This is a genomic window from Kushneria aurantia DSM 21353, assembly GCF_000382245.1.
Lineage (GTDB): Bacteria > Pseudomonadota > Gammaproteobacteria > Pseudomonadales > Halomonadaceae > Kushneria > Kushneria aurantia.
The window spans coordinates 1-57,671 of record NZ_KB907866.1 but is presented as its reverse complement, the minus strand read 5'-3'; the positions used below and the strand labels follow the sequence as shown (position 1 = coordinate 57,671).

Annotated in this window: 45 protein-coding genes and 5 pseudogenes (1 of these 50 running past the window's edge); 22 read left to right on the top strand and 28 right to left on the bottom strand. The window is 60.5% G+C overall.

What is annotated here, in order from left to right:
• Positions 1 to 33 carry the end of an AAA family ATPase gene (locus H146_RS0105225; protein ID WP_019950811.1) on the top strand. 3,255 nt of this gene lie to the left of the window's left edge, so the window shows 33 of its 3,288 coding nt (coding positions 3,256-3,288); its start codon lies beyond the left edge, outside the window; its stop codon occupies positions 31 to 33.
• A gap of 99 nt (positions 34 to 132) precedes the next feature.
• Here the strand turns inward: H146_RS0105225 and H146_RS0105220 are convergent, their stop codons facing one another.
• Positions 133 to 678 (bottom strand): hypothetical protein, encoded by a 546-nt coding sequence (locus tag H146_RS0105220; protein WP_019950810.1) that lies wholly within the window; start codon positions 676 to 678, stop codon positions 133 to 135.
• Positions 679 to 725: 47 nt separating this feature from the next.
• Complete coding sequence (gene nfi, locus H146_RS0105215) at positions 726 to 1,421, bottom strand: deoxyribonuclease V (protein ID WP_019950809.1); 696 nt, start codon at positions 1,419 to 1,421, stop codon at positions 726 to 728.
• Between the two features lie 158 nt (positions 1,422 to 1,579).
• On the opposite strand from nfi, the gene H146_RS18490 reads away from it, so the two are divergent.
• Positions 1,580 to 2,833 carry a mechanosensitive ion channel family protein gene (locus H146_RS18490; protein WP_019950808.1) on the top strand — a complete coding sequence of 418 codons (1,254 nt, stop codon included), beginning with the start codon at positions 1,580 to 1,582 and terminating at the stop codon, positions 2,831 to 2,833.
• Between the two features lie 89 nt (positions 2,834 to 2,922).
• On the opposite strand, the gene H146_RS0105205 is transcribed toward H146_RS18490, so the two are convergent.
• Positions 2,923 to 4,617 (bottom strand): DEAD/DEAH box helicase, encoded by a 1,695-nt coding sequence (locus H146_RS0105205; protein WP_019950807.1) that lies wholly within the window; start codon positions 4,615 to 4,617, stop codon positions 2,923 to 2,925.
• Positions 4,618 to 5,500: 883 nt separating this feature from the next.
• On the opposite strand from H146_RS0105205, the gene H146_RS21245 reads away from it, so the two are divergent.
• Both H146_RS21245 and H146_RS0105195 read left to right on the top strand, forming a co-directional pair.
• Positions 5,501 to 5,761: a hypothetical protein gene (locus H146_RS21245; protein WP_156826706.1), complete on the top strand. Its 261-nt coding sequence runs from the start codon at positions 5,501 to 5,503 to the stop codon at positions 5,759 to 5,761.
• Positions 5,762 to 6,166: 405 nt separating this feature from the next.
• Positions 6,167 to 7,726: a peptidoglycan DD-metalloendopeptidase family protein gene (locus tag H146_RS0105195; RefSeq protein ID WP_245558691.1), complete on the top strand. Its 1,560-nt coding sequence runs from the start codon at positions 6,167 to 6,169 to the stop codon at positions 7,724 to 7,726.
• A gap of 75 nt (positions 7,727 to 7,801) precedes the next feature.
• Here H146_RS0105195 and H146_RS0105190 read toward each other — a convergent pair whose 3' ends face one another.
• The gene (locus tag H146_RS0105190) at positions 7,802 to 9,691 is read right to left on the bottom strand and encodes a DUF748 domain-containing protein (RefSeq protein ID WP_019950804.1); all 1,890 of its coding nucleotides are present in this window, start codon (positions 9,689 to 9,691) and stop codon (positions 7,802 to 7,804) included.
• Positions 9,692 to 9,936: 245 nt separating this feature from the next.
• Here H146_RS0105190 and H146_RS21240 point away from each other — a divergent pair, with 245 nt between their 5' ends.
• The 4 genes from H146_RS21240 to H146_RS0105165 all read left to right on the top strand — a co-directional run bounded on the left by H146_RS21240 (position 9,937) and on the right by H146_RS0105165 (position 13,140).
• Positions 9,937 to 10,305 (top strand): hypothetical protein, encoded by a 369-nt coding sequence (locus H146_RS21240; RefSeq protein WP_156826705.1) that lies wholly within the window; start codon positions 9,937 to 9,939, stop codon positions 10,303 to 10,305.
• Positions 10,306 to 10,335: 30 nt separating this feature from the next.
• Positions 10,336 to 12,168: an ABC transporter ATP-binding protein gene (locus H146_RS0105180; RefSeq protein ID WP_019950802.1), complete on the top strand. Its 1,833-nt coding sequence runs from the start codon at positions 10,336 to 10,338 to the stop codon at positions 12,166 to 12,168.
• A 298-nt stretch (positions 12,169 to 12,466) separates the two neighbouring features.
• Entirely contained in the window at positions 12,467 to 12,739 is a 273-nt protein-coding gene (locus H146_RS0105170) for an AbrB/MazE/SpoVT family DNA-binding domain-containing protein (RefSeq protein ID WP_019950801.1), read from the top strand.
• Positions 12,736 to 13,140 carry a type II toxin-antitoxin system VapC family toxin gene (locus H146_RS0105165; protein WP_019950800.1) on the top strand — a complete coding sequence of 135 codons (405 nt, stop codon included), beginning with the start codon at positions 12,736 to 12,738 and terminating at the stop codon, positions 13,138 to 13,140. Before H146_RS0105170 ends, H146_RS0105165 begins: the two co-directional genes overlap by 4 nt.
• 235 nt (positions 13,141 to 13,375) lie before the next feature.
• On the opposite strand, the gene H146_RS18485 is transcribed toward H146_RS0105165, so the two are convergent.
• Complete coding sequence (locus H146_RS18485) at positions 13,376 to 16,078, bottom strand: nitrate reductase (RefSeq protein ID WP_019950798.1); 2,703 nt, start codon at positions 16,076 to 16,078, stop codon at positions 13,376 to 13,378.
• Positions 16,079 to 16,784: 706 nt separating this feature from the next.
• Between H146_RS18485 and H146_RS0105150 the strand changes: the two genes are divergently transcribed.
• From H146_RS0105150 to H146_RS18480, 4 genes are all read left to right on the top strand, one after another.
• A complete protein-coding gene (locus H146_RS0105150; protein WP_156826704.1) occupies positions 16,785 to 18,038 on the top strand; it encodes an NAD(P)/FAD-dependent oxidoreductase in 1,254 nt (417 codons plus the stop codon).
• Positions 18,035 to 20,629 (top strand): nitrite reductase large subunit NirB, encoded by a 2,595-nt coding sequence (nirB, locus tag H146_RS0105145; protein WP_019950796.1) that lies wholly within the window; start codon positions 18,035 to 18,037, stop codon positions 20,627 to 20,629. The genes H146_RS0105150 and nirB overlap by 4 nt, the downstream gene beginning before the upstream one ends.
• On the top strand, positions 20,629 to 20,988 hold the full coding sequence (nirD, locus tag H146_RS0105140) for a nitrite reductase small subunit NirD (protein WP_019950795.1): 360 nt from the start codon (positions 20,629 to 20,631) through the stop codon (positions 20,986 to 20,988). Before nirB ends, nirD begins: the two co-directional genes overlap by 1 nt.
• Positions 20,989 to 21,216: 228 nt before the next feature.
• The gene (locus tag H146_RS18480; protein ID WP_019950794.1) at positions 21,217 to 21,396 is read left to right on the top strand and encodes a hypothetical protein; all 180 of its coding nucleotides are present in this window, start codon (positions 21,217 to 21,219) and stop codon (positions 21,394 to 21,396) included.
• 73 nt (positions 21,397 to 21,469) lie between these two features.
• Here the strand turns inward: H146_RS18480 and H146_RS0105130 are convergent, their stop codons facing one another.
• Positions 21,470 to 21,706, bottom strand: a complete 237-nt coding sequence (locus tag H146_RS0105130) for a hypothetical protein (RefSeq protein ID WP_019950793.1) — start codon at positions 21,704 to 21,706, stop codon at positions 21,470 to 21,472.
• 294 nt (positions 21,707 to 22,000) lie between these two features.
• On the opposite strand from H146_RS0105130, the gene H146_RS0105125 reads away from it, so the two are divergent.
• Positions 22,001 to 22,396, top strand: a complete 396-nt coding sequence (locus H146_RS0105125) for a VOC family protein (RefSeq protein ID WP_019950792.1) — start codon at positions 22,001 to 22,003, stop codon at positions 22,394 to 22,396.
• Between the two features lie 45 nt (positions 22,397 to 22,441).
• Here H146_RS0105125 and H146_RS0105120 read toward each other — a convergent pair whose 3' ends face one another.
• The 3 genes from H146_RS0105120 to H146_RS0105110 are packed head-to-tail and all read right to left on the bottom strand — an operon-like array spanning position 22,442 to position 24,829.
• Positions 22,442 to 23,356, bottom strand: a complete 915-nt coding sequence (locus tag H146_RS0105120) for a 5-oxoprolinase subunit C family protein (RefSeq protein ID WP_019950791.1) — start codon at positions 23,354 to 23,356, stop codon at positions 22,442 to 22,444.
• Between the two features lie 16 nt (positions 23,357 to 23,372).
• Positions 23,373 to 24,080, bottom strand: a complete 708-nt coding sequence (gene pxpB / locus H146_RS0105115) for a 5-oxoprolinase subunit PxpB (RefSeq protein ID WP_019950790.1) — start codon at positions 24,078 to 24,080, stop codon at positions 23,373 to 23,375.
• Complete coding sequence (locus H146_RS0105110) at positions 24,077 to 24,829, bottom strand: 5-oxoprolinase subunit PxpA (RefSeq protein WP_019950789.1); 753 nt, start codon at positions 24,827 to 24,829, stop codon at positions 24,077 to 24,079. Before H146_RS0105110 ends, pxpB begins: the two co-directional genes overlap by 4 nt.
• A gap of 281 nt (positions 24,830 to 25,110) precedes the next feature.
• Here H146_RS0105110 and H146_RS0105105 point away from each other — a divergent pair, with 281 nt between their 5' ends.
• From H146_RS0105105 to H146_RS0105085, 5 genes are all read left to right on the top strand, one after another.
• Positions 25,111 to 25,545, top strand: coding sequence for a VOC family protein (locus H146_RS0105105; protein ID WP_019950788.1), 435 nt, complete (start codon positions 25,111 to 25,113; stop codon positions 25,543 to 25,545).
• Positions 25,546 to 25,812: 267 nt separating this feature from the next.
• Positions 25,813 to 26,760, top strand: a complete 948-nt coding sequence (locus H146_RS0105100; protein ID WP_019950787.1) for a LysR family transcriptional regulator — start codon at positions 25,813 to 25,815, stop codon at positions 26,758 to 26,760.
• A gap of 77 nt (positions 26,761 to 26,837) precedes the next feature.
• The gene (locus H146_RS0105095; protein WP_019950786.1) at positions 26,838 to 27,833 is read left to right on the top strand and encodes a TRAP transporter substrate-binding protein; all 996 of its coding nucleotides are present in this window, start codon (positions 26,838 to 26,840) and stop codon (positions 27,831 to 27,833) included.
• A gap of 74 nt (positions 27,834 to 27,907) precedes the next feature.
• Positions 27,908 to 28,468: a TRAP transporter small permease gene (locus H146_RS0105090; protein WP_019950785.1), complete on the top strand. Its 561-nt coding sequence runs from the start codon at positions 27,908 to 27,910 to the stop codon at positions 28,466 to 28,468.
• A 53-nt stretch (positions 28,469 to 28,521) separates the two neighbouring features.
• Positions 28,522 to 29,826, top strand: coding sequence for a TRAP transporter large permease (locus tag H146_RS0105085; RefSeq protein WP_019950784.1), 1,305 nt, complete (start codon positions 28,522 to 28,524; stop codon positions 29,824 to 29,826).
• A gap of 82 nt (positions 29,827 to 29,908) precedes the next feature.
• On the opposite strand, the gene oadA is transcribed toward H146_RS0105085, so the two are convergent.
• The 3 genes from oadA to H146_RS0105070 all read right to left on the bottom strand — a co-directional run bounded on the left by oadA (position 29,909) and on the right by H146_RS0105070 (position 33,577).
• Entirely contained in the window at positions 29,909 to 31,723 is a 1,815-nt protein-coding gene (oadA, locus tag H146_RS0105080; RefSeq protein ID WP_019950783.1) for a sodium-extruding oxaloacetate decarboxylase subunit alpha, read from the bottom strand.
• 178 nt (positions 31,724 to 31,901) lie between these two features.
• Positions 31,902 to 32,555 (bottom strand): NADPH-dependent F420 reductase, encoded by a 654-nt coding sequence (locus H146_RS0105075; RefSeq protein WP_019950782.1) that lies wholly within the window; start codon positions 32,553 to 32,555, stop codon positions 31,902 to 31,904.
• Positions 32,556 to 32,632: 77 nt separating this feature from the next.
• A complete protein-coding gene (locus tag H146_RS0105070) occupies positions 32,633 to 33,577 on the bottom strand; it encodes an alpha/beta hydrolase (protein ID WP_019950781.1) in 945 nt (314 codons plus the stop codon).
• A 129-nt stretch (positions 33,578 to 33,706) separates the two neighbouring features.
• On the opposite strand from H146_RS0105070, the gene H146_RS0105065 reads away from it, so the two are divergent.
• Positions 33,707 to 34,594, top strand: coding sequence for a LysR family transcriptional regulator (locus H146_RS0105065; protein ID WP_019950780.1), 888 nt, complete (start codon positions 33,707 to 33,709; stop codon positions 34,592 to 34,594).
• A 19-nt stretch (positions 34,595 to 34,613) separates the two neighbouring features.
• Here H146_RS0105065 and H146_RS0105060 read toward each other — a convergent pair whose 3' ends face one another.
• The 3 genes from H146_RS0105060 to H146_RS0105050 form a co-directional block, all read right to left on the bottom strand.
• Positions 34,614 to 35,036 carry a type II toxin-antitoxin system VapC family toxin gene (locus tag H146_RS0105060; RefSeq protein ID WP_019950779.1) on the bottom strand — a complete coding sequence of 141 codons (423 nt, stop codon included), beginning with the start codon at positions 35,034 to 35,036 and terminating at the stop codon, positions 34,614 to 34,616.
• A complete protein-coding gene (locus H146_RS0105055; protein WP_019950778.1) occupies positions 35,033 to 35,275 on the bottom strand; it encodes a FitA-like ribbon-helix-helix domain-containing protein in 243 nt (80 codons plus the stop codon). Before H146_RS0105055 ends, H146_RS0105060 begins: the two co-directional genes overlap by 4 nt.
• A 149-nt stretch (positions 35,276 to 35,424) precedes the next feature.
• Positions 35,425 to 35,841 carry a RidA family protein gene (locus H146_RS0105050; RefSeq protein ID WP_019950777.1) on the bottom strand — a complete coding sequence of 139 codons (417 nt, stop codon included), beginning with the start codon at positions 35,839 to 35,841 and terminating at the stop codon, positions 35,425 to 35,427.
• 168 nt (positions 35,842 to 36,009) lie between these two features.
• On the opposite strand from H146_RS0105050, the gene H146_RS0105045 reads away from it, so the two are divergent.
• The gene (locus H146_RS0105045) at positions 36,010 to 36,618 is read left to right on the top strand and encodes a TetR/AcrR family transcriptional regulator (RefSeq protein WP_019950776.1); all 609 of its coding nucleotides are present in this window, start codon (positions 36,010 to 36,012) and stop codon (positions 36,616 to 36,618) included.
• 213 nt (positions 36,619 to 36,831) lie between these two features.
• On the opposite strand, the pseudogene tnpC reads toward H146_RS0105045, so the two are convergent.
• The 5 genes and pseudogenes from tnpC to H146_RS0105010 form a co-directional block, all read right to left on the bottom strand.
• A pseudogene (gene tnpC, locus H146_RS19975) lies at positions 36,832 to 38,380 on the bottom strand (IS66 family transposase).
• A gap of 45 nt (positions 38,381 to 38,425) precedes the next feature.
• A complete protein-coding gene (tnpB, locus tag H146_RS0105035; RefSeq protein ID WP_211213289.1) occupies positions 38,426 to 38,866 on the bottom strand; it encodes an IS66 family insertion sequence element accessory protein TnpB in 441 nt (146 codons plus the stop codon).
• 525 nt (positions 38,867 to 39,391) lie between these two features.
• A complete protein-coding gene (locus H146_RS18470) occupies positions 39,392 to 42,034 on the bottom strand; it encodes a DEAD/DEAH box helicase (RefSeq protein ID WP_019950773.1) in 2,643 nt (880 codons plus the stop codon).
• Between the two features lie 245 nt (positions 42,035 to 42,279).
• The gene (locus H146_RS21235) at positions 42,280 to 44,679 is read right to left on the bottom strand and encodes a hypothetical protein (protein WP_156826702.1); all 2,400 of its coding nucleotides are present in this window, start codon (positions 44,677 to 44,679) and stop codon (positions 42,280 to 42,282) included.
• Positions 44,654 to 45,256, bottom strand: a complete 603-nt coding sequence (locus H146_RS0105010) for a hypothetical protein (RefSeq protein WP_019950770.1) — start codon at positions 45,254 to 45,256, stop codon at positions 44,654 to 44,656. The genes H146_RS21235 and H146_RS0105010 overlap by 26 nt, the downstream gene beginning before the upstream one ends.
• 141 nt (positions 45,257 to 45,397) lie before the next feature.
• Here H146_RS0105010 and H146_RS20580 point away from each other — a divergent pair.
• A pseudogene (locus tag H146_RS20580) lies at positions 45,398 to 46,409 on the top strand (IS630 family transposase).
• Between the two features lie 27 nt (positions 46,410 to 46,436).
• On the opposite strand, the gene H146_RS0105000 reads toward H146_RS20580, so the two are convergent.
• The 7 genes and pseudogenes from H146_RS0105000 to H146_RS20570 all read right to left on the bottom strand — a co-directional run.
• A complete protein-coding gene (locus H146_RS0105000; protein WP_019950767.1) occupies positions 46,437 to 47,357 on the bottom strand; it encodes a nucleotidyl transferase AbiEii/AbiGii toxin family protein in 921 nt (306 codons plus the stop codon).
• Complete coding sequence (locus H146_RS0104995; protein ID WP_019950766.1) at positions 47,347 to 48,123, bottom strand: type IV toxin-antitoxin system AbiEi family antitoxin domain-containing protein; 777 nt, start codon at positions 48,121 to 48,123, stop codon at positions 47,347 to 47,349. Before H146_RS0104995 ends, H146_RS0105000 begins: the two co-directional genes overlap by 11 nt.
• A 392-nt stretch (positions 48,124 to 48,515) precedes the next feature.
• Positions 48,516 to 48,710 (bottom strand): annotated as a pseudogene (locus H146_RS22075) (IS3 family transposase); the annotation flags it as partial.
• Positions 48,711 to 48,791: 81 nt separating this feature from the next.
• A complete protein-coding gene (locus H146_RS0104990) occupies positions 48,792 to 52,148 on the bottom strand; it encodes a DEAD/DEAH box helicase family protein (protein ID WP_019950765.1) in 3,357 nt (1,118 codons plus the stop codon).
• On the bottom strand, positions 52,148 to 52,342 hold the full coding sequence (locus H146_RS0104985) for a hypothetical protein (protein ID WP_019950764.1): 195 nt from the start codon (positions 52,340 to 52,342) through the stop codon (positions 52,148 to 52,150). Before H146_RS0104985 ends, H146_RS0104990 begins: the two co-directional genes overlap by 1 nt.
• A 379-nt stretch (positions 52,343 to 52,721) precedes the next feature.
• On the bottom strand, positions 52,722 to 56,030 hold the full coding sequence (locus H146_RS0104980; RefSeq protein ID WP_019950763.1) for a site-specific DNA-methyltransferase: 3,309 nt from the start codon (positions 56,028 to 56,030) through the stop codon (positions 52,722 to 52,724).
• Between the two features lie 153 nt (positions 56,031 to 56,183).
• A pseudogene (locus tag H146_RS20570) lies at positions 56,184 to 56,447 on the bottom strand (transposase); the annotation flags it as partial.
• A gap of 92 nt (positions 56,448 to 56,539) precedes the next feature.
• Here H146_RS20570 and H146_RS0104970 point away from each other — a divergent pair.
• Positions 56,540 to 57,529 carry an IS481 family transposase gene (locus H146_RS0104970; protein WP_019950761.1) on the top strand — a complete coding sequence of 330 codons (990 nt, stop codon included), beginning with the start codon at positions 56,540 to 56,542 and terminating at the stop codon, positions 57,527 to 57,529.
• Here H146_RS0104970 and H146_RS22070 read toward each other — a convergent pair.
• Positions 57,524 to 57,671: pseudogene (locus tag H146_RS22070) on the bottom strand (IS5/IS1182 family transposase); the annotation flags it as partial. The gene H146_RS0104970 and the pseudogene H146_RS22070 overlap by 6 nt on opposite strands.

Sequence of the window (57,671 nt, the reverse complement as noted above, 5' to 3'; positions counted from 1 at the left end):
GGCCAGAGCGAAATCCGGGTATTGCGGGGTTAGCAGACGGCCGGGCCGCGTGTATGAAAATCGCGAAGGGCGACTGCCTCGGCAGCCGCCCCTCTCGCTTTGTCGCATGTTGGGAAGGCTATGTGGGATAGGCTATAGCGTCAGCCAGGCGGCGAGCGCCAGCAGCACCAGCAGGCCGAGATAAATGCCGGTACGCGCCAGCGGACGGAACTCGAGCGCCGGGATATTGACCAGCGACAGCGACGAGAACTTCAGCAACATCCACACCAGCCCGAGCACGACCAGAATAACGATGAACAGCGTCATCCCGATGCCGATGAACAGCGCCTGCCACTGGGGTATCTGACCGCTGGACGAAGGCCACAGCACGGCATAGAGAACGCCGCCCAGGGCAAACAAACCGATATCGAAAGTGGTGCTCAAAAGGCGCGTACCGATCACCCGCAGCGAACGGGTAAACGGATTGTTATGCATCAGATCGCGCAACATGAAAGCAATCACGGCAAAAAAGAGAGCGACCAGCCCAAGCGCGCTCCAGTAGGAGGAGATACCGCCGCCCTCGGCCCCCATCGCCGCCCCGGCGCCGGTATTGGACTGCATCAACCACTGTGCGATGGCACCGATCACCAGCCACAGGACGATCGTAAAAAAGAAATCGCCGATACCCTTCTTTTCCATGAGCCTTGCTTCCTTTCAAGAGAGATTCGAGTCCATGAGCGCTCTTATCATGGCAAACAACTTCTCGTCGCGATAGCGCCACGTCGCGACGCGAGACGGTCGGCCTGCCGTGTCGGCTCGGGCAGCTTGTAGCGGGTCAGGCAGCGCAACACCCAGTCGAGGGCACTTTCGAGCGCAATGCGATGGCCGACCGAGATATATAGCGGCTTGACCCGCTCGCGGGTACGCAGCACGGCGCCAATGGTCTCGCTGCCATGAGTCAACGGCGTCCAGCCACCGAGCGCTGCGGGCACCTCGCCGTGATGACCGCACAGACGGCTCTTGCCAACGCCAATGGCAGGCATGTCGAGCCACAGCCCCAGGTGAGCGGCGATACCCAGCCGGCGCGGATGGGCGATCCCCATACCATCGACCATCAGCAGATCAGGACGGGTTTCGAGGCGCTCGAACGCCGCCAGCGCCGCCGGCAGCTCACGAAAACTCAGCAGCCCCGGCATGTAGGGCATGCGCGTGGCACTACGTTCGAGCACCTGTTCGACGACGGTCAGCGACGGCCAGTGCATGACGACGACCGCCGCGCGCGTCGTGGCCCCCTTGTCCTCGAAGCCGATATCCACGCCGGCGATATGGCGTACCCTGTCGAAACGATCCTCGCGAATCACCCGCGGCGCCAGCGAGGTTTGCAGCGCGACGGCCGTTGCCGGATCGAGCGTCCAGTCGTGCAGATCGGGTGGCAGGTCCATGAGCGCCCCTTGTCAACGGCGGAGAGTGGGTCAAGGCGCATGAACAGGGATCATCAACGCCCATCTGCAGGGTCGGACACCATCGTCTTTGGCGTCCACTATCGGTAAGGTGCGCACATCGCGGCAGGAGAAACCCTCGTCATGAAGAACGTCTCGTCATGAATAGTACCGATACCGGATTGCCACCGATCGAAGAACTGCAACAGCGCTACGACGGCCTGCTGACGCTGCCCGGCTGGCTGTGGATTGCGCTGACCACGCTACTGCTTGCGCTCTTGCTGGATGCGTCGCTGCACTTCATTTTCGGTCGCCTGGAAAAGCGTTTCAATCGCAGCAGCCACCGCTGGGACGACGCCCTGATCTTCGGCGTGCGCCGCCCCTTCCGGCTCTGGGTATGGCTGACCGTGATCAGCGTGCTGGCCAGCCTGATCGGTGAAGCCTTCACCATCGACCCGATCAATCAGCACGTTGCCCTGGCGCAGTCGCTGGCGACGCTGTTCTGCATGGGCTGGGCCGGGCTGCGCCTGATCGTGCGTCTGGAAAAGCGGCTGGTATTCCCACCCGCCTCCAGTCGCGCGCGTTCGGTGGACCCTACCAGCGCCTCGGCGATCACCAAGAGCGTGGGCGCGCTGATTCTTACCGTACTGGTACTGATGGCGCTGCAGTTGATGGGCTTTTCGATCTCCAGTCTGCTGGCGCTGGGCGGCTTCGGCGGGCTGGTGATCGGCTTTGCGGTGCGCGATCTGATCGCCAACTTCTTCAGCGGCATGGTGATCTATATCGACAAGCCCTTCGTGGTGGGCGACTGGATCAAGTCGCCGGAGCGCGATATCGAGGGCGTGGTCGAGGATATCGGCTGGCGTCTGACCACCATCCGCACTTTCGCCGGTCCGCCGATCTATGTGCCCAACATGATCTTCAATCAGATCGTGGTGGAGAACCCCACCCGCATGTACAGCCGGCGGCTTTGGGAGCGGATCAGTATCGACTATGGCGACCGCAAGCGGGTACGCCCCATCACCTCGGCGATACGCCAGTATCTGCGCGAGCACCATCAGATCGACCAGCAGGAGTTGATCACGGTGAACTTCGTCACCTACGGCGATCATGCGCTGGAGCTGATGGTCTACGCCTTCACCGTGCCCACCGACTGGCAGACGTTTCAGGAACTCAAGGAGGATATTCTGATTCGCGCCGGCGAAATCGTCGAAGAGCACGGCGCCACCCTGGCGCTGCCGATTTCGCGCCTGCGCCTTCAGGAGTCGGCGCTGACCCTGCGCGAGGAGCGCCATGCCGAGGAGGACGCCCCGCCCCGCCGCAGGCCGCTCGGCACCGGCACCCCGGCCGGCAAGACAGCCGGCGACGCAGCGCCGACGAGCCGCTCACCCGGACCCGATGCAGACGGCGGCTAAGGCGGCAGGGTAGAGACAATATAAAAGGGCGCCCCGCTTTCGCGGGACGCCCTTCGGGGCCAGTGCCGGTCGGCGATCGAGCGAAAGGCCTACGACGCCTGTCGACGACGGTCGTCGCGGCGCGGGCGATCACTCCCTTCGGGGCGACCGTTGTCCTGGCTGATCTCGAGCTGGCGGCCACCAACACGCGCGCGGGACATCTTGGCCAGCACGGTGCCGGGCAGGCTGGAAGGCAGGTCCACCAGGCTGTGGGTCTGGCGGATATCGATGCGTCCGATGCGACCGCCCTCGATCCCGCCTTCGTTGGCCAGCGCCCCGACCAGCTGGCCGGGTTTGACGTTGTCGCGATGACCGACGGCCAGACGATAACGGGTCATGCCCTCATTGGGCGCGCTGTCGCGACGGCGCTGCGGACGACGCTCGCGGCTGTCGTTATTGCTACGCTCATTGCGCGGCGAGGACTTGGGCAGCGCCCGGATCGGCGGCTCGCCGGCGCGGGCAAGGCTGGCGAAAACGCAGGCCAGATCGACCGGATCGATACCCTCTTCCAACAGCGACTCGACCAGCGCGCGCTGGTGGTCATGGCCACGCTCCAGCATCGCCTCGGCGCGCGCCTTGAACTTCGCATCGCGGTGGTTGCGCATGGCCTGCTCGTCGGGCAGCTCCATGTTGTCGATCTTCTGACCGGTTGCCTGCTCCAGCCAGCGTACCTTGCGCAGCTCGCGACCGCCGGCAAAGGTAATCGCGGTACCCTCGCGGCCGGCACGGCCGGTACGACCGATGCGGTGGATGTAGGCTTCGGTGTCGTGCGGCATGTCGTAGTTGATGACATGCGTAATGCGCGGCACGTCGAGCCCGCGCGCCGCCACATCGGTAGCAACCAGTACGTCGATTTTGCCCTTTTGCAGGCGCTGCACGGTACGCTCGCGCAGGCTCTGATCGAGATCGCCGGAGAGCGGCGCCGCGGCAACGCCACGCGCGACCAGCTGATCGACCAGGGTGGTGCAGGAAGCGCGGGTACGCACGAAGACGATCGCGGCATCTACCGGCTCCACCTCGAGGATGCGCGCCAGCGCCTCGACCTTGGCCGGACCGTCGACGCGGCACAGACGCTGCTCGATGGTCGTGGTCGCGGCGCGGGCCTCGATCTGCACGGTCACCGGATCGACCAGATAGCGGCTGACGATGCGCGTGATCTCCGGCGGCAGGGTGGCCGAGAAAAAGACCCGCTGCGCGTCGCTGGGCGTATCCTTGAGCACGCGCTTGACGTCATCGATAAAGCCCATGCGCAGCATCTCGTCGGCTTCGTCGAGGACCAGCGCATTCAGGCCGCCGAGGCTCAGCGAGCCGCGATCGAGGTGGTCGATCACACGCCCGGGCGTGCCCACGACGACCTGGCCGCCGCTTTTGAGGCCGCGCATCTGTTCGCGGTAGTCCTGGCCGCCACACAGGGTCACCACTTCCAGCCCCTTGAGGTTCTGACCGTAACGGCCAAAGGCGACGGCCACCTGCTGCGCCAGTTCACGCGTAGGTGCCAGCACCAGTACCTGCGGTTCGCGACGCTCCAGCTCCAGCTTCGACAGCAGCGGCAGCGCGAAAGCGGCCGTCTTGCCGGTACCGGTCTGCGCCTGACCCAGCAGATCGGCGCCTTCCAGCAGGGTAGGAATGGTTTGCGCCTGGATCGGCGAAGGTTGTTCGTAACCCAGGGTTTCGAGAGATTCGAGAACGGCGGGCAGCAGTGCCATGTCGCCGAATTTGAGCGAGGCAGCGGAATCGGATGTCATATCACACCTATACAGCCAGCATGGTGCCGGCAGGGAAAATGTCGGGTCGAAAGGAATCTGCCCGTGTCTGACGGCGGCAGCTTTCGGACCGGTCGCACTTGTCGCCGAGCGCGATGCGCGGCGACTTCCGTGGCATGTGGCGACCGTTGATGCAGCGAGGTTTGCAGGCGGGTATACCGCTATACCTTTAACTGCTCCATCGATGCGTGGGCTTCAGGGCCCCATGGGAATCGTCCCCTGGGCGGCAGCACTCACAATCGGGGGGCGACTCAGCAGAGATGGTAGGGTCTTCACAAGCGAGGTATACACAATCTATCACGTCTCGCATTTCAATGCACGCCGAAAGTCGTATAAACGAGAGAGCAAGGAGGCTGACGCTGATGCACGCCGCTGCCACTCAGGCGCTCGCAATCGTGCGGACACGCGAGTCGCGTAACTGCGCCGACTCGCGCACGAACTCTCCACCCTGCCTGTCAGGGTCGTAACCAGGCTCTACCCACTTGCCGTCGATCAACTGCCCCATACCGCTATGCCCCCTCGAATTTTACAGCTGATTGTCGAGTGTAACGCCTCCCGGAGGCATCATAGAGAAGTGACCGCATCGCAAGGAAAGCCCCGTAATCTGCACGCGCCCGCCGCCATCCTTGCGGAAAACATTTGATACTGACTGTTCGAAAACTCTGTCGCTGTAAACTGGCGCAGCACGAGCTGGCCGAGAGGCCGACGAAAAAAACGGTTATCCACCAGCAAAAACGCGGCGCCGGTGCACCTCATTCGATGCCATGAACGACACACCGACCTTCTCTTTCATAGGAAAAATTCAAATATTTCATAATGCTACACACAAAAATGAAAACTCGTTACATGAAGCAACATTGCCATCATGACGCATTCGAACCATTTTCAACCCGGCATAGACGCCAGGAACGCCGCCTTTTTCAATCGGAACATTCCAAAAAAGCAGGAAATCATTTCCATCTTTCAACTCCCCTGGCACCTGAAAATAACGCTAAAAGTAGAATTAAGAGTGGACAATCCTTTTTTATTCTCACGAAAAACCTATCGCAACAACCTTTCTTTCTCTCTTGAAGAAGGAAAAAACGGTTTCAATATCGAAAAATATAGCGCCCTCGACTCTTTTTAAAATGTGCCAAAGGCCCTCTTTCTCTCGGGAGAAATTTCCGGCCGAGCGGCGCTCTCAGGCGAGCGGGCTGACCTCATTCTGAATCGCCGCTCTCTGCTTACTCATTTTCGTCAAACAATTGTCGCTCTTGTTGTACAACAATTACACAGAACACCCGTCTTATCCTTGTACAGACATTCAGGCTACAAAAAACATGAAATGAGGCGTCAATTTGACGCTCTCATGGTCTATGCAGTTCAGTAACCATCAGGTAAGGTAAGCGTGCCTTTATCATTTTACCTACTTGTATACGGCGCTAATAATATGTTGCGAATTATCGGTTCGCTCCCACGCACCCATCGCCTTCTACTATTACCGGTTACCACCATGATCGGCGTGCTGGGAGTTCATCAGGCTTATCAGAGCATGAACACGTCGTCTGACACCGTTGAAGCGATGACAGACATCCGTCAGGCGGCGCAGCCCATCAGCTCGGCACTGGCGGCTTCCCACGACAGCTCCGCCCGCTCCTTCACGGCCCCCACCCATCTCGAGATCGCCGGTGCCCTGGCAGCCGCTCAACAGAATGACGCGCCGGCCGACGTTCAATACACACTCAATATCAACAGCGCCCTCGCCGTGGCCTCGAATATCGCCGCCATGCAGGCCGTTGCCGCTTTCGACCGGATGAATACAGGTAGCAGCGACAAACTGCCTCAAAGCAGCTTCGCACTTGCTGTCGTCCAGAATATCAATGCCGACGTAGAGGGCCACACCTCCTACGTGGACAACTTCAGCGACGACGATATCGAAGTGGGTGATTACGGTATCGACAGCGAATCCAGCCTGTCATTGGGCAACCAGGTTGCCGCTCGCGAAAGCTGGCAGCCGGAGTGGCAGACCTATACGGTGCAAACCGGCGACACCTTTGCCGAGATGGCCGAGCACAGCTTTGGCCTGGGCTACAGCGAAGTTCTGGCACTGCTCGACAACGCCCCCGACAAGCGCGCGCTCACTAACCTGAAGGTCGGCGACGAACTGGACTACAAGGTCGACGAGAAGGGCCATCTGCTGGCACTGCGCGTCATGAAGAATTCGCGCAGCGGCTATCTGTTCGAGCGCGACAGCGACGATCAGACCTTTGCCGTCAACGACATCGAGCGCACCGGTGAATCGACACAGCGTCTGTTCGCCGGCACCGTCAGCGGCAGCTTTGGTTCATCGGCGCGTGCTACCGGCCTTTCCGGCGTCGAGACCGCGGAATTGATCGCGGTACTGAGCAAGAAGCTCAATTTCAACCGCGAGACCCGCGAAGGTGATCACTTCCAGGTGCTGCTCGAATCCGACATGATCGACGGACAGGCCTACGATTCGCGCATCCTTGCCGCCAGGTATGAAGGCAGCAAGGATCTGACCGTGGTACGTCACGACGGCAGTTTTTATACGCCGGACGGCCAGGGACTGGATGCCGCCTTCAATCGCTACCCCTTCAAGGGCAGCTATCGCATCAGCTCGCCGTTCAACCTCAAGCGTCGCCACCCGATAACCGGCCGCATCAGCCCTCACAAGGGCACCGATTTTGCCATGCCGAGTGGTACGCCGGTACTGGCACCGGCCGATGGTCGAGTCACCAAAGTGGTCACTCATCCGCTGGCCGGCAAGTATATCGTGATCACGCACGACAACGGCTATCAGACTCGCTACCTGCACCTTTCCAAACAGGAAGTCAGACCCGGCGAGCGTGTCAGCATGGGGCAGGAGATCGCCAAATCCGGTAATACCGGCCGTAGTACCGGCCCTCACCTGCATTACGAAATCATCACCAACGGCAGCCAGGTCAACGCCATGCGCGTCAAGCTGCCCGAGGGTCAGACGCTCACCGGTCAGGAGCTGGCAAGCTTCAAATCCGATTCGAAGGAGCTGTTGGCAAAGCTCGATGATGCCGACAACAATCGCGCAGTGGCACAGGTCAGCCACGACGATTGACCCTCCGGTGATGTCGATAACAAACGCCTCGCAGGAAACTGCGGGGCGTTTTTTATCGATTGAAAACAGCGAGTCTCAGTCCGGCGGATTGGCGCTTACGCCAGATAGTGGTCCTCCCTGGTAGCCATCGGCAGCCGGCTCCACCCGTTCGGTATCGCCATCCTGCCCCCGGTTGCCGCGCTGGCCCTCACTGCTGCCCTGATTCTCGCCACTGCCCTGATTCTCGTCGCGCTGGCTGCGACTACCGTTTCCTTCGCCGCCCTCTCCCTCTGCACTACCGCCGATCAGGGCCTGCAGGGTATCGACAGGCGATGTCACAAGGTTTTCCAGTGACTCACGAATCGCCTGCCACACCACGGCGCTGATATCCACACTGCTGCCATCGACATCGGTTTCGATGGGAATGTCGAGATTGATGGTGCCATCTTCGGCCTGCAGCAGCGCGATCAGATTCTTGAGCGGCAGGCCGCTGGCATCCTGATCCACCTGCTGGCCCAGAGCGAGGCGGCGCACAATGATGTGATTACTGGCGGTCAGGATTCCGTCACGTAGACGGTAGTCAAGATCGAGATCGGCTACGCCCTGCTCGATCCGATAGCCGGCAAACCGCTGTATATAGGGTGCAAACTGCTCCAGCATCAACCGCTGGGTGGCGAGATGCATGTGCGCCGAAAGCGGGGCGCCGGGGTTGAGGCTGCCTTCGATCGTGACCGGCGTGTTGTCACTCTCAAGGCCTTCAAAGTGATAGTCGGCGGCTGCGTCACTGCTTGTATCGAGACCGGTCAACTGACCATTGAGCGAGCCAACGTCGAGACTGACCGTCGGCGACATATGACGATCCTCGAAGCGAAAGCGCCCGCCCCTGACCTCCAGCCTTTGCAGCACCAGCGCCGTGGCACCACCATCAGTGTCGGATTGACTACCCCTATTATCACTCGCGCTGTCGGAGACAGTCGCACTGTCTGTCGTGCCGGAGGCAGCACGATCCGAAGAATCGCCACCGCCACCCAGCACTGTGGCAAGGTTGAAACTACCGTTATCAGTAATCAACGCCGTCAGCTCCGGCGCCTCCAGTGTCGCGCGAGCGATGCGCAGGTGCTCACCCGGCACCAGTTCGATTGCCGACAGGCTCGCCTGGTCAACATTCAAAAGCGGTTGGCCGCCACGGCTCACCAGCGACAGCGATGACAACTGTAGAGCCCCCTGATAGCCGAGCCCGTTTTCGGCGGCAGTACCCAGCGTCAGAGTGCCCTCCCCCGCCAGACTGCCGTCGTCTACTTCTACCGGTAGCGCGCGGGTCATCAGCGACGGGAAGAGTGTCAGTGGTACCTGCTGCGCCGAGATCGACAGCTCGGCGGTGAAGGGAGCGAGGCCGAAACTGCCTTCCAGCTGCAGGGTACCATCGCCCAGCGCCCCGCTGGCGCTGCCCTGCATGGGGTTGTCGGAGAGCCTGCTGTAGCCATTCAGCGCGATATCGACATTGGTGACCGACAGCTTGTCGCTGCCGCCCTGGCGCTGATCAATCCAGTCGATCCGGCCGCTATCGGCACGAATATGGGCGACAGTCAGCGGCGACGAATCGTTTTGTGACTGTCCACCGAGTCGCATCACGTTGAGCGGGCCTGACGGCGGCGACACCAGCCGCAGATGGGGCGACTCGAGTCGTATCTCGTCGAGATGCACCCCCGATTGCCACAGCGTCGACCACTGAAATATCGCCTCGCCACCGTTCACGGTCAGCATGGGCGAGTCGGCGTCGCCAATACGCAGCCCGTCGAAGTGAGCGGTCGCGGTGAAGGGATTGAAGCCCAGGTGCTCGAGTGCTACCGGCGTATTCAGGCTGTTACTGAAATGGTTGACCGCCCATTTGCGCAGCGCCCAGGGGCCGGCAACATATAGAACCAGTACCAGCACAGCCATTGCAGCGACGGCAATGATGGAACCCCGGCGCGCTTTTGAGGTCATGACACGCTCCCTGTGTCGTGTTGCAACTTGTATCGAACAGCCTGGCATATTTTCGACATCACTCCATTGTTAACGCCATCTGCTCCACATCAACCGCCCCGTTTAAACGTCTGAAGGGTAAGGAAGTACTTCGAGCTCAAGAGATGCGGGCGTTTTGACGCTATTAACACTACACTTTGTGACATGACCAGACGGCCCGACATGGATGGCGGGCATTGCCGACAGGGACAGGAGCAGGTCAATACATGGCCACACTGATCTGGATAGCATCGCTGATCGCTCTTCTGGGAGGATACGGCCTGAAACGGGGATTCTCGCGGGATATCAGCCTATCGCTGATATTGGTCGCTGCCGGCATCATCAGTGCCGCACTGATTATCATCAACACCACGGCCAGCCTGAGCGTGGCAAGCGTCGTCATTGCCGCCACCTTCGGACTGTGCCTCATCGAAGGGCGCCGTGAAATTCGATCGCCGGCGCGAGGCCGCGCGACCCATTCGCGCGCGCACCCCCTCTCCTCCACCCTTCATACTCCATGGCAGGGCAGAATTCGCGCGCGTCGCGCTCCTCGTCATGGCGCGACACCGCGTCGTCGAGCACATCGCAGTCGTTGAAGAGGTGCCATCTCCCCGGTCGTTGCCCTGATGTTGCGCTCTCTTCGCCCCGCTAACCTTGCCCCCTTTTTCAGCATACTGAGCTACAGCCGCCGCGCCCTTTCGCTGGTATGGAAGACCTCGCCGCTGATGATGGCGGGACTGGCAGGGGCGACGCTGATCGCCGGCGTACTGCCGGCGGTTGCTGCCTGGGTGGGGCAGCTGATCGTCGACGGCGTGGTCGACGCCGCCGAACGTTACGCCGAGGCTACCGAGCCACTGGCCGTGCTCACCCCGGTGCTCTGGCGGGTAGCCCTGGAAGGCGCCATCATTGCCCTGATCGCGCTGTCGCAGCGCGCCCTGGAGGCGCAACAGTCGCTGCTGCGGGCCAGGCTGGGGCAGCGGGTCAACGTCATGATTCTCGACAAGGCCGGCGAGCTGTCACTGGCGCAGTTCGAAAACTCCGAGATCTACGACCGTCTTACCCGCGCCCGTCGTGAAGCCTCGACCCGCCCGCTGTCACTGGTCAACCGTACCTTCACGCTCTCGCAGAACCTGATTTCGCTGGCAAGCTTTGGCGTGCTGCTGGTGCAGTTTTCGCCCTGGGCGCTGGCGATTATCGTGCTGGGAGCGCTGCCAGTGTTTTTTTCCGAGGCACGCTTCTCCGGCGAGGCCTTTCGCCTGTTCCGCTGGCGCTCACCGCAGATGCGTGAGCAGCGCTATCTCGAAACCCTGCTGGCCCGTGAAGACAGTATCAGCGAGGTGCGGCTTTTCGGTCTGGAACCGCTGCTGCGCCAGCGCTATCGAGCCATATTTGCACGCCTCTACGACGAGGAGCGCCGCCTTACCCTGCGTCGCACCCTGTGGGGGTTCATTCTCGGTCTGCTGGGCACCCTGACGTTCTATGCCGCCTATGGCTGGGTGGTGCTTGAAACCGTGGCAGGGACGCTGACACTGGGCCAGATGACCATGTACCTGATGGTGTTTCGCCAAAGCCAGAGCGCCCTTTCGGCCGGACTGACCGCTATCAGCGGCATGTACGAGGACAACCTCTACCTCTCCAACCTCTATGAGTTCCTTGAGCTCCCCACCGAGCCGGGCCAGGGCAGCCTGACCGAGGGCGAAGTGCCGGGCGACGGCCTGCGCTTCGAAAACGTCGGTTTCGCCTACCCCGGCGGCCGGTCGGCACTGCATGATATTTCACTCCACCTGCGCCCCGGCGAGAGCCTCGCCCTGGTCGGCGAAAACGGCTCCGGCAAGACGACCCTGATCAAGCTGCTCACCCGCCTTTATCAGCCGGACAGCGGCCGCATTCTGCTCGACGGCAGCGACCTGCGCGACTGGCAGCTCGGCACCCTGCGCCGCCGCATCGGCGTGATCTTTCAGGACTTCGTGCGCTATCAGTTCCCGGTCGGTGAGAATCTCGGCGTGGGCGATATCGACGCCTTCAGCGACGAGCAGCGCTGGCGCGAAGCCGCTCACCGCGGACTGGCAGACGACTTCATCGACGCCCTGCCCGAGGGCTACCATACTCAGTTGGGGCGCTGGTTCAAAAATGGCCAGGAACTTTCCGGCGGCCAGTGGCAACGCATCGCCCTGTCGCGTGCCTGGATGCGCGAAAGCGCCGATATTCTGGTGCTCGACGAGCCCACAGCGGCCATGGACGCCGCCGCCGAGGCGGCAGTGTTCGAGCGTTTTCGCCACTACAGCCGTGATAAAACCGCCATTCTGATCTCGCACCGCTTCTCTACCGTGCGCAGCGCCGATGTAATCGTGGTGATGGCACAGGGCCGCATCATCGAGCGCGGCAGCCACGCCAGCCTGCTGGCCGCCGGCGGCCGCTATGCAAGGCTTTTCGAACTACAGGCGGCGGGCTATCGCTAGCAGCCTGTCGGACTTTCCACGCCGGGCATGAGATAAATACCGACATCCACCTGATCCCGGATCCGCCATGAGCCACCTTCCGCCGGCGCTTTCTCGACGAACTGGCCGAGTTGTTCGTTCAGGTGCTGGAAGTGGCCCGCGAGATGCAACTGCTCAAGGTAAGGACCATCAGCCTGGACGGCACCCAAATCAGGGCCAACGCCCAGGCTGCCAGGGCGTCATACGTAACGGTGCCCGGCCGATTGACGCGGCGCAGGCTGGCATATACAATTTGGCATATACATTGGAGCACAATGCCATGCCTACCCTATCGACGCCATCCAGACCCAAGGAAGTCAAGCTGTTTCGCAACAACCGCAGCCAGGCGGTGCGTATTCCTGTGGAGTTCGAGTTGCCAGGAGATCGTGTGCTAATCCACCGCGAAGGCAGCAAACTCATCATCGAGCCAGTGACTCGGCCAACGAACATCGTCGAACTGCTGGCCGAGTGGAGGAAAGAAGCGCCGCTTGGGCCAGAAGATCAGCTCCCGGCCATTGAGGACATGCCCGCCCAGCCGGAGGACATATTTTGAGCGGATATCTGCTGGATACGAACATCATCAGCGATGTGATCCGCAGCCCGGATGGGCCTGCCGCACGCCGCATTGAGCAGGTCGGGCCAAAAGAGATTTTCACCAGCATCATCGTCGCAGCCGAGCTGCGCTATGGCTGTGCAAAGAAGGGTTCGCCCAGGCTGCTTGCCAGGGTGGATGGTATCCTTGAAACGATCCCGGTGCTGCCGCTGGATATTCCGGCTGACGCTGCATACGGCGGCCTCCGCGCCGAGCTGGAAGCGTCTGGCCAGCCTATCGGCATGAACGATCTGCTGATCGGCGCACACGCCCATGCGCTCGGCCTCACGCTAGTGACGGACAACACGCGCGAATTCAGCCGCATTCGTGACCTCAACGTAGAGAACTGGCTGGAAAGATAGCCGGCCCCTTTTGTTGGGCCGAATCCAATGATCGTTTGACGGGAACGATAGTCGTGCGGCCAACTTCTGAGCAACCCAAACCTCTTGCAAAGCCACATCATCGAGCGCGGCAGCCACGCCAGCCTGCTGGCCGCCGGCGGCCGCTATTCAAGGCTTTTCGAACTACAGGCGGCGGGCTATCGCTAGCGCCGCGCCGCTCGACCTTCAGCCGACACCCTTCCCATACTCTCATTGTTCAGGCCGATTCGGCTTCGGCATGCCGCTCGGCCTGTGCCGCCACCAGCTTCTTGAGCTCGGGAATGCAGGAGCCGCAGCGGGTGCCACAGGCCAACCTGTCGCCCAGCGCCGCGACGCTCAAGCAGCCTTCGGCAATCGCCCTTTCGATGGTCTTCTGCCCCACCTGGTGGCAGCTGCACACCGTGACGCCGGCATCCTCACCGCTGGCCGCTCGACCGGCCAGCAGTCGGCGGCGCTGTTCGCGCTCGATTTTCTCGAGAGCAAAGCAGTCATCGAGCCAGCCGATCTCACCCAGCAGCGGATTGAGCCGACCGGTCGGCGCCACCGCCAGCCACCACACCAGCCGTCCGGCTTCGATCCGCGCAGCACGAAAGTGACCGCTGCCCGGATCTTCGCTCCACAGCGTCGGCGCGCTGCCCAGCTGCTCGCGACACCATTCCCACCAGGGCTCTGCGTTTGCCAACGCCAGCTGCCAGCGCTGACAGTGGGACATGGGAATGCGGCACCACCAGCCGCTCTCTGCCAGCGGCGCCTTGTCGTCCGAACCGAGCAGCAGACAAGCCTCTTGCGGCAGCGGCAGCGGCGCCAGTGCCACCCGCGCCTGCTTGGACTCCGGCTGCCCGGAAAGCGGGTCGCACACCGCCGCTACCAGCGCCGAGGCACGCGCCCGGGTGCTGAACTGATCGTTCCAGTGGATCGGCACGAACAGCTCCCCGCGACGCTGTGAAGTGGTCACCCGCACCCGACCCAGATAGTCACCGCGGGCGTTGACGAGTCGCGCCAGGCCGCCGTCGTGCACGCCATACCGCGCCGCATCCGCCGGGTGAACCTCGATAAAGGGCTCGCTGCGATGGTGCATCAGGCGGGCAGCACGGGCGGTGCGGTTCATGGTGTGCCACTGATCGCGAATGCGGCCGCTGTTGAGCAACAGTCGCGCCTCCCCCTCGGGCTGCTGGATCGCGGCGCGCGAGCGCACGGCGACGAGCCTTGCCCGGCCGCTGTCGGTCATGAAGCGACCGCTTTCAAAAAGCCGCGCCGTACCCCGCGGCGACGCAGCGTTGACCGGCCACTGCACCGGCGCCAGAGCGTCATAGGCGGCGCGGTCCATGCCGGCCAGCGCGGAGATATCGAAAAGCCGAAAGGTCTCGCCCGGACCGTCGCCGTTCTCGAAGCCGGAGAGACGGGCATGCTCGTCGAAGATCCGATGGGCGCCGTCATAATCGAACGCTGCCGCGAAGCCCATGCGGCGCGCCACCTCGCAGATGATCCACCAGTCGTGGCGCGCCTCTCCCGGCGCTGGCAGCAGGCCGCGCTGACGCGAGATACGCCGCTCGGAGTTGGTCACCGTGCCGTCCTTTTCCGACCAGCCGCTGGCCGGCAACACGATATCGGCACAGCCCAGCGTATCGCTGTCGGCCATACAGTCGGAGACGATCACCAGCGGGCACTTGTGCAGCGCACGGCGCACCCGGTTGGCGTCCGGCAGGCTCACCAGCGGGTTGGTAGCCATGATCCACAGCGCGCGAATCTCGCCGCGCTCGATCGCCTCCACCAGCGCCAGCGCCTTGTGCCCCGGCGCCTCGGGCAGCGTCGGCGTCAGCCCGGGCACGCTCCAGAAGCGCGCTACCCGATCGATGGCGCCAGGGGTGTGATAGTCCATATGGGCGGCGAGCTGATTGGCCAGCCCGCCCACTTCGCGGCCGCCCATGGCGTTGGGCTGCCCGGTGATCGAAAAGGGCCCGGCGCCGGGCAGACCGATGCTGCCCCCGGCAAGGTGGCAGTTGATGATGGCGTTGACCCGGTCGGTGCCGCTGCTCGATTGATTGACCCCCTGGGAGTAGAGCGTCACCACGTGCAGCTGGCTGGCGAACCAGTAATAGAAGGTCTCCAGCCGCTCGGCATCGACCTCGCAGCGCCGCGCGGCGGTAGCGATATCCGCCGCCTCGTCGCGCGCCGCCGCCAGCGCCGCTTCGAATCCTTCGGTGTGATGGGCGATAAAGTCACGATCCAGCCGCCCCCTTGCCGCCATGTAGGCCAGCAAACCGTTGAACAGCGCGATGTCGCTGCCCGGAGCGATGGGCAGATAGAGATCGGCCAGCTCGCAGGTGTCGGTCACACGCGGGTCGATCACCACCACCCGCATCAGCGGGTTGCGGCTTTTGGCGGTGCGCAGGCGCTGAAACAACACCGGATGGTTCCAGGCGAGATTGCTGCCGCTGAGCACTACCAGCTCTGCCTTCTCCAGATCCTCGTAGCAGCAGGGTACGGCGTCGGCCCCCAAGGCGCGCTTGTAGCCTGCCACCGCCGAGGCCATGCAGAGCCGCGAGTTGGTGTCCAGGTGCGGCGTGCCGATGAAGCCCTTGAAGAACTTGTTGGCGATGTAATAGTCCTCGGTCAGCAGCTGACCGGAAAGATAGCCGGCGATCGCCGCGCCGCCGTGGCGCATACGCACCTCGCCAAGGCGATCGGCAATGGTATCGAGCGCCTCATTCCAGTCCACCTCGCGACCCTCGATACGGGGCCGGGTCAGCCGCCCCTGGTGGCCCAGCGTCTCGTGCAGCGCCGAACCCTTGACGCATAGCCGACCGTAGTTGGCGGGATGATCGCGATCGCCCTCGACGCCGTTCAACCGACCTTCCTCGACGCTGGCGACCACGCCACAGCCCACGCCGCAGTAGGGGCAGGTGGTGGTTTCATGCATGTTCGACTCCTTCACGTCTGCGTGCGGTGGCCCCCTGCAGGCCCTGACGGTCGACGCCGGCGTGCAGACGTTGCCTTCTCGGGTGTGGTGACCGGCTATAAACGCACGAGGCCCGAACCCGCCAGTGGCGGATTCGGGCCCCGATGCCCCGATAACCGGTGGTGTCGCCGGGCAGCGTTGTGACACGACATCGCCATTGATGCGTGCCGCCGCCGCGGCAGACTCTTGTACATTAACTTTTGCAAAAAACGCACCGCCCGTTTTGCAAAAACCGCACCGCCCGGCGCCTTTTACAGCCTGCTCAGGCAGATAAGTAGTCCACTGGACAGCAGCAAGGCGCTTTTTGGCAGCGCCGGCACAGCGCCGCGCACCAATAACGCACAAAGCGCTATTGCCCGTGCACCCTGATGGTGTCGCCACCCGTCAAGATAACGGTATAAAAATAAAAAGCGCCATTTTAAATAACATAAAGCGCTGATAAAAAAGGCCACTGGCATACCTGGCACGCATTCTGCCCCAAATGAACGAGATGGCGCACACCGTCGTGCGCCAGCGGCGAGGCAGAGCCGCCTCGCCGCCTGGCGGCAAGATCGTCAGCACAGCAACAGGCATTTCAGGCAACGGCGCCTGCGGAACCGGGGTTATCCCCCGCGACCGCAGGCGCCGTTTTGCGTTTCAGACCGTCGTCAACGTTCGGGGAGGCGATATGACAATGCTGCGACAGGGCAGCAGGGCTATCGACAAACTGGTGATTATCGGCCACGGCATGGCCAGTCAGCGCCTGCTGGAGCGCCTCGCCGAGCGTGACGAACGTCCGCGCCACATTCACGTCTTCGGTGACGAGGCGCGACCAGCCTACAACCGCATTCTGCTCTCACCGCTGCTGGCCGGCGAGATCGACGAAAACGGCATTGCCCTGCGCGATGCAGAGTGGTTCGCACAGCACGACATCCGACTACACAGCGGCCGGCGCATCGAAAGGATCGACCGCCAGACCCGCTGCGTGACCGACAACTGCGGCGAGCATTGGCACTACGACCGGCTGGTCATCGCCACGGGCTCGCGGGCGCGCTTTTTCGATCTGCCCGGCGCAGCACTTGCCGGCATTCACGGCTTTCGCACCACCGCCGATGTCGACACCCTGCTGGCGGCCAGCGGCTGTGGACGCCGTGCGGTGGTCATCGGCGGCGGCCTGCTGGGGCTGGAGGCCGCCGAAGGGCTCAGAAAACGTGGCATGACGGTTACCCTGGTGCACCGCGCGCGCCATCTGATGAACCGCCAGCTCGATGCGCAGGCCGCCGAGCTGTTGAGCGCCGAGCTGGCCCGGCGCGGCCTCGAGCTGCGACTGGGCTGTCAGCCGACCGCCTTTGAGGGCGACGGCGAGCGCGTCGACGGTGTGCTGCTGGACAGCGGCGAGCGGCTGCCTGCGGCGCTGGTGGTGACCGCCGCCGGCATCCTGCCCAACGCCGAACCGGGGTTGGCCGCAGGTCTGGCCGGCGAGCGGGCGATCGCCGTCGACGACACCCTGACCACCAGCGATACGCACATCCATGCGCTGGGCGAGTGCTGTGAATTCGAGGGCACCACCTTCGGCCTGGTGGAACCGATTCACGCCCAGGTGGAGGTACTGGCCGAGCGCCTGTGCGGCGGTGACGCCCGCTACGCCCTCGGCGACTGCGCCACCCAACTCAAGATCAGCGGCATCGACCTCTACGCCTTCGGCGTGCTCGACCCCGAAGCCGGCGACGAGGTGCTGCGCTACGTGGATATCGAGGCAGGAGACTACCGCCGCCTGATCCTGCGCCACGGCGTTCTCGTCGGCGGCGTACTCTACGGCGACACCCGCGACGGCCCCTGGTACTTCCACCAGGCGCAGCGGCGGCGCGACCTGCGCGCCTGCCGCGACACCCTTCTTTTCGGCGCCCATGACGCCAGCCAACAGCTCGAGGAGGCTGCATGAGTAATCAGGACGCGACTTTCAACCACGACCAGCCGAGTATCGATACCAACAGAAAACAGCTGGTCATCATCGGCAACGGCATGGTGGGCCATTACTGCATCGAACAACTGATCGAGCGCGGCGCCACGGCGCAGTGGCAGATCCACGTCTTCGGCGACGAACGCCACCGCGCCTACGACCGTGTCCACCTGTCGGAGTACTTCTCCGGCAAGGATGCCGACGCCCTCGCTCTCGGCGAGCCCGATCTGCACCGCACCCACGGCGTGGCGCTGCATCTGGGCGTGGCGGTCACCGCCATCGACCGCGACAGCAAGGAAGTGGTCACCGCCGAGGGGCGGCTGGCCTACGACAGCCTGGTCATCGCCACCGGGTCATACCCCTTCGTGCCGCCGATTCCCGGCCCCGATACCGCCACACACCCGCAGGCGCGGCTGGTCTATCGCACCCTCGACGACCTTGATGCCATCCGCCAACAGGCCGCAGGTGCGCGCCGCGGGGTTGTCATCGGCGGCGGCCTTTTAGGGCTGGAAGCGGCCAACGCCCTGCAGTCGCTGGGTCTGGAAGCGCACGTGGTGGAGTTCGCCCCGCGCCTGATGCCGGTGCAGCTCGACGAGCAGGGCGGCGCGGCGCTGCGCGAGCGCATCGAGGCGCTCGGCGTGGGCGTGCATACCGGCTGCGCCACCGAGGAGATCGTTGCTACCCCGAACGACGCATACGCTTATCGCATGAACGTCAAGGGCGGCGAGCCGCTGGATACCGACCTGATCGTCTTCTCCGCCGGCATCCGTCCGCAGGACAAACCGGGGCGCGACTGCGGTCTGGAGACCGGCGAGCGCGGCGGTATCGTCATTGACGATAGCTGCCGCACCTCGGACCCGGAGATTTTCGCCATCGGCGAGTGCGCCCTGTGGCAGAACCGCATCTTTGGTCTGGTAGCGCCGGGCTACACCATGGCGCGCACCGTGGCGGGCTGTTTGACCGGCGAAGAGGCGCACTTCAACGGCGCCGACATGTCGACCAAACTCAAGCTGCTGGGGGTCGACGTTGGCTCGATCGGCGATGCCCATGGCGCTACCGAAGGGGCCAAAAGCTACCGCTATATTGATGAGGCCGGCAGCGGCTACCGCCGGCTGGTGGTCTCCGCCGACGGCAAAAAGGTGCTGGGCGCGGTGCTGGTGGGCGACAACAGCTACTACGACACCCTGCTGCAGTACGCCCAGAACGGTATCGCCCTGCCCGATGACCCGGCCAGCCTGATCCTGCCGCAAAACGAGGGCGGCGCCCCGGCACTGGGCGCCGACGCGCTGCCCGACAGCGCCACCATCTGTTCCTGTCACAACGTCACCAAGGGCGCGGTGTGCAGCGCCGTCGACGCCGGCTGCGCCGATCTCGCCGCACTCACGATCGACACGAAAGCGAGTACCGGCTGTGGCGGCTGCTCGGCGCTCCTGAAACAGGTGTTCGAACACGAGCTGGAAGCGCGCGGTGTGGCGGTCGATCGCAGCCTCTGCGAGCACTTCGCCTATACCCGCCAGGAGCTCTACGCCATGGTGCGCGTCGAAGGCATCCAATCGTTCGGCGAACTGCTGGAGAAGCACGGCCAGGGCCTGGGCTGCGATATCTGCAAGCCCACCATCGGCTCGATTCTGGCCACCTGCTGGAATCAGCCGATCATGGACGCGCAGAACGTCGCCCTGCAGGACACCAACGACACCTTCATGGCCAACATGCAGAAAAACGGCACCTACTCGGTGATGCCGCGTGTGGCCGGCGGCGAAATCACCCCGGACAAACTGGTGGCGCTGGGTGAAGTGGCGAAAAAGTACGATCTCTACACCAAGATCACCGGCGGCCAGCGCATCGACCTGTTCGGCGCCGAGCTGCACGAGCTGCCGGATATCTGGGAGGCGCTGATCAACGCCGGTTTCGAAACCGGTCACGCCTACGGCAAGTCCGTGCGCACGGTGAAATCCTGCGTCGGCAACAGCTGGTGTCGCTACGGCGTGCAGGACAGCGTCGCCATGGCGCTCGAACTGGAGCATCGCTACAAGGGGCTGCGCACGCCGCACAAGATCAAGATGGGCGTATCGGGCTGCACCCGCGAGTGCGCCGAGGCGCAGAGCAAGGATATCGGCGTGATCGCCACCGAGGCGGGATGGAACCTGTATGTGTGCGGCAACGGCGGCATGCGTCCGCGTCACGCCGAGCTGTTCGCCACCGATATCGACAGCGACCGCCTGGTGCGCTACATCGACCGCTTTCTGATGTTCTACGTGCGCACCGCCGACAAGCTACAGCGCACCTCGGTGTGGCGCGAAAGCCTCGAGGGCGGTCTCGACTTCCTCAAGGCGGTGATTATCGATGACAGCCTGGGGCTCGGCGAAGAGCTGGAGCGTCAGATGCAGCACGTGGTCGACACCTATGAGTGCGAATGGGCCAACGCCCTCGGTGACCCGGAGAAGCTCAAGCGCTTTCGCACCTTCGTCAACGACAAGTGCGGCGACCCGGACATCGTCAACGTCAGCGAGCGCGGCCAGCCCCGCCCGGCGCGCGCCGACGAAATTCAGTCTCTTGCCGTGGAGATCCGCTGATGAACCGTACTGCCGCTACCCCTCACAAGGTGCTGTGTCGGCGCAGCGACCTGGTCGACGACTCCGGCGTGGTCGCCCTGCACGACGGTCACCAGATCGCGATTTTCTATCTGCCTCGCGGCATCGACCGGCGGGGCGAGCCGGCGGTGTTCGGCATCGACCACCACGACCCCTTCTCCAATGCCAACGTCATCGGCCGCGGCATTATCGGCGACAAGGGAGGCGAGCCGGTGGTCGCCTCGCCGATCTACAAGCAGCACTTTCGCCTGCGCGACGGTATCTGTCTCGAGGATGACAGCGTACGGCTGAAGGTCTGGCTGCTGCGGCTGGAGGGCGATCAGGTGGTGCTGGAGCGCTGAACGCCGGTGCCGTTGCACACCGATTGCACCACAACATTAAAAAACCTGCCATCACAGGAGATACTGCCATGTCCTATCTGATTCCCGCCGAGTTCACCACCAAAATGGTCGACTCCGGCGCTTCGAAGATATAATTGCCAACGCTGTGATGTAAACCAAGGCTGCCTGGGCGACGATGGCCTATGCTTGAAGGACAGGCGGCCTTCGCCGCGCGATGAGGAGAGCGTCATGGAGAAAAGAGTCTGCGCCTGTCCCTATTGCGAGTGCGCGGTGCCCGAGACCGCGCCGGAGATCAACGGCAAGTTCTACTGCTGCGAGGCGTGCGCCACTGCCCACCCGGACAACCAGCCCTGCCAACAGAGCGACTGCGACTGTCACCGACGCCACTGGGGCGGCATCATGAGTTGAGCATCGCACAGCAAAGCGCCCGCATCACTGATGCGGGCGCTTTTGCGGAGCGTCTTTCGTTTTATCCAGCCTTTCAGGGGTCGCTGCGCTTGCCTTTCTGATTGACCGCCTTTTCGATCAGCGCTTCGGCGTTGCTTTTGGGCTTTTCCTGCAGCTCCTGCTGCAGTTCGCTGTATAGCCCCCGAAAGGTGTTGCAGGAGGAGCAGAACACCTTGTCGTCCGGGTTGCGCACCTCCGACAGGCGAACGCGATGGTTGCCGCATTCGGGACAGGGCGTCGGCATTCTCATCTCTTCGGAAAGGTCATCCATGGCAGCAACTTCCTCGTCAGGTGGAAGGGGCGCGATCAAAACGCCACTGCATAGCAAGGGCCAAGCAGCGACGCGACCGACCGCCGAGCGCTTTGATCGGCCCGGGTTTTGACCAAGCCTAGGCAAAAAGGGCCGTTTCGACCAGCTCGGACGGCAGTGCCACCCCATACCGATAGCCGAACAGTGTGCTACTTCGTAATAGCAGCATGCAAAACCCGGCGCTCTCTGCTAAAAATAACATAAGTTATAACAAAGCAATGACGGCAAGAGCCGTTAAAGAGGAAGCAAAAGGAAATGCTCAGTCACATCATGGTGGGCAGCAACGATCTTGATCGGGCACAGGAATTTTACGATCCGGTACTGGCCGAGCTGGGCCTGTATCGCGACAGGTCCCCCTGCGATCACCCCTGGCTCAGCTATAGCGCCCCTCAGGTAAAGCTTCTGTTCATCGTCTGCGCGCCCTTCGACGGCGATTCAGCCAGTCAGGGAAACGGCACCATGGTGGCCTTCAATGCCCATGACCATGAAACCGTCGATCGCTTCTATCAGGCCGGCCTTTTGTCGGGTGGCAGCGACGAGGGGGCACCAGAGCTGCGTCCGCAGTATCACGACTACTTCTACGGGGCCTACCTGCGCGATCCGGACGGCAACAAGCTGTGCTGTGTCTGCCACGACCGATTCAGCAACTGACGTTGCAACTGATTCTGCAACCGAGTGAGGATATCGGCGGCGCAGCTACCAGCACTTCAACTGACGCCGCCAGGCCTCCCTCGCCCGCTCCGGCGTGGTCGGCAGCATACGCACCCTCTCACCGGGTGCACACTGCGCCAGCCTGGCGCAGGCCAGCGGCGACAGTGCCCCCAGCCGCGGGTAGCCGCCCACCGTCTGGCGGTCGTTCATCAGCACGATCGGCTGGCCGTCGGCGGGTACCTGAACGGCGCCCAGCGGAATCCCCTCCGACACCATGCCGCTCAGCCGACAGTCGAGCTGCGGACCGCGCAGGCGAATGCCCATGCGGTCGGCGCGGCTATCAACCTGCCAGTCGCTGTTGAAGGCATCGAACAGGCTGGCCGCCGCGAAGTAATCGCTCTGCGCCCCCTGGATCAGCGCCAGTTCGGGCGGCATGTCGAGCGGCATGCGAATCTCATTGGGCAGCTGTCGGGGGCTGTCGGTATCGCCCTGCCAGCGAATGACATCGCCCTGCGCCAGCGCCCGGCCCTCGCCGTCAGCACCGCCCAGGCCCTCGCGCACCACGCAGGCCAGGCTACCCAGGGTGGGTGAACCGGCAATCCCCCCCGCGACCGCCAGATAGGCACGCACGCCCTTCACCGGATGCCCGAAGCTGAGGCGTTGCCCGGCGCGGATGGCAAAGGCGGCGTTGCGGGACAGCGGTTCGTCATCAAGGCGGGCGTCAAGGTCGGCGCCTGACAGCGCCAGCCAGCCATCGGCGCCGGCGCGCAGCGTCAGACCGCCAAGGCTTATCTCCAGCGCTGCGGCGCCGGGATCATTGCCCAGCAGCCAGTTGGCCCAGCCCATCGACACCGGGTCCATGGCGCCCCCCTGGGTCACGCCCAGGTGGCGCACGCCGAAGCGGCCGCCATCCTGCACCAGCGCCAGCGGTCCGGCACGCTCTACGGTCAGTTCCTTCATCGGTTCATCAGCTCCCTCATGAGGCGCGCTCCTCAAGCGGCGTGGGATCGCCCCCCGCGGTCACGAAAGTGTCGCGATCCACCGCTTCGAAGCGTACTCGGTCACCGGGCCGCAGCAGGCTGTAACCGTCGCTGTCGCGATCAAAAAGCTCGACCGCAGTGCGCCCGATGAGATTCCAGCCGCCCGGCGAGCGCATGGGGTAAACCGCCGTCTGGCGCTCGGCAATCGCCACGCTGCCCTTCGGCACGCGCTGGCGCGGGGTCTGCAGACGTGGCGTGGCCAGCGCCTCCTCGACCAGCCCCATGAAGCCGTAGCCCGGCGCGAACCCCAGCGCAAAGACGCAGTAGTCGCGGCCGCTGTGACGGCGGATCAGTTCGTCGCAGTCGATACCGGCGCGCTCGGCGATACGGCCAAGCTCGGGGCCGACGCTGTGGTCGTACCAGACGGGAATGATGTGGTGACGCCCCTCGGCCTGCTCCAGCGGCGCCAGCCCTTCGAGGGCGGCGGCAACGCGCCGGCGCGCCTCGGCCAGCGACAGCCTGGTGGCATCGATGTGCACCAGCAAAGTGGTATAGGAGGGCACCAGATCGATCAGCACCTCCTGCAGCGCCTGGCGCAGGGCGCGCTCGGCCGCCATCAGCCAGGGCATATGGCGTTCGTCGATATGATCGAAAAGGCGCACAATCAGGCTGTCCATGCTGACCGTTTCGATACGCGGGGTCATGATGTCGCCATTGCGTTGAAGGCTTCGCGGATGGCGCGCACCGCAGCCACCGACTCGGCGTTGTCGCCGTGGACGCAGAGCGTATCGGAGGCCAGCACCAGCGAGTGCCCGTCGATAGTCTCCAGCGCCTCGCCGCGCGCCAGCCTGAGCGCCTGGTCGACGATTACCTCGCGGTCATGATGCACCGCTCCCGGCAGGCGTCGCGATACCAGCAGCCCCTCGGCGTCATAGGCGCGATCGGCGAAGGACTCAAAGCGCAGGCTGATGCCCTCCTCTTCGGCCATGGCGCGCACCGCGCCGGTATCGGCGGTGGCCATCACCAGCAGTGGCAGGCGCGCATCGAGGGCGTGAATGGCGCGCATGATGGCGCGCAGCAGCTCGGGGTCGCGAGTCATGTCCTGATAGAGGGCGCCGTGCGGCTTGACGTAGCTGACCCGGCCGCCCTCGGCGCGGCAGATCGCCTCCAGCGCACCTACCTGATAAAGCAGCATAGCCTCGACTTCTGCCGGCGTGCACGTCATCGAACGGCGGCCAAAGCCCTGTAGATCAGGATAGGCGGGGTGCGCGCCGATCTCGACACCATGGCGCAGTGCCAGTGCCGCCGTATGGCGCATAATGCCGGGGTCGGAGGCGTGAAAACCGCAGGCGATATTGGCGCAGTCGATCCAGGCCATGACCTCTTCGTCAAGGCCCATCTTCCAGTTGCCGAAGCTCTCGCCCATATCGCAGTTGAGTAGTGGAACCGGCATGGCTCTCATCCTCTCTACTGTCATGAATAGTCTGGTGGCGCAATGAACTGCCGAGGCAATTTTCTTTTACCTTGACGCCGGCATAATTATTGATTGTTTCATCGCTTTTAAAACAATTTAAAAGAGTCTTCAGGGTGGCGCCAATCGTTTTTGGCGATACTGCATATAAGGGAATCTTTTTTCGGCATTTTTTTGCATCAGACAGGTTGACGTCCAGGCCGCGCCGGGAGAAGAATCACTGCCTTCAGTCCTTTTCAACCCGCTCAATGGAGTCTCCTGTCATGGCCGTCAGCGATCCTTTTCATCTTGCCGTCCAGGTCCGCGATATCGAAGAAGCACGGCGTTTTTATGGCGAATTCATGGGCTGCCCCGAAGGCCGCTCATCGGAGAGCTGGGTCGACTTCAACCTCTATGGTCACCAGTTTGTCTGCCACCTCAACCCGGCACTGAAGGACAACCCGGTCTCCAGCCACAAGAACCCGGTGGATGGCCACGGCGTACCGGTTCCCCATTTCGGTATCGTGCTGGAGATGGGCGCCTGGCAGCAGCTGGCCGACAAACTGCGCGATAACGGCATTGAATTCGAGATCGAACCCTACATTCGCTTCAAGGGCGAACCCGGCGAGCAGGCCACCATGTTCTTTTACGACCCTTCCGGCAATGCGCTGGAATTCAAGGCGTTTCAGGATCGCGAAGGCCAGCTTTTCCGTAAATAAAAGCGCCCTGACCGTCGCCAGGGAAGCGCTGAATAAATCGCCGAACGAGATGAAGGGCAAGGCGCACGGAACGCAGACTCGAAGCAACGCGTAGAGAACGCCCGCAGGGCGGCCCGTCAGGGCAAGTTGCCGAAGGCAACGCGTCACGCGAGACATAACATGGGGTTAGGCGAGTCTTCGACCGGGCTGGCGCACCAGTACCGCGCAACGTAGCCATTCGCTCGTGCAGGCATTTATGCCGTGGTTCCCCAACCCGGGAGCACGAACGTGTTTGATTTCAAGGAGCTTGAAGCCTTTGTGTGGGTCGTGCGGCTGGGATCCTTCAGCAAGGTAGCCGAGCGGCTGCATCTGACGCAGCCCTCCATTTCCGACCGCATCAATCGGCTCGAGGCAGCGGTAGGTGAGCCGCTGCTGGAGCGCAGCGAGCGGCCCATTCAACCCACCCTGCGCGGGCGCGAGTTCCATATCCACGCCGAGCGTTTGCTGGCGGGCCGCGAGGAGGCGCTGCAGCTGTTTCACAATGCCGATGAGTTCACCGGCACGCTGCGGCTGGGCATTGTCGAGACCATTGCCAACAGCTGGTTTGCCGATTTCATGGGCCGCCTCGCCGAGCGTCACCCACGGCTGACAATAGAGCTGACGGTGGATATGTCGCCGCTGCTGCATCAGCGCCTGATCGACAACGACCTCGACATGCTGTTCGCCATGGATGGCATACCGCCCGGGATCAACATCGAGCAGGCGCCGCTGGACAGCTACGAGATGGGCATGTTCGTCGCCCCGCGACACCTTGAAATTCTGCGTCGCGACGGGCTCAACGCCCTGCCCTTCATCTCCTTCAGCCGTCAGGCGCGGCCCTGGGGCGAGCTGGTCGGCTGGCTCGGCGAGCAGGGCTTCGAAGCGCCCCGCATTCACAGCGCCAGCACCCTGATGACCATCGCCCGGATGAGCGCCGAGGGGCTGGGCATCGGTGTGCTGCCGGTCGCCACGATCGCTGAACAGGTCAGACAGGGCGAGCTTTTACAGCTCGAACTGCCCGCGCCGCTGCCGCCCATGGTTTACAAGGTGATCTGGCGCGCCACCAGCTACTCCGGCTTCAGCCACGACGTCTGTGCACTGGCGCAGGCGTGCGCCAACGCCTACAGCGAGCAGCACGCCGACGACGCCCTGCTGCCCAGAGCTAAAACCGACGCCGATATCGTGCATAAGAATTAACCATTTGACGGCTCATGACACATCGCCGAAAAATACGGCAACCCCCTGACTTCAATAACAACATGAGGTTCACCATCATGTCCGTACGTTTGACTACTCTCGCAGCGGCCGTCGCGGCCGGCGCTCTCGCTGTGACGCTGCCGGCCCAGGCGGCTCAGCAGTGGAACATGGCCACGCCCTACGGCGATGTCAGCTTTCATACCAAAAACATCAAGCAGTTCGCCGAGGACGTCAGCGAAGCCACCAACGGGGAGCTGCAGATCACCGTGCACAGCGGCGGCTCGCTGATCGGTCACTCCGAGATCAAGCCCTCGGTGCGCCGCGGCACGGTGCAGGCCGGCGAAGTCTTCATGTCGACGCTCTCCAACGAATCGCCGGTCTACGAGATCGACACCCTGCCGGGGCTGGCCAACAGCTACGAACAGGCCCACACCCTGTGGGAAGTATCGAAGCCGGTGATCACCGGGATGTTCGCTGAACAGGGGCTCAAGCCGCTGTTTTCGGTCCCCTGGCCCTCCCAGGGCATCTACACCGATTTCGAGCTGACCGACCCGGCTCAGTTGGAAGGGCTGCGCATGCGCGCCCCCAACATCAACACCCAGCGCTATATCGAGAACCTCGGCGGCATTCCTACCGAAACCGAGGAGTCGGATATTCCCACCGCCTTCAGTACCGGCCGCGTCGACGGCATGATCACCTCGGTCTCTACCGGCAACGCCATGTCCGCCTGGGACTACGTCTCCGACTACACCGATGCCAATCTCTGGTTCCCCAAGAACATCGTGTTCGTCAATCAGCGCGCCTTTGACCGTCTCGACGACAGCACCCAGCAGGCGCTGATGGAAGCCGCGGCGCGCGCCGAGGAGCGCGGCTGGCAGATGAGCCGCGAGGATCAGGCGTCCAGCGCCGAGGCGTTGCGGGAGCATGGCATGACCATCAGCGAACCCGAGGGCGAGCTGGCCGCGGCTCTCAAGGCCGCCGGCGATGAGCTGGTAGAAGGCTGGCGTCAGCGCGCCGATGAACCGGCGCTCGAGATTCTCTCCGAGTATCGCCAGCAGGAGAGCGCCCAGTAAGGCGGCCACCACGGGCGCACCGCCTCGACAGCTCTCAGGCGGTGCGCCTCTCCCCTCTGTCCGGAGAGACAACCATGACCTTTCGACTGCGCAAGCTCTATGACCTTGGCGCCTGGGGCGCAGCGTTGTGCATGCTGGCGATCTGCACGCTGGTTACTCTGCAGGTACTGGCGCGAGTGCTGGATGGCGTGCTGGTAACCCTGGGCCAGAGCCGGCTGGGCCTGGAAATCTCCGGCCTTTCGGAGATCGCCGCCTATCTGCTGGTCGGCGCCAGCGGCCTGGCGCTGGCCTACACCTTCGTGCATTACGCCCATATTCGCGTCACCCTGGTCGTCTCGCGCCTGCCCCCCAGGGTGCGGGTCTGGAGCGAATCGATCTGCCTGGCAATCGCCCTGCTGCTGAGCCTGGTGCTGACATGGGAGCTGATCGTGCTGGTGCGGGAGAGCATCGAATTCAACGATGTCTCCTCGGGACTACTGGCGATACCGCTGTGGATTCCCCAGACGGTGCTGATCGTCGGCGTCGCGCTGCTGGCGATCGCCATCGCCGAGGCGCTGATCATGACGCTGCGCACGGCGTTTCGCGAACCCGGGCGCTACGTGCCGCCGGAGCAGAGCGACGCGATCAGCGAATAGGCGCCTGTTGCCTTGAGCAGACCTCACCATTGTGATTTTCGGAGACTCTTCCCGTGCTGACCCTCAGTCTCGTCACCATTGCGTCACTGGCCGTACTGCTGGGCAGCGGCCTCTGGATCGCCCTTGCCCTGCTGGGCACCGGCTGGATCGCGCTGTCGACCTTTACCGGTTTTGCCCCCGGCCCCATCCTCGCTTCCGACTTCTGGGGCGCCAGCTACGGCTGGGAGCTGACCGCACTGCCGATGTTCGTATGGATGGGCGAGGTGCTGTTTCGCTCCGGCCTGGCGGACAATATGTTTCGTGCCCTGGCCCCCTGGCTCAACCGCCTGCCGGGGCGACTGCTGCACTCCAATATTATCGGCAGCGGTCTGTTCGCCGCGGTGTGCGGCTCCTCCTCGGCCACCTGCGCTACGGTGGGCAAGATGTCGCTGCCGGAGCTGGAACGGCGCGGCTATGACAGCCGTCAGGCGATCGGTACGCTGGCCAGCGCCTCGACGCTGGGCCTGCTGATTCCGCCCTCGATCGTCATGATCGTCTACGGGGTGGTCACCGAGCAGTCGATTTCGCGGCTTTTTATCGCCGGTATCGGCCCCGGCCTGCTGTTGCTGGCGCTATTCATGCTCTACCTGGTGGTGTGGGCGCTGCTGGTCGGCAACCGCCGCGGCAGCGCCGGACGCGATGAGGGCGCCACCACGCTGGCGCAGAAGCTGCGCGACAGCCTGCAACTGATTCCGCTGCTGGCGCTGATCGGCGGTATTCTGGGCAGCATCTACGGGGGCTTCGCCTCGCCCACCGAGGCCGCCGCCTCCGGCGTGGTGCTGTCGATGCTGGTGGCGCGCGCCAACGGCCACTTCGACCGCCACATCTTTCGCGACTCGCTGATGGCCGCGCTGCGCACCTCCTGCATGATCGCCTTCATCATCGCCGGCGCCTCCTTTCTCTCCTCGGCGATGAGCTTCACCGGTCTGCCCCGCGGGCTGGCCAACGCCATTACCGACATGGGGCTCTCGCCGATCGCCCTATTGGTCGTGCTGACCCTGTTTCTGCTGGTACTGGGCTGTTTTCTCGACGGCATCTCGCTGATCCTGCTGGTCACCTCGATCATGATGCCGCTGATCCAGAGTGCCGGTTTCGACCTGATCTGGTTCGGTATCTATCTGATCATCGTGGTCGAGATGTCGCAGATCACGCCGCCGGTAGGCTTCAATCTGTTCGTGATCCAGGGCCTGACCCACCGCGATATCCTCACTATCGCCAGCGCTACCCTGCCGTTTTTCCTGCTGATGGTGCTGTCGATCGTGCTGCTGACGATGTTTCCGGGCATCGCGCTCTATCTGCCGCAGGCAATGAGCGGCTGACGCTCGGCGCTACCAACCGCAAGGCCCCGCAGATCAGCTCGTGACCTGCGGGGCCTTTTGATTCCGGGCAGCCGGGGCGCGACTATTCGAGCGTCAACAGCCTGTCACCGACGCTGACGCTGTCACCTTCCGCCACCGCCAGCGATGCCACCCGACCGCTGGCGTCGGCGCGCACCTCGGTCTCCATCTTCATCGCCTCGAGGATCATCACCACCTCGCCCTCGGCGACCTCGTCCCCCTCCTGCACCTCGATCTTGAAGATATTGCCGCTCAGCGGCGCGGTCAGCGCCCGGCCCGGCGCGGTATCGCCCTCCTCACCGGCCGTGCCCGACGACGTCTCGCGATCAACCGGCGGTGCATCGCCGCCGCCCACCTCGAAACTGTAGCGACGCCCGTTGACGGTGACGCTTACCGCTACGCTGTCTGCACCTTCTGAAGCGCCCTGCTCACCCTGCTGGTGTGCCCGGGGGTCGTCTTCGCCCTGCTGCGCCGGTTCGCGCCCCGGTGCCGGTTCGAAGGCGTCCGGATTATCGCGCTGGGTGAGAAACTTCAGCCCGATCTGCGGAAAGAGCGCGTAGGTCAGCACGTCGTCGATCTCGCGCTCGCCCTCCTCGAGGCGAATACTCTTGTCGCCGGCCTTCTCTCTGAGCTGCGCTGCCAGTTCGTCCATCTCCGGTTCGAGGGCATCGGCGGGACGTTCGGTGATCGGCCTGCCGCCCTCCAGCACACGCTGCTGCAGCTGCTCATCGACCGGCGCCGGCGTAGCGCCATACTCCCCTTTGAGCAGCGCCTGCACCTCCTTCGAGATGGACTTGTAGCGCTCGCCGGTCAGCACGTTGATGACCGACTGGGTGCCGACAATCTGCGATGTGGGGGTCACCAGCGGCACATGGCCCAGCTCCTCGCGCACCTTCGGGATCTCCTCGAGCACCTCGTCCATGCGGTCCGCAGCGTTCTGCTCGCGAAGCTGATTTTCCATGTTGGTGAGCATGCCGCCCGGCACCTGGGCGAGCAGAATGCGGCCGTCGATACCGCGCAGCGAGCCCTCGAAGGCGGCGTATTTTTTGCGCACGCGGCGAAACCAGTCGGCAATCTCCTCCAGCAGCACCAGGTCCAGCCCGGTATCGCGCTCGCTCTCCTGCAGGATCGCCACTATCGACTCGGTGGGGGTGTGGCCGTAGGTCATCGACATCGACGAAATGGCGCTGTCGACGTTATCGACCCCCGCCTCCACCGCCTTGACGATGGTGGCGGTCGAGAGCCCGGTAGTGGCGTGGCAGTGCAGGTGAACCGGCACCGATAGCGTCTTTTTGAGCCTGGTGACCAGCTCGAAAGCGGTGTAGGGCGTCAGCAGCCCGGCCATATCCTTGATCGCCACCGAGTGCACGCCCATCGACTCGAGACGCTGCGCCAGCTCGACCCAGCCGTCCATGCTGTGCACCGGGCTGACCGTGTAGGAGAGCGTACCCTGGGCGTGACCGCCCTGTTTGATGACCGCCGCCAGCGCCCGTTCGAGGTTGCGCGGGTCGTTGAGGGCATCGAAGACGCGAAACACATCGATCCCGTTGACCCTTGCCCGCTCGACGAAGCGGTCGACCACGTCATCGGCGTAGTGGCGGTAGCCGAGCAGATTCTGACCGCGCAGCAGCATCTGCTGCGGCGTGTTGGGCATCATCTCCCTGAGGGCGCGGACCCGCGCCCAGGGATCCTCCCCCAGGTAACGAATACAGGCATCGAAGGTAGCGCCGCCCCAGGTTTCCAGCGACCAGAAGCCGACCCGATCCAGCTTTTCGGCGATCGGCAGCATATCCTCGAGGCGCATTCGGGTGGCAAGCAGCGACTGGTGCGCATCGCGCAGCACCACATCAGTGATGCCCAGCGGTTGGCGGGTGGTCATGGCGGCGGCCCTTGTCATTGTTGGGTGTTCGATAACACCACTCTATAAAGGGTCCCGGCGAGCGTCCAATCGGCATTCGTGATACCGGGTATAAGTGTCCTGTTGGCTACCGCGCGCAGGCGGGAGGCGTCAGCCATCCTCGCGCCGCCTGCAGCGTTCCTGGCCCGCTTGAGCGTGCTCAACCCACCAGCGTGTCGAAGCGGCCAAAGCGGTAGGCCCATTCGGGGCCGTTGCCGGTGCCGTAAGCGAGCTGCGCGGTCAGCAGTGCAAAGGGCTCGGTGTAGCGCGCGTTGCGCAGCGCCCCGGCATCCACCGGCTCGAAGCCGATGATCTCGAGCAGCTGCGCCGCTGCACGTCCGGCTTCAGGGTCATCGCTGCAGTAGACACAGCTTGCCTTCACCGCGCGTTCACGGGCGGCGAAGACTTCCGCGAATACCTCGCTGGGCGTGGTCTGAAACGCCGCCGCCACTCGCGCGCCGGGCAGTTTACGGGCGATCTGCTCGGCACCGGAGTCGCTGTGGCCAACCACCAGCGCCGAGTCGTCATCGCTGAGCGGTACGCAGCAGGTCACCACCGTTTTGCCGTCGAGGTTGCCGGCCTGCGCGAGTACGTCGTCGAGCCGCGACCAGTGCACCGCCAGCAGAATCACCGCCGCCTCGGCCACCGCCTGAGCGGGGGTGCCGCTGCGCGCCGTTGCGCCGCCCCGGCGCACCAGATCATCGAGCTTTGCCTGACGCCTTGAGTAGCTGAACATCACCTCATGGCCAGCGCGGGCGAACAGTACGCCCAGCTTGCCGCCCATCAGGCCACACCCCAGAATACCGATTTTCATGACCACCTCCCTGTGGGTGAAACACCTTTGGATTGCGTGCCGCCATCAGGATAATCGCCCACCTGCGATCAAAACGATTATCTCAGCGCGTCATTGAAAAAATCGACCAGCTTGTCGAAGGGAATCAGGTCGGTTCTGTCGTACAGGTCGACGTGGTTGGCTGCGGGGACCACATAAAGTTCTTTAGGCTCGGCAGCCGCGGCGTAAATGTCTTCGCTGAAGTAGCGCGAATGCGCCTCCTCCCCCATCACCAGCAGAATCGGCCGCGGCGCAATCCACGACAGCTTGTCCAGCATCGGGAAGTTCATGAACGCCATCGACGAACTCAGGGTGAACTGGGTGGTGGAGTTGGGATGATAGCCGCGCGGACGCGAATAGAACTCACCGAACTCGCAGCCAATGGCCGGCGTCTCTTCGTCGATCTGCAGCGGTGAGCCGCGCGGCGAGAGCTTCGGCCGGCCGCTGGCGGCGTCCTCCCAGCGCTGGCGCGCCATCATGTCGAGATTCGCCCTGCGCGTTTTTTCATCCAGACTGCCGGCGAACCCCTCGGCGTGCATGCGCGAAATATCGTACATGCTGACCGTGGCCACCGCCCTGATACGCGGATCGACCTGCGCCGCACTCAGCCCGAAGCCGCCCGAGCCGCAGATACCGATAACGCCGATACGTTCGCGATCGACCCCCTCGAGATTGCCCAGAAAGTCGACGCCGGCGTGAAAATCCTCGACGAAGAGCTCCGGCGAGGAGATGCGACGGGGGACGCCTTCCGAATAGCCGTTATAGGAGGGGTCAAAGGTCAGCACCACATAGCCGCGCTGCGCCAGCTCGTTGGCGTAGATACCCGGACCCTGCTCCTTTACACCGCCGTAGGGAGCACCGACCACCAGCGCCGGCAGTGAACCGCTTTCATCGAAATCCTTCGAAACGTAAAGATCACCGGACAGCGCGATGCCGAAGCGGTTTTCATAAGTGACCGGCTGACGCACCACCCTGTCACTGAGGGTAAAGATATAGTCGTCCATTGCCATCCTCCTCGGGATTGGATTGCCTGTCTCAAGAGGCCAAAGCGCCTCGATATCGACAAGATAGCAAGGATGGATTAACGGTTTTATGGGTATAATGCTAATTACAGTTTTAAGCAGAGCTTCACAATGGCAGCGCAGCATCTCAACGACCTGGCGGTTTTCGTCACTGTCGGCCGCGAGGGTAACTTCACCCGTGCGGCGGCGCAGCTCGGTGTCTCGCCCTCGGCGGTCAGCCAGACCATCCGTGCACTGGAAGAGCGCCTCGGTGTGCGCCTGCTGACACGCACCACGCGCAGCGTCACCCATACCGAAGCCGGCGAAAAGCTGCTGCGCGAAATCGCGCCGCTGCTCGATGCCATCGAGACCCACGTCAGCGAGGTCGTCGACTTCCGCGAACGCCCCACCGGCACAGTTCGCATCAACGCCGACGAATTCGCCGCCCGTTACGTGCTGTGGCCCAGGCTGAAAACGCTGTGGGACACCCATCCCGACATTACGATCGAACTGAGTACCGACTACGGTCTGACCGATATCGTCGCCACGCGCTACGACGCCGGCGTAAGGCTGGGCGGCACCATCGACGCCGACATGATCGCCGTGCCCATCGGCCCGGCAATGCGCCTTGTCACCGTTGCCGCGCCGGCCTATCTCGCCCGCCACGGCGCACCGCAAACGCCGCAAGAACTGACCACTCACCGCTGCATCAACCTGCGCCTGCCCACTCATGGCGGGCTGTTTGCCTGGGAATTCGGCAGCGGCGAGGACGAGTTTCGCGTCCGCGTCAGCGGTCCGCTGATCATGAACAGCGTGGTGCAGATACTGGACGCCTGTCTCGCCGGCGTGGGCCTGGCGCAGCTGCCCGACGGCCTGGTGGCAGCGCCGATTCAGCGCGGCGAGCTGTGCGAGGTATTGGCCGAGTGGTCCGAGCCCTTCACCGGCCATCATCTGTATTACCCCAGCCGACGCCAGCATACCGCGGCCTTTCGCGTGGTGCTGGAGGCGCTGCGGGGGTGATGGAGATAGTGTACCGATATCATCCCATTTCCCAGGGATTGATCGTCTTCACACTCAACGTCTCGAAATCCTTTACGTTGCGTGTCGCCAATACCGCTTCATACTGGATGCAGATAGCCGCAATCTGGGCATCAGCCATGTGAACCTGCCTTCCTGCACTCTCGCTGGCAGCAACCTGCTCTGCGTAGTGAATCGCAGACCCGCTATCCAATGACAGGATGCGTCCAGAGAAGTCTTCCTCGAACATAGCCGCCGCCATGGCTGCAAAACCACGCTTACGCCTGCCGTTGGGCAGGCGTTCGATGCCATAAAGAATTTCAGCGACTGTAATAGAGGAAATTGTCACGGAAATAGCATCCTGCCTATCCAGCCAGTCGGCAACCCGAGCATCTGGCACAGGCCGCATCAGCTCGGATAGCACGTTGGTATCGAGAATAATCATGTGCCGCAGCCCGGATCACGAGGCTTATCAGACCTGGGCGGTACTTCCAGTTCGATGCCCCCCGCGTCTGCAAATCGCTCACGTATGCGACTCCCCAACCCCTTTGCCTGAGTCTGGTTCAAGGCACTACGCAAAATGATGCGAACCTCCTCTTCCATGGAACGACCATGCCTGGCCGCCTCCATACGAAGCTGAGCTTTTAACTGCTCATCCAGGTTGCGGATCGTGATCGAAGCCATGCCAGACCCTCCTTGTGATTACAATGCTATCAATGCTATCAAAAGAACGACGAGTACGCCTATGCATGGCAGCTAGCGTTTAAAGGATATGATGGTCTTCTATCCCGCCCCGCCATCGCGGGGCGTTTTTGATTGCGAGGCCGCCGGCATCAGCCATCGCAGGGGATTCGCGCCACCACCTTGATCTCGAAATCGAACCCGGCCAGCCAGGTCACGCCCACGGCGGTCCAGTTGGGATAGGGCGGCGCCGGGAAGTGGCGCGACTTGGCCGCCAACACCGCATCCAACTGATGCTCCGGATCGGTATGGAATGTCGTGACGTCGACGAGATCCTCCAGCCCGCAGCCGGCGGCGGCAAGCACCGCTTTTAGATTGTCGAAGGCGAGCGCGACCTGGCGTTCGAAATCGGGCTCCGGCGAGCCGTCCTCCCGGCCACCGACCTGACCGGAGACGAACAGCAGGTCGCCGGAGCGAATCGCGGCCGAGTAGCCGTGCTTCTCGTAGAGTGCGCTACGGTTGGCCGGAAAGACCGGCTGCGGCGACTGGTCAGGCTGAGCTTGCAACATGATTTGACTCCTTGGGGAAGCGCTACGCGCGAGTTCATTGACATACGAGGGGTATATTAATGACACATACGGGGTGTATGTCAAATAGAGATACGCCGCGTATGCCATTTTTTTCTACCCTGCGATACTCTCTGCAGCGTGAATTCCGCTTTGAAGACAGGAGACACCATGGCCCGACGCCGTCGCGCCGAGATGCTGGAAGAGACCCGCGCCAGGTTGATCGATGCCGCGCGAGCAGCCTTCGCCGAGAAGGGCTACGCCGGCGCCTCGATGGATGAACTCACCGCCCGCGCGGGCCTGACCCGTGGCGCGCTCTATCATCACTTCGGCGACAAGCGGGGTCTGCTCGCTGCCGTGGTCGACCGGCTCGACAGCGAGATGGCCGCCCGTGCCCACGAGATCGGGCAGCGCCATACGAACGCCTGGGAGGGACTGCTGGCTGAGGGCGGCGCCTACATCGAGCTGGCGCGCGATCCCGAGATCCAGCGCATCGTGCTGCTGGATGGCCCGGCGGTACTGGGAGATCCCTCCCAGTGGCCGAGCCAGAACCGCTGCCTGCTGGCGACGATGACGACGCTGGAAACGTTGAGCAGGGAAGGAGTCGTCAAGCCGGTGGACGTGGAAGCCGCCGCCCGGCTGGTCAATGGCGCGGCGCTCAACGCCGCGCTCTGGGTCGCCGCCAGCGATGATGCCGACGTGCTGGAGAGAGCAACCGATGCGTTCCGTCAGCTGGCCTCGGGGCTGCTGACGCGCGATTCATCCACCACAGAGTACTAACTATTTCTTGCGCCGCCACGGCCAGTTGGTCCTGGCCAGATCGACCACTTCGAGGAAGCCAGAGAAAAGATGGGGCGCCCCGAGATTCGCTTCCACGATTTGCGACGCTGTTACGCCTCCTCGTTCGCTAGTAAGGGAGAAGCTCTGACGAGTATCAGGGACTTGTTGGGACATTCGTAAGCGGTCCACGAACCCCACCTTTTGCGGCCTGAGTTAAACCGGTAGAGTGTCTTTCCAGCACCAGGGGAGCAGCGTATTGAGTTCGTCATCCTCGCCGAGGGTCGGCAGCGTTTCGAACACGAACTGCAGGTACTCGTAGGGCGAGAGGCCATTCGCTTTGGCGGTTTCGATCAGGCTGTAGATCGCCGCGCTGGCCTGTGCACCGCTCGGGGTGTGGCTGAACAACCAGTTTTTGCGCCCCACCACGAACGGGCGGATAGCGTTCTCGGCCGGGTTGTTATCCAGCGGGATCAGACCATCGTCCAGGAACCGGGTCAGGCGTAGCCACTGATTATCCAGGTAGTGCAGCGCTTTCCCCAGTGCGCTTTTGGGCAGTACCCGGGCCAGTGACTTGTCGAGCCATTGACGCAGTTGATCGATTAACGGGCGGCTCTTCCGGTCACGCAGCGCCTGGCGCGCCTCCGGTCCCGGGGCCCTGGCCTGCGTCTCCACGGCGTAGAGCTTACGGATCTGGTTGAGCGCCCAGTCGGCCTTGCCGGTCTTGCCTTTGGGCTGCACTTTTTGCGCCTCGACGAACTTGCGCCGGGCATGTGCCCAGCAGCCCGCATGGGTGATCCCATTGCGACGCACGATCTCGGTGTAGCCTTCGTAGCCATCGGTGATTAAGCGCCCCGCATAGTCGCCCAACAGGTCAACGGGCACCTGTCCGGCGCGGCTGGCGGTATAGTCGAACAAGACCACCTGTTGGCCCGGCGGCCCTCCGCGCTGTACCCACATCCAGGACGTGACACTCGCGTTACGATCCGCTTCCTGGTTCACCTGGAGCGTCGTTTCATCCATGTGGATCAGCGGGGCACGGAGCAGGTGTTGGCGTAGCGTCTCGACCAACGGGGCGATGCGTTCACCGGCCTGCACCATCCAGCGGGCCAGGGTGTTACGGGGGATCTCGGCACCATGGCGGGCAAAGAGCTGGCTTTGCCGGTACAGCGGCAGGGCGTCCTGGTATTTAGCCGTCGCGACATAGGCCAGCAGCGTGGCGCTGGCATTGCTTTTGGGCAGTAATCTGGCGGGCGCAGGGGCAGTTTTGACGCCCTCTTCGCAGGTGCGGCACGCGTATTTGTGTCGCACATGACGGATCACCTCGACCCGGGCGGGCACCACATGCAGTTCCTCGCTCACTTCTTCGCCAATGACCGTGAGCGCGGTGCCATCGTCCTGGCAGTGGCGCGCCTCTTCAGGGAGTTCATGCACCACCTCAACCCGGGGAAGCTCGGGGGGCAGCGCCACCCGGCCACCCCGAGAGCGGCGCTTTTTCGTCGGTGCCGCCGTCTTCCTCGTCAACCGCCACTTCGGCTTCGTTGATCAGCAAATCCTTCTGGTCCACCTGATACTTCTCGGTGGAAGGACCGAACTGACGCTCCAGGGCCAACCGGAACTGTTCAAACAGCGATTGTCTGGTGGCTTCCCACTGGGCTTCCTTTTTCTCCATCAACGCCAACAACCGCGCATTTTCAGCGTCGGCAGCGGCCAGCTTGCGCTCAAGCCGGGAGATCGTTGGCGAGGAGGGATCGGCGTTTTTCATACCGCTTGGTGTACCAAAAACGCCACTGAAACAGGAGTAAAAAAGCTAACCAACCTGCTGAAAATACGGCGCTTTGTGGGGTTGCATGGCCTTCAGATCAACCCCGTCCAGCAGCCAGTTCAGTTCCTGGCCGGTTAACGTGACGGTGTCGCCTTCCAGGTGCGCTGGCCACTTAAACCGCTCGCGCTCCAGGCGCTTGTACCACACCACAAAACCGTTACGCTCCCGGAACAGCAGCTTCACCTTATCGCGTTGGCGGTTGCCGAACACAAACAGCGCCTGATCGAACGGGTTCAAGTCCATGGCCTCCTGGACCAACAGGGCCAACCCATCGTTTTGTTTCCGCATATCCACGGGCTCGCGGCACAGGTATACCGTCAGATCGGTACCGGGGCGGATCATGTCACCACCTCCACCGACAAAAAACGCGCGGGGCGGCAGCGTGGTGGTACCGGCAAGCCCTGCACGTTCAAGCGCTTCTCCCATGTCAGCAGGTCGGTGAGAGTTAACGCCTGTGAGTCGGCGTAGTCACTTAGCGGCATGTTGAGTGTCGAGGCACAGTAAAGATGGCCCAGCCAAAAGGCGCGAGTGGGGTTGAGTTCGCAGGTCATGACAATCTCCAAAACCAAAGAGATCACCAGTGTGATCAGTCCTCACTGGATTAGGTAAATGGGTTTTGTGGATCGCTTACTTTGGTTTTGGAGATTGTCAGTGTAATCAGCACAGCTTAGCTTGGGTAGATGGGTTTTATGGCGCGCTTACCCGTCGGGTCCCGGTTATTGATTTCCCCGGGACCCGACAGAAGCCGCCGGGAGCTAAATCCCTGTCGGAAGGAATCACCGCCCACCAGCGGAATCTGTTCCGATAAAAGAGCACTGACAAAAACCGGACAATCTGAACTGATAGAATCCGAACAACCTTCATTGGCGCTGACACGTTAAGCCGATCGATAATTTCGGCCGGGCGCTGTCTTTCGGAAATTGGAGCACGCTCCCGATTCCACTGCTTGCACTATTGATCAACATACGAATCAACCGGCGCTTCCTCATCCGTACTAGCCCACAAAATTGAAATGGGGTCAATGCGCTCGGGTATCAGTCCCGACCCCATGTTCCTTCCCACCCGCTGGGCACAGTGGTTATGAAGCCCAAGAAAACTCTGCCGCGCAACCTCCTTATCATAGGCGGGAGGTGGCACATCTTCGGAATCATGTAAAAGCCATTCCTGCACTTCCACCGGATTAAGTCGGATCTCACCCGCGGCATCAAGAAATAGAGAGAACTCTTCGCTCATACGTCGTCCTGCCTCGTTCTGCCAACGTAGAAGAGCTGCAAAGATGATGCTTTGCCTTGGCCTTATTTTCAAGCCAGTAGAGGCGAGCTTGCCGCCAAAATCGATGCTCGTCGCAATATCAATCAAGGCTCTAAAGAACTCGCTATTATAGTTAATTAGTTCGATATCCTCTCGCTGTCGAGAAAGCTCCCGATCAAAAGTGATGGAGTGAATAGCGCGTGTGAGGTTGAATTTTTCTTTAAGATGGATTGGGAATCGCAGCCTCCAAGCAGATCCCTTCAAGTAGGCAGTATCCAGCTCGATCTCGAGGATCCGGCACATGCCAGAGATGAACGACTTAAGGTGCTCTTCAGTCACCACGATTTGCTCGTTGAATATCGCGGCATTGAAGCTGGCAGCATGCTCGAACAGGTCACGCTGTAGGCTGGCTGCCTCCCTTGCGCGCTCAAGTGCGTCGTCGATCCTCTGCTGGGTACGGCGAATATCCTGCTGTTGTGACTTCTCAATGATCTCCTCGAGACTAGCCATATCGGCCATTTCACCTAGGATGTCATCTTTCAGGTTCTCATTGAACTCATCGCCTTGGACGTGAGCCATGTCCGTCACGACCTGGTTGAGCCGGTCGTACATCATGGCGATGATGTCCTCATCTAGCGTTCCCTTGGAATTAACATTCAGGACTACGACACGCTTTCTCTGTCCGTAACGGTAAAGGCGCCCTATGCGTTGCACTAAACGCATGGGGTTCCAAGGAAGGTCGTAGTTGATCATTATGTGGCATTGTCGGTGTAAATTAAGGCCTTCTCCACCCGCCTCAGTCGAGACTAGGAACTGACCGGCCGACTCGAATTCCTCGATAGCTGCCATTCGTTCATCAAGTGACATGCTCCCATTGATCAAGTGTACCGTAGCTGCTCCGAAACGCTCCGCAAGTGCTTTGGCTAAATAACTCTGAGTAGTTCTGTACTCAGTGAAAATGAGTACCCTTTCTTCTGCGGATTTCACCAAGGTTGACTGGATGATAGTCTGCATAAAGCTCTGTAGTTTCAGGTCATTCTCGTTCAGAGCCTGAGCCCGTCTAATGAGGTCCTCTAAGTGCTCCTTTTCTCCGGAAAAGAACTCTTCCTCCCCTTCTGAAATTAGCCTTGCTGTTGTCTCCTCAGACTCACCTTGGTACCTGTGATCCTCATAAGGGTCGGTATCATAATCTTCCTGTTCTTCGAGCTCGAGCTCAAGACGTTCCAGCCGGTTTATCAATGATTGGTGAATCGCAGCAACGCTTGAAGCCGCCAGCTTCCTATATACGGTCATGACGAAACCGATCGCATTTCCGGTGCGCCCCAAGCTGGCACCGGCACGATAGCCTTTCTTCAGGTAGCTCTGTAGAGATTTATCGAACTCACGCGATTCCTCACTAGTTGGGACCTCGACAGCATGAGTGGTCTTGCCCTGGAAGATAAAATTGCCTTCCTTGTCGGTAACGTCCGACTTGTAGTTTCGGATCACCATCTCGCCCAGCAGGTCAGGATTGAGGTCAATAAGTTGAAGCTCATCTCGCAATTCTGGCCGCAGTAATTCGAGCAGTGCTGTGAACTTGTCTTGCATGCCTTGATGTGGAGTAGCTGTCAGAAGAACCAGGCTCTCTATCTTCTCACGACGGCGTAGCTCCTTGACAAGGTCGAAACGTTCGGAAGCATCTAACTTTAATCCGTACTGTCTACGTGACAGCCGGTGTGCCTCGTCGACCAAAACTAGATCCCATGGTTCAGCATGTAGCAACATCTCAAGATGATGCGCTTGCTTCAATTGGTCCATCGAACCTATAACATAGTCATGGGAGTGATCGTGCCAGTGACTCGCCTTCCTTATCGTAAAATCCCGCCCATAGATCTTGAAATCATGAAGGTCGAAGCGACTCGACAGCTCTTCCTGCCACTGCGTGGTAAGGCCAGAGGGCGTGATGATCAGGACTCGCCTTGCTTCCTTCCGCTGTCGTAAAGCATAGATCAACATACCAGCTTCGATAGTCTTTCCGAGGCCTACATCGTCGGCCACTAGCCAGTTATAGTTGCCGGAATTAAGGATGTGGTGGACCAAGTGTATCTGGTGGGGGAGCGGGTCAATATCCAGATTGGAAAGTGCACCGGTATTCTGCTGCCAGTGCTGGAAGAGGTGGGCCAATATGCGCAGACGCGCACGCTCGGAAGTGCAGCTGGCGTCAAGCTGGCCAGTCAGAAATCTCTGCTTGACGCTTGGAACCAAAGAGAGGACATACCATGGCAACCATCGCCTGACCTGCTGTTCCGGAAACTCAACTAGATGGAGGTCCATTCCTGCCACATGATTGGACTGTACAATCATCCCCTCGCCGAATCGCCTAGCTTCCCGTGATCCTGCGGCACTTACATGCATTCCTGCCTTAAACCCGGATCGAAGCCGGCTGACAGATATCCAAGTAGTCTCCTTCCTCCCCGACCAAGCCAACTGGGCTTTGGCCTCATTCTGAATTGTGTCACTAAGAATAACTCGTGCGGCGCTCTCCTCCCCGGAAGGCAACGGACATAGCACCCTACAGCCAGCGACCGGCAGGTGGCGTTCAGTAATAGTCATTTCATTACCAGAAGGTAGTTGCTAATTTCAATTTGGTTGAGGCCCAGTATTTGAGCGGCCTCTTCCTTGCTGTAACCCTTTAGAAATAACTCCTGTAGTGAAGATACTACTTCTTCAGCCGAGCGTGACAATGCTCCTGCATTGCTGGGTTCCAAACACAAAGATTCCTCGGCATCACTCTTTTCTCTATTCAGCCTCTCTGACGATCTGCTAGGGCTTTTCGCTTTTTCCTTGCTACTTTTCTTGTTGCTTGCCTTCCGATTCTTGCGCTTCTCATCGGCACTCTTTGACTTTATTTCGGGATTGAAGTTAGGGTCTCGGTAGCGCAGATCAAACCACGTTTTTGCTTCTTGGGGGTAATCCATTATAGACGCTATACCGAAGCACATCAGCTGTCTGCGAAGGTTCTCATGCATCGGATCCATTGGAGCCCAGCTAGGCATATCCTCATGCTCTAAACCATCTGGCTCCCATTTGAGCTGCATGTACACCGGGATTTCAGAATCGGCCCGATAGGTCACATAGTTTAGGTATTTGCTGAAGGACTTAAAATACTTCCTCAATCCATCATCCCCATACCATTCATCGAAGAGGTCCTCAATGAACTTCTCGACTTCTTCTATTTGGGGGATTCCACCCATTGAGGTACCAAGCATTCCAATGATACGCAGACATTGCGCCCAGCTGAGCACTCTATAAGTAGAGTCGGAATCACCGTTGCGGTAAAACGCAATCCAGAGCATCCGATTCTGTGACCAGAAGGCCTTCAGTTGGATAGCCAACTGGAACTCCTCAGGCACCATACCGTCATCCGCATGGCGCTGTAGGTAGGTGAGGATCGCACCATAGCCTCGTGTGTTGAGCACCTCGGCGAGCGCGTGCAGATAGCCATCGTCCCAATGGTTCTTCCTGATAAACTCAGCCGCTCGCTGGCATGCCCTGAGGTACTGGCTGATACGTTCTGTCTTACCCTGATCCTCCCCCTCATTCGGTAGTATCTCATCCAGCAACTCTTGGTCGGTCAGGTCATCATCGAATTCATGACCTTCATCCTCAGTGAAGCCTTCTAACTCCTCTAACGACTCTGCACCCAGAGCAAAGTCTCCCAAGAGCTCATGGCCATAGACCTCATCATCAAATAAAGCAGTTAAACCGTAATCGTCCTGATTGTCATAGAGGTAATCCGGCGGCTCCTGACCGTACTCCTCCTCAGCGTCTTCCTGCTGAAGGTTAGACTTTTGGATCCGACCGGTCTCAGATAAGAATTGAGTGGCTACGGAGAACTGCTCAGCTGTCACAGGCCCAAGTGAAGCATTGCGTTTGTTCTCCGAGACTACTAGACCACCTTCGCCCTCCTCTAGGTCACTTGTCATTGAGGGCTCCGGATTTTCGTCAGAAGGTACCGGTAAATGGGCCTGCCCCCAAGCAGCAGCAGAGGCTTCATCTGAACAGGAAGCCTCCGCGGCATTCTCGTCGCGCATGACCGATGTAGATGCATCCTGGTGGGCCGGCTGGCTGTCAGAATCGGTGCGGAGTGTTATCAGCGCGCTCTCGGTTGTGATAAAGCCAGCCTCACCTACTGAGCTGGAAGTATCTTGCTTAATCTGTGCATCCACTTCTTCAACAGGCAACGTTGCATCACCTGTGTCGCCAGAGGGATCTTGCGTTGTCCGAGGGGGCAGGCAGTGGCCCGTCTCAGCATCCTTGTTGGAGAGGAATACCTTATGACCTATGCGCGCTGATCTATGAGGAGAGGATCTTGCGCGGCTCGTTTTGAGCGACAGGCGTTGTCTCCTGCGTCCGAGGCCTCCTCTATCGGACCGTGATGGAGGTTCACCGAGCGCAAGCCCTGATACTTTACCGGAGGATGGAGGCGGCTTCCTCGGATCAGGGATCGAACGGCCCGTGGGGGTATCTATCTCTTCATATATCCAAGCTTCGTCATGGAGAGTCTCGAACCAGCGCTGTTCTTCTTCGTAGAAGTCCTTCTCCACTTCATGATCATGGGGAGGAACCAATCGCTCGGCACGCTCCCCCGGAGCCAGTATCTCGCCCACTGCTGCAGGCAGCCCGAATGTTTCATCAATATCTGACACGGCCTCCCCCATGTCAGGTTTCTGCTCGGGCAAAGCTGTTCTTGGTACCTCCGAATGATGAGGCTCAGCGACGCCCTTCTTGTAGATCCATGTGTCGTCTAAGAGAGTTTCCATGGACTGCAACTCCTCTTCATGAAATTTCTCCTCGGACTCATGACCTTCGGGAGTAAGTTCCGAGTTTCTACTTCTGCCGGACTCATAGTCTTCCATAGCCTCCACCGGCTCTGACCGTAGATCTTCTTCTTTACCGCTTCTCAGAACTCTCTTGAATAGATCACGCAACCCCATCACATGCCTCATGGATTATCTTCGTACCGGAAGCACTCTCATCTTTTGGACCACTACAGATAGCAGCCCTTATCACCTGCAAGATCGATAGGTTACTTCCCTGGCTGCACATTACATGCACTCTTTCCTGCCAGAGTAGTTTCAGGATCAACAACGCGAACTGCCTGCCCGTCTCCTTATCCTCCAGCAAGGGCATGCTGAGCTTCTCGTGGTCGCTGAGGGCATCGAACACTGCATCGGTGACCTTATTCAGGAAGAGACCGTGCCTCATCTGGTCCTGGCCGGGTGTGTGGGCCTGAGCCATCAAGGCTTCGTCGCGTTCGATGATCTCGGCCAAGCGCTGCTTATCGGGATCGTGGAGCTCGCCTGAGTGGACATAGCTAGCCGAGGTACGGCCACAGTCCTCGCCGGCCATTTCCAAGTGCTGCCGTTCCGCCTCACGCTTGATGAGGCGAAAGTGGGACAATTCCATCCAGCTGACGTACTTCCCCTTAAGGTCGTAGCCGCCGGCCATGCTGGCCCCCCGGCCATGGGCCGTTATAGCCTCAATGGTGTCCCGCTTGAACTGTGCTTCCCTGCTGCCCGCCATGTTATCCACTGCGCCTAGCGTAATTATGTGTAACAGCCTAGCGCTTCAGAGATATAAGGAGAAGTCTACTTAGGGTGGTAAGTGCCTAACCTGAAGTTTTCGCGTAACATCCATGTCAGAAACTCTGACATGGATGGAACCATGGCAAGGCGCGTTGTTACTCCTCTCGCTGAACCTGAACAGCAGACGCTGAACTCTGCCTATCACCATGGTGAGAAGCACACTCTACGACGACGTGCGCATGCCATCCTGCTGGGTGATCAAGGCCATACCATCAACCAGATCAGTGAAATACTGCAAGTCCGCCGCGATGCCGTATCTCGATGGCTCAAACAGTGTGAGACGACAGGCTCGACGGGCTCATCGACAAACCGCGCAGCGGCCGCACGCCAATCCTGAATGAGCACGACCACCAGCGATTGCAGGAAATGGTCGCCGAGCAGCCTAACCAGATTCGATCCTTGCAGGCTCGCTTTCAAGAAGAGACCGGCAAAACGGTCAGCACGGTGACCCTTCGCCGGGCGTTGAAAAAAATAACCTCAGCTTCAAGCGCATTCGTCATTCACTGAAGGCACGGCGTGACGAAACGGATTTCCGCAACACTCAGGGTCTCCTCAAGGTGCTTCAGCAGTGGGAAGACCAGGGCGAACACGAGCTCTACTACTTTGATGAGTCAGGCTTTTCACAATCGTCGTCGGTGCCGTACGCGTGGAGCCCCATCGGTCAGCCCTTCGAAGTGACTGCCTACTCTCATAGCCGAAGACTAAACGTACCGGACTTCCTCAGCCGAGCCGGAAAGCTGGTCTACCACACCACCACGGAACCGGTGACGACCGCGACGGTCATCGAAGCATTTGATCAATTTGTGGCCCTGAAAGACCCCGATACCTTCGCCGTCGTGGTGCTCGACAATGCCAGCATGCATCGCTCCAGGGCCTTCAAACGAAAGATCGTGAAGTGGATGTCGCATCGTGTGCACCTGGTCTATCTATCGGCTTACTCGCCGGAGCTGAACCTGATTGAGATTCTGTGGTAGCGGATGAAGTACACCTGGCTGCCTTTGAGCGCCTACCTCTCGTTTGATCGCCTCTGCAACGAGGTCTATCACCTACTCAGTGGCTACGGAGTTGATTACGCGATCAATTTTGAATAACCACTTACATAGCCGGGGTATTAGGCGTCATCTCCGAAGGCTACCCAGCGCCTGCTCCAGGAGTGCTAGTGACTGACGATGCTTGTCAGCCCTCATTTTCTGGATATTGGCGAGCTTCCAGCGCACGGCAGGCAGCCGATCAACGCCCTGCAGCGGAAGTAGCGCCCAGTCAGGCGCCCCCTGCTTGAAGGACGGCAGGAAGCGAACATCCTCATCGGTCATTAGCTGCCCCAGACTTGACAGCAACTCATCACGGAGGCTCTCCAGCTCCTGCAAGGGAAGGTCAACCCTGGCCATCCCGACAAACTCCTGTCGGTAGACGTCACCCAACGGTTTCAGCCGAGGATTGATCACTTCGTTCAAGGGCCTCGGGTGCCCCAGCAGATAGACCAGGAAGCCTTCGAATACGCTTCGATCCAGGCCGCCCTGGTTCAACAGCAGCTTCACATCGAAAAGGTCCCGGGGATGCTGGCGATCCAGCGCGGCGCAGATCTTGCCGCCATACAGGTCCGGCAGTGACACCACCTGCACCGCAGCAAAGCCGTAATCGTCCTCCACGGCTTCCACGACATCGCGCTCTTGCGGCGGGTGCAGAGTGCCACGTAGCACTGGCGATACTTCCACCTTTACTTGGCTACGCCCTCGGCGCACCAGGATTCTCAGCTCGTCTCGGCGATTATCCTGAAGCTCGGCCCGCGCGCCTGGCAGTCGGTCGCTGAAAGTCTCTGCCAGTCGCTGCAGCGCCTCGCGACAACGTCGAAGGGCCTCGTCACGGGTCGCCAGCGGCAGGTAGGCCAGGTCGATGTCGACCGATAGGCGGGGTAATGGCTGCACGAAGAGGTTGATGGCCGTTCCGCCCTTCAGGGCGAAGCACGTCTCGTCATTAAGGAATGGCAGCAGCGAGACCAACAGCCTGACCTGTTCGTGGTAGCGAGCGTCAATCGGCATGCAGGAACGCCTCCGGCACCGTCACGTGATATTCCGTGTCCAGCTTGCCGCCTCGGCAGAGCTGCCGCTTGCCTTTGCCGAGGTCCAGTCGACGAGGTTCCAGACGACCGTACCAGGCATGCCCGGCGTGGCGAGCCAGCACCAGGAAGGCCCGCTTGGTTCTCACCGAACGGCACCCCTCCAGCAATGCCTGCAGCCGGCGCGGACGCAGCGTATTGAGGCCGCCGAAGGTGTCGACCAGCTCACTGCTGAACAGCAGCGCATTCGGCGTCACGGCGATCCACTCCAGGACCGCTCGCTCGGGGGTCGATACCTGCAAGCTAAAGGCCCTGCCATCCGGCGCGTAGTCCGTGAAGCTGCCGGGGAGCTGCACCGGCAGGCCCTTTTCGGAGTGGAGCACCATCCGCCCTGCCCACTCGGCATCACTCAACCATCGGGGCAGCCGAGCGGCCTCCTTGCCATACAGGTGCGTTGTGCTCTCCCCCATGGGCAGATAGTGGGCAAAACCATGCAGTGCCAGAGCCGTCTGGCCACCCGGCCAAAGCAGTGGTAAGCCCGTGTCGTCGCTCGTCTGCAAGGCGAACACGGCGCTCTCCCAGGTAAGAGGCTCCCCCGCTTGGCAGTAGGCGCCATGCCCCACGCGTTGCAGCCAGCCACTGCTGGCCAGCTTACGCGCCTGATCCGAGGTGACGCCGTGTGACGCCAGCCAGGCGGTCGTCACCACGGCGCCATACGGGATCTTGTGCAGCAGCTGGTTTATTTTCACGTTAAAAAGCGGCCTTAAATTCCGTCTTCAAAGTGAAGAATAAACCACACCGGTTTATCTTCAAGCACTAAATCGCCATTAAAGGCCGCTTTTAGAATAGAATTGTAAACTCCACGGTGAATTTATAGCCGAGCTTGTCAGGGTATCCTGTCTCTGAAAGCGCCTATGGCGAGGCATGTTGAGGCCATAGTGATAGAATGGTGAGTCGATGGGCAAGCTGACTCAACATCTCGCGATCCGTCAGTCCAAGATCCAGCAAGGGGGGCGCCCAGACTTTCTTCATTCAGGGTCAGCGGCATGTTCAGTACCGCTTCCGAGTACCGGGGCAACCACTGATCTTACCCAGCAATTGTGGACACCAATCTCAACGATCATTCGGGCTTCGAAGGTCATCAGGCCGAGCCCCCAATCGCACTGGGTCGGTCTTGCCGGTTGTAGTCCATCTCGATGTACTCGAACACTTGCCGCCGCATGGCGCCCCAAGTATCGAATCGCTCAACAGGAGCGCCTCGACCTTGAGGCTATGGAAGAAGCCAAGCATTGTCGTAGTAGTTGTGTTTGGTACCCATGCTGCACTGGAGGTCGTGCCGGGTCGCCCTTGCTGCAATCCCGCTGTATAACAGCCCCTCCCTCTGTGGAGGGGCTGCTATGTCCTAACGTGACAGCGTTCAAGCGGGCTCAGATGCTGTTAGGCGCATTAATTGGTCTAGGTAGTCGGAGTCAGACATGAACAGCACGTGTTTGGCACGCAGCTCCTCCGCGGTCATGCCCCAGTGGTTGTTGATCCACTCCCGCGTGGTGCTGGAAGGTGCCAGGATGACGCTTTCCAGTTCAACGTGCTCACTCTTCAGGCGCCGCTCCACATCCTTGATGCGCTCTCCGAACTCAATCTTCTCGTCCTTAGGCCCGGTATGGCGGAGCCCATGGGGGTCGACAAAGACGATGCGCTGGCGGTCGTCCTGGACATGCCAAAGGATAAAGTCGGGGTAGAAGCCACCCGCCTCGAAGAAGCCGATACCCTGCTTCACCAGGTTTCGCAGCAGGTAGAGCTGTTCGCCTCGTTCAGAGAGCCCCTGCTGGTTTCTCTCCAACCACCCTTTCAACTCTTCAACAAAACGGAACTCACTGTCGTTTAGGGCCACCGGCTCGACACGGATGCGGCTGTCCTTGCCCAGGTGCAGCAGCGGACTGTAGAGGTGGGTATCAATTTGAATTGCGCTGACACCGCTGGCCTTGGATGAGCGGTAGATGGCTTGGCGCTGCTGCTCGATGGCTTCCTTCATCTGCTTGATATCGTCGATCAGCGCCGATTCGCTACCGTCGACGATCAGCTGATACTCCTTGGTATCGGGCAGGTTGCCACGTGCGTCCTCTAGCGCCACCAATTCCAGGCGCGGTTCCAGGTAGGCGCGTCGATGGTAGTTGAAGACCCGGCCCATCAGCAGCGACAAGAGCTCCAGCGCCATGCTCTGATAGCGGTGGAAGTTGTCAGCATGCAGTTTCCACTGATCATCGGGGACCAGCAGCGTGTACCACACCTGGCTCTTCAGCAGTGCCGGGAATCGGCCTGCATCGATCAACAAGTTGGCATAGCCACGGGAGCGGCGGTAGCGCTCTAGATCGCGTTCCAGGGCGGCCATGTCCATGAACAGCAGATGATCGTCATCGAAGTGGCGCTCGTGCTGCTTGGCCTGGCCAGGCTTGGCCATCACGTCCTTCACGCCCGAAGCCTGAAGACTCTCGACCCGAGGGTAGCGGTCAAGCTCGACCCTGCGCTCCTTCAGCACGATATCCGGCGTCAGGCCCAGCTCATGGTGGAAATCGCTGTTGACGGCAGTCACAGAATGCCCAAAGCGTACTAGAGGGCCATCGCGGTGGAAGCTGTAGGCCTGTTTGGTGTCCTGCCTAACCTTTGGACGCAACATCTTCAGCGACTTGCCGACGTCCTCCATCACGTTCAGCTTGAGCGTATGGATCTCAGGCTGGTCATTGCCCGGCAGACCTTCGTCCTCCAGGAAATCTCGGAAGGTCGCCATGAAGTCGGCGCCAACGCCAAGCACATTGAGGGTCTCCAGCAGATAGAGGTGCCTGGGCGCCAACACTGGATCGAGCCGGCTGGAGCGCATTAGGCTCATGTCGCGGCCTTTCAAGCGTACGCCGCGACCGAACAGCTGGATGATCTGCGAGCCTTCCTTCTTGCCGGTGTTCATCAGCCCCATGCTGGAGACACGCCAGCAGTTCCAGCCTTCGATGAACTTTTTGGAACCGATCAGCAGGTTGACCGGTGAGCTCTCGCGGGTGACCTCGGCGAAGATAGGATTGGCCAGCTCCGACTTGCGGACCTGCAGGTGGGGTATCTTGCGGCCCTCGATGTGCTCGGCCAGTCCCAGAGCGTCGCCCACGTTGATCAGGCCAAAGGGATTCTCCGCCTCTCCCACTTTCAGCAGTAGCTCGCCAGAATCACCGGTGATGCGATCGACGTTCAGCGTGCCGCCACCCGGGGCATGGAAGGTATGGGTGAGGATGTCGCGGTAGAGCTCATCAACCAACGGTCCTTTAGCCTTGAGCCAGGGGAAGCTGCCCGAGAATATCTCGTTGCCTTGCTTGTCGATCAAACCGGTCGTTGCCGCGTCACCCTCAAAAACCGCGCTCAGCGCTCGACGAGCCTCATCCTTCTCCCCCAAGAACCAAGCCAAAAAGCCCAAGACCTGCGCGATATCGGACGCACGCTCCTTGTAGTTCTTGGCTGTCTCCTTGCTGCCGTCGTCTCTGACCACGCTGGCCCCGACGAACACCCACAGCGGAGCGGCCAGGTTCCACTGGGGCAGTTGGCCATGCTCTTCTTGGTAGTAACGCTGCTGCTGATAGAAAGCCAGCAGTGCCGCCGTGAGGTAGGTGTAGCGCTGCTGGGTCTCCTTCTCCGGCAGGTTGAAGATGCGGTAATCCTTGCCGTAACCATCCTCGTAGAAGTAGCGGTAGCCGTAATCGAAGAGGATGCTCTTGGCGTAGGTCTCCTCCACCCCAGTATCCTTGGCGGCTACCACGGCTTCCTTGAAGGTGGCCGAGTACTCGAAGGTGAAACCACGCCCGGCCAGCTTGTTACGATGTGACAACCAGCCCTTCTCCTCGCTGGCTGAGCCCAACCCACGGTGGCCCTCATCGACCAGCAGCAGGTTACCATCGCCAAAACTGTCGACCGCCATGGTTTTCTTGCCTTGCTCGACGCCGAGCTTGGTAATCTCGGTCACGGCAACGCGGCTGAGGGACTTTCGCTCACCGCTGAAAAGGTCACCACCATCCTGGCTCAGCCGCTCCGCCTCCAGGCTGGAATCGCGACACTCCAGCAGGTGCTGCTCGCTGAGCCGCTCATTGGGCGTGATCAGGATGATCTGGCCATAGTCGGCGATACGGTGGTGCTCACGGGCGTAGTGACGGAACTGACGCACGTTGGTGTGCATCAGCAAGGTCTTGCCAGAGCCCGTGGCATTCTGCAGACACAGTTTGTTGAGGTCATCTTCCTCATAGGGGCCGATACCGGTCTGGTAGCCTTGCCCCTGCCAGAAGCTGTTGAATCGCTCGACCTGGCGGTTGAGGCTGGCCTTGAGCGCCTCGCGGTCGCGGAAGTACTCGTGAAGATATATCTCAACGAACAGCAGAGTCAGCCACTGGAAGTACTTCCAGTCGACCTCGGTCTCACGTTGCTGATTGAGGGCATCAGTATGCCTGACGATATTGGCGTCAAAGCGCTTCAGATCCTCCTCGCCGTACTTCCAGGTGGGCTGGTAGCTACCCAGCAAGGCATGGAGGTAATGATGTTGGCGGTCACCGGTCAGCCCCGGGTCACTCTCCTTCAACGTCTTGCTGAGTAGCGTAATCGGACGGACTCGACTGCCGCCGTCGCGATACTGCTCCAACGGGTCGATGCCAAAGCGCGTCAGCACCCACTGGTTGAGTACCAGCTTCTTGAGAAAGTCGCTCTTGGCACTGAGCTGATTGATCTTGGCTTGGCGTGGCTTGCGTGCCATCAATGCGACTCCCGGCCTTGATCATCCTGGTCATCCATCTGCGGTTTCGGCGCATCATCCCCCACCAGCGCGGGCTTGCCGTCCTGCCATATCACTGCATACTGGCCCAGGCGCCGCTTGCGCTCCAGGGTCTCGGAGACTGCTTCACGGAGGCTGTCGAGCATGGTTTGGGTATCCGGTGTCGGCTGAGTCATGGCCGTGCCTCCTTGACTAGGGCGTTGAAGTGGAAGTCATCGAGAATATAGCGCTGTGAACCTGTCTGCTTGAACACCGGCTCAGGGGTTCCCCCTGCGTTCATGAAACAGCGCGCCCGAGTAACACTGGGAGCATAGAGTGTCAGCAGGTTGTGCAGGCTGCGCGGGAATCGACGCTGGATGTCCTTAAACGGGATATTGTGGCCACCGTGGGAAACACGCTCTGCGACCCGCAGGCAGCGGTGACAACCCAGCGGCGATCAGATCGGCATTGATAAAGTGCGCGCAGTTGGCCACCTGAGGCAGGTAGTGAAGGGCGAACGTCGTCTTGCCGGCGCCATTGGGACCGGCAACGATCCAGCAGGTGGGGGCGCTGGCTTCAGAGGTCATCGTCGCAGTCCTCCCACATGCGCGCATGAAAGGTCTCTTCCAGGCTATGCACGCGACTGCGTGCGCTGCCGGTCAAGTTCAGGCCATGGGGGCCGTTGATGTAGATGGCGTCGAACTCGCTGTCGGTGGTGCCAATCTTGACCCTGGCCAGCAGTGCCTCCAGCACCGCAGCGTCCTTCTCCGGATCGTCGGTCAACTTGCGCCACACTACCAGCACCTTGGCCAGGTCCTCGTCGCTGCCCGGGATGCGGCGGACATGCCCTTCCACCTGGCGAATCCAGTAGGCGCCATCTTCGTTCTCGCGCAGGCTAGCGGCCTTGAGCCGGGTATTCTGGTCCTCGGGCAGCTCGGGGTCTTCCTCACGCTCGAAGCGGGCAACGTAGGTGCGAGGCTTGTCCAAGTGAGTGACATGCAAGCCAATCAGCCAATTGAATGTCTCAACCAGGTCGACGGCCGTCTCGCGAGTCTCGTCGCTGCCGGGCTGCTTGACCTTCAGGGTGTAACCTTCGGGGTCTCGGAACCCTTCAGTGTTGAGCAGGCTGGCCGAGCCGCGGGTTTCCACGTCGAGTAGGTATTTGAGGGTGTAGTCGCGCCGTAGCTCAGGATTTTGCGCCATCAGCGCATCGCGCCTGGGGTTATCGTCCAGTTCGAGGTTATTGAGCGTATCATCATAGGCTTCAAGACGAAGGTATTTAAAAGCATGGGAAACGCCACTTACAGAGCCACCTTCGGAGATTTTAGGCACACCATTCTGCCACTCTCCTGAATAAACAGCCTTCATCAACTTTGGCTTTAGAACAGTGTCGAAATACCTGCCCGCTTCCACAAGCGTATATTTTCTTTCACCAGAATCTTCTCGATTTAGAGATATCGCCGCGTGTGCAGTAGTCCCAGTTCCGGCGAAATAATCCAGAACATGACCATCCCTAGGAGCACCCACTTTTAAAACATTCTTCACAAGAGATATCGGCTTCGGATAGCCAAACTCGGCAAATCCAAGATGGCCATTCTCGACGGTGCCTGACTCATTAATGAAGCTTTTATCCAGCCAAATAGATTTGGCCTTTTTCGTTCCCTTTCTAGCTTTTTCATAGATATTCCAGCCACCTGACCTTTTCTCTTTGGCCAGCAAAACAACCTTGCCACCTGCATTGATTGCCGATTTGGCTTTATCTTTCCCCCATCTCCAGCAAGAGTCTTCCCCCTTACTGTTTTTAGGGTACACAGCAACACACCCCGCCCCCTCATCGGCTAATGTCACTTCAGCATAACCATGCTTATCTATTTCACCCTTCTTTACATAGATCGGATAGTAGAGATTTGGTCGGTTGTGCCTCCCAAATTTTGGATTCCTATTCCTCAACTCCCAAAGCTCGTAAGCGCCAATCTCATCTAAAAGAGAGCTTTGATCTTCCTCTTTCTCCACTTCTCTTATACTTGAAAACTCAGAAAACCCATAGGAAAGAATATACTCATGAGTTTTAGCAATCTTCTGGTACGTCTGCCCCCTCTTGTTAGACTGAACAACTATCTGAGAAATAAAGTTATTTTCTGAGAAAACACTGTCCAAATAAACCTTGGCTCTTGCTGACTCATTATCATCAATGCTAACAAAAAAAGTCGCCCCATTAAAAACAACTTCCTTTAGATCGCCAAACTTTTGAGACAACATTGACAGCCAGCTTGAGTGCTTATAACTATCTTTAAACAAAAACTCATCACCACCAGTGTTGTATGGTGGATCAATATATACACAGTCAACATCTTTGATTTTGTTTTTAAAAAACCGAAGAGCATCATTATTATCAGCATTGAAAGCTACGCTGCCACATCGGCCATCCAATCTTTCTAAACAAGAAATCACCTCATGCTTAAGCTCTTCAGACAAAACCTTTGTATCAAGCATCAAATAGCGATACTTATCCAAGCTCATCAACTCAGACAATTTCATGTCAAGAAGGTCTCTGTTCAGCTCAGACAAATCCAAACAAAAAACCTTCTCCCACAACTTCTGCTGCTCATTATTCGAGAATATCTTTTCCAACAACTTACCCTGACCAAAAAAGTGATCAAGCGTAATGCAATAATCGGACTCTACAACAAACCTCTTCTTTAGCCACAACTTTTTCTGAAAGCTCTCCAGCTGCGCTAGAAAGATGATGATTTTCTTGGCGACCTTGCGCAGAGTTTGGATCTTCTTAAGCTGCTGCTCTACGACATGTACATTGGCATTATCGATATCGTCTAGGCGTAGGATCTCATTCTTGATATAGAAATCCAGCTCGCGTGAGAGGAATCCACTCAGATCTTTGTGGATAAAATAGTCCATCGTGTTGCGGGCAGTGTACTGCTGCAGATACTTTCCCAGCAGGGTGCGGCTTTTCTGCTTGTCGGTAGGTGCCGGGGTGGCGAACCCATCCCGGTAGGCAGCGACACCATCGGTGATGCGCAGCCCCGCCATGATGACTTCTTCGGCTTCCTCGAGCCGCTTCTTCTGCCAGGTGCCACTCTGGCCTGTCTTTTCCGGGTCGGGCCGGTACTCGAACTGCAACACCAGGTCAGCCCCTTCCAGGCGCACCGGCTCGTCGTGGTGGATAATGAAGTAGCGCTCGGTGCTCTCCTTCACATCGTTGTGCTCGCCCTCATCGGCGTCGACCACGCGGCAGTGGACCTTGAGCGCCGCATCTACCGAATTGAAGCTCAGGCCACCCTGTGCGGCGGAACCGTGCAGCTGCTTCAGGGCCTCGTTGAGATTGAAGGTGAAGTTGGCCAGCGTCTCGGAGGACTTGACGTAGTACTGGTCCTTGTTGGCCCAGTGAAGATAGACCTCACGACCATCATAGGGCACCGCATAGGGGGCGGCACGGCTGTCGTTCTCGGCGACGTGGTGCCGGCGACTCATGAAGTCGCCCTTGTCATAGTAGCGCGAGAAGAAGCGGTAGAGGTGGTCGTAGATGTCGGCCGAGGCGTTCTGCTCCTGCTTCGCAACATCGTAAGCGGCCAGCGCCTGCTTCACCGCCGGGGCGCTATCCGGATCCGGGGCGCCAAGCTCTTCGGCCTGACGACGCTTCTCCTCGATGTCCTGACGCATGGCGGTAAGCTGCTGCTCGCCCTGCTCGGCAAACGCCTCCTCGATAGACTGGGCCAGATCTTCGCGGATGAATCGAGAGAGCTGGTCGCTCTTGGCGTGCATGATGCGGTAGAGCCCGAAATCCAGCTCCGGTTTGTCGAGCTGGAAGAGCTCGTGAAGCAGGTCGATGAAACGTTGCTTGCGGTCGTCCGCGGTTGCTACAGCCATTGATTGGTTCTCATCAGCTTGTGTAACTGGCGAGAAGGTCCCGCCAATTCAGGCGATTAAAAGACAGCACGACCAGGCGACGAGGCCTGGCCGGTGGAAATTTATATGGTGCTGATGATACCCGTTGGAAGTGCCCGGCTCTAGATGGTGTCGTCACGAAATTCTAAGCCACAAAACAAGGCAACGAATCTGGGCGGCGGCGAGAAATGACACCAGATTTTTCGCATAGCGTGTCGCAATACCCCGCCACTGTTTGATGTGCAAGAACGCATTTTCGACAAGGTGGCGCTGACGATAGAGGTGTTTGTCATACGCGCGCTGAGCCTTACGATTCTTGCGTGGCGGTATTTGCGGCTGCATGCCTTGCTGCTGAGCCTGCTCGACGATGGCGTCACTGTCGTAGCCCTTGTCGGCTAACTGTAGGGTCCCTGATGATCAGATGAGCTATAGAAGTTATCCTCTGCTGGCAGCCAGAGAACTTCTACAGCAATTCATCGGGGAGCAAGTTCATGGACATCAAACTGCATAAGCAAGCAACGACGACACCGAAAATTCGTGCCGAGATCCAGGCGGCGCCCTCCGGTATCAGCGATAGCGAGTTGGCCCGACAGTATGGTGTTGGCGACTCCACCATCCGCCGTTGGCGGTATCGTGATGATGTCCATGACCGTTCGCACACACGCCACAACCTGCTGGCCACGCTGACGACCGAGCAGGAGGAAGTGCTGATCGCCACTCGCGAGTTTCTTCGGCTCGGCCTGGATGATCTGCTGATCGTGGCCCGTGAGTTTCTGAACCCTCGGCTGTCACGTTCCGGCTTGCATCGCATGCTCAAGCGGCGCGAGGTACCAACGCTCGCGGAACTGGCTCGGCAAGATGCCAGTGGTGACGATAAGCCTCGGCACAAGCCTTTCAAGGACTACGAACCGGGATATGTGCACATCGATATCAAACACCTGCCCCAGATGCCCGATGAGCAGCAGAAGCGCTACCTGTACGTGGCCATCGATAGGGCAACGCGCTGGGTCTATCTGGAAATCAGAAGCAGCCAGTCCGCGAAGGATGCACGCGCGTTCATGAAGCAGGTGGAAGAGAAGGCACCTTTCAAGATCCAGACGGTGCTGACCGATAATGGCAAATCCTTCACCGATCGCTTCACACGGGCCGGTGAGCGCAAGCCCAGCGGCCGACATCCTTTTGATCAGGAGTGCCAGGGCCATGGCATCGAGCACCGCCTAATCAAGCCTGGGCGGCCGCAGACAAATGGCATGGTGGAGCGCTTCAATGGTCGTATCAGCGACGTGCTGGCGACGCATCGCTATACCTCACGCGAAGACCTGGAGCAGACGCTGAAGCGGTACTGTTGGCTGTACAATCACCATATTCCGCAGAAGGCGCTACACCATCAATCGCCAGTGGCAGCAATGAAGGAATGGCAGGTCAAACGGCCAGCGCTATTTACCAAGCGGGTAGTCAATCACCCGGGACCCTACAGCTAACAGATGCTCCGCGTTCAGGCCCTTGATCAAGGGCAAAGCCTCTGAATAATCCGCTCGGGTAGCTGTTGTAGCAAGGAGTCGGATCGGCATACCATGCGCATCCACGGCCACATGTATTTTCGTATTGAGCCCCCTTTTGTCA

Excerpts from the sequence above, each read along its gene's own strand:
- H146_RS0105120 (WP_019950791.1), bottom strand. The coding sequence starts at position 23,356 with ATGAAGGAACTGACCGTAGAGCGTGCCGGACCGCTGGCGCTGGTGCAG.
- H146_RS18470 (WP_019950773.1), bottom strand. The coding sequence starts at position 42,034 with ATGATTGTACAGTCCAATCATGTGGCAGGAATGGACCTCCATCTAGTT.
- H146_RS0104980 (WP_019950763.1), bottom strand. The coding sequence starts at position 56,030 with ATGGCTGTAGCAACCGCGGACGACCGCAAGCAACGTTTCATCGACCTG.
- H146_RS0105150 (WP_156826704.1), top strand. The coding sequence starts at position 16,785 with ATGACAATGCTGCGACAGGGCAGCAGGGCTATCGACAAACTGGTGATT.
- H146_RS0105060 (WP_019950779.1), bottom strand. The coding sequence starts at position 35,036 with ATGATTATTCTCGATACCAACGTGCTATCCGAGCTGATGCGGCCTGTG.
- H146_RS0105180 (WP_019950802.1), top strand. The coding sequence starts at position 10,336 with ATGTTGCGCTCTCTTCGCCCCGCTAACCTTGCCCCCTTTTTCAGCATA.
- H146_RS0104985 (WP_019950764.1), bottom strand. The coding sequence starts at position 52,342 with ATGACTCAGCCGACACCGGATACCCAAACCATGCTCGACAGCCTCCGT.
- H146_RS0105050 (WP_019950777.1), bottom strand. The coding sequence starts at position 35,841 with ATGTTGCAAGCTCAGCCTGACCAGTCGCCGCAGCCGGTCTTTCCGGCC.
- nirD (WP_019950795.1), top strand. The coding sequence starts at position 20,629 with ATGAACCGTACTGCCGCTACCCCTCACAAGGTGCTGTGTCGGCGCAGC.
- H146_RS0105075 (WP_019950782.1), bottom strand. The coding sequence starts at position 32,555 with ATGAAAATCGGTATTCTGGGGTGTGGCCTGATGGGCGGCAAGCTGGGC.
- H146_RS0105055 (WP_019950778.1), bottom strand. The coding sequence starts at position 35,275 with ATGGCTTCGATCACGATCCGCAACCTGGATGAGCAGTTAAAAGCTCAG.
- H146_RS0105095 (WP_019950786.1), top strand. The coding sequence starts at position 26,838 with ATGTCCGTACGTTTGACTACTCTCGCAGCGGCCGTCGCGGCCGGCGCT.
- nirB (WP_019950796.1), top strand. The coding sequence starts at position 18,035 with ATGAGTAATCAGGACGCGACTTTCAACCACGACCAGCCGAGTATCGAT.
- H146_RS0105220 (WP_019950810.1), bottom strand. The coding sequence starts at position 678 with ATGGAAAAGAAGGGTATCGGCGATTTCTTTTTTACGATCGTCCTGTGG.
- H146_RS0105170 (WP_019950801.1), top strand. The coding sequence starts at position 12,467 with ATGCCTACCCTATCGACGCCATCCAGACCCAAGGAAGTCAAGCTGTTT.
- H146_RS0105070 (WP_019950781.1), bottom strand. The coding sequence starts at position 33,577 with ATGGACGACTATATCTTTACCCTCAGTGACAGGGTGGTGCGTCAGCCG.
- H146_RS0105130 (WP_019950793.1), bottom strand. The coding sequence starts at position 21,706 with ATGGATGACCTTTCCGAAGAGATGAGAATGCCGACGCCCTGTCCCGAA.
- tnpB (WP_211213289.1), bottom strand. The coding sequence starts at position 38,866 with ATGGGAGAAGCGCTTGAACGTGCAGGGCTTGCCGGTACCACCACGCTG.
- H146_RS21235 (WP_156826702.1), bottom strand. The coding sequence starts at position 44,679 with ATGAGGCATGTGATGGGGTTGCGTGATCTATTCAAGAGAGTTCTGAGA.
- H146_RS0105125 (WP_019950792.1), top strand. The coding sequence starts at position 22,001 with ATGCTCAGTCACATCATGGTGGGCAGCAACGATCTTGATCGGGCACAG.
- H146_RS0105105 (WP_019950788.1), top strand. The coding sequence starts at position 25,111 with ATGGCCGTCAGCGATCCTTTTCATCTTGCCGTCCAGGTCCGCGATATC.
- nfi (WP_019950809.1), bottom strand. The coding sequence starts at position 1,421 with ATGGACCTGCCACCCGATCTGCACGACTGGACGCTCGATCCGGCAACG.
- H146_RS18480 (WP_019950794.1), top strand. The coding sequence starts at position 21,217 with ATGGAGAAAAGAGTCTGCGCCTGTCCCTATTGCGAGTGCGCGGTGCCC.
- H146_RS0104970 (WP_019950761.1), top strand. The coding sequence starts at position 56,540 with ATGGACATCAAACTGCATAAGCAAGCAACGACGACACCGAAAATTCGT.
- H146_RS21240 (WP_156826705.1), top strand. The coding sequence starts at position 9,937 with ATGGCCACACTGATCTGGATAGCATCGCTGATCGCTCTTCTGGGAGGA.
- H146_RS0105010 (WP_019950770.1), bottom strand. The coding sequence starts at position 45,256 with ATGGCGGGCAGCAGGGAAGCACAGTTCAAGCGGGACACCATTGAGGCT.
- H146_RS0105205 (WP_019950807.1), bottom strand. The coding sequence starts at position 4,617 with ATGACATCCGATTCCGCTGCCTCGCTCAAATTCGGCGACATGGCACTG.
- H146_RS0105110 (WP_019950789.1), bottom strand. The coding sequence starts at position 24,829 with ATGCCGGTTCCACTACTCAACTGCGATATGGGCGAGAGCTTCGGCAAC.
- H146_RS0105000 (WP_019950767.1), bottom strand. The coding sequence starts at position 47,357 with ATGCCGATTGACGCTCGCTACCACGAACAGGTCAGGCTGTTGGTCTCG.
- H146_RS18485 (WP_019950798.1), bottom strand. The coding sequence starts at position 16,078 with ATGCATGAAACCACCACCTGCCCCTACTGCGGCGTGGGCTGTGGCGTG.
- H146_RS0104990 (WP_019950765.1), bottom strand. The coding sequence starts at position 52,148 with ATGGCACGCAAGCCACGCCAAGCCAAGATCAATCAGCTCAGTGCCAAG.
- H146_RS21245 (WP_156826706.1), top strand. The coding sequence starts at position 5,501 with ATGACGCATTCGAACCATTTTCAACCCGGCATAGACGCCAGGAACGCC.
- H146_RS0105190 (WP_019950804.1), bottom strand. The coding sequence starts at position 9,691 with ATGACCTCAAAAGCGCGCCGGGGTTCCATCATTGCCGTCGCTGCAATG.
- H146_RS0105090 (WP_019950785.1), top strand. The coding sequence starts at position 27,908 with ATGACCTTTCGACTGCGCAAGCTCTATGACCTTGGCGCCTGGGGCGCA.
- H146_RS0105065 (WP_019950780.1), top strand. The coding sequence starts at position 33,707 with ATGGCAGCGCAGCATCTCAACGACCTGGCGGTTTTCGTCACTGTCGGC.
- H146_RS0105045 (WP_019950776.1), top strand. The coding sequence starts at position 36,010 with ATGGCCCGACGCCGTCGCGCCGAGATGCTGGAAGAGACCCGCGCCAGG.
- H146_RS18490 (WP_019950808.1), top strand. The coding sequence starts at position 1,580 with ATGAATAGTACCGATACCGGATTGCCACCGATCGAAGAACTGCAACAG.
- oadA (WP_019950783.1), bottom strand. The coding sequence starts at position 31,723 with ATGACCACCCGCCAACCGCTGGGCATCACTGATGTGGTGCTGCGCGAT.
- pxpB (WP_019950790.1), bottom strand. The coding sequence starts at position 24,080 with ATGACCCCGCGTATCGAAACGGTCAGCATGGACAGCCTGATTGTGCGC.
- H146_RS0105195 (WP_245558691.1), top strand. The coding sequence starts at position 6,167 with ATGAACACGTCGTCTGACACCGTTGAAGCGATGACAGACATCCGTCAG.